50 protein-coding genes and 1 tRNA gene (2 of these 51 running past the window's edge) are annotated in these 56476 nt (G+C 72.5%); 26 read left to right on the forward strand and 25 right to left on the reverse strand.

Going from position 1 to position 56476, the window contains the following annotated elements; translation table 11 throughout:
• The 6 genes from ACZ4YY_RS23425 to ACZ4YY_RS23450 all read right to left on the reverse strand — a co-directional run.
• On the reverse strand, positions 1–634 hold the 5' portion of the coding sequence (locus tag ACZ4YY_RS23425) for a serine hydrolase domain-containing protein (protein ID WP_468293379.1). Its footprint begins 560 nt before the window's first position; only the first 634 of its 1194 coding nucleotides appear in the window; it begins with the start codon at positions 632–634; its stop codon lies beyond the left edge, outside the window.
• 59 nt (positions 635–693) lie between these two features.
• Positions 694–1140 (reverse strand): organic hydroperoxide resistance protein, encoded by a 447-nt coding sequence (locus ACZ4YY_RS23430; RefSeq protein WP_468293382.1) that lies wholly within the window; start codon positions 1138–1140, stop codon positions 694–696.
• Positions 1141–1245: 105 nt separating this feature from the next.
• Positions 1246–1707 (reverse strand): MarR family winged helix-turn-helix transcriptional regulator, encoded by a 462-nt coding sequence (locus ACZ4YY_RS23435; protein ID WP_468293385.1) that lies wholly within the window; start codon positions 1705–1707, stop codon positions 1246–1248.
• Positions 1704–2462, reverse strand: a complete 759-nt coding sequence (locus ACZ4YY_RS23440) for an energy-coupling factor ABC transporter ATP-binding protein (protein WP_468293388.1) — start codon at positions 2460–2462, stop codon at positions 1704–1706. Before ACZ4YY_RS23440 ends, ACZ4YY_RS23435 begins: the two co-directional genes overlap by 4 nt.
• A complete protein-coding gene (gene cbiQ / locus ACZ4YY_RS23445; RefSeq protein WP_468293391.1) occupies positions 2450–3211 on the reverse strand; it encodes a cobalt ECF transporter T component CbiQ in 762 nt (253 codons plus the stop codon). Before cbiQ ends, ACZ4YY_RS23440 begins: the two co-directional genes overlap by 13 nt.
• 1 nt (position 3212) lies before the next feature.
• Positions 3213–4271 carry an energy-coupling factor ABC transporter permease gene (locus tag ACZ4YY_RS23450; RefSeq protein ID WP_468293394.1) on the reverse strand — a complete coding sequence of 353 codons (1059 nt, stop codon included), beginning with the start codon at positions 4269–4271 and terminating at the stop codon, positions 3213–3215.
• Positions 4272–4453: 182 nt separating this feature from the next.
• Between ACZ4YY_RS23450 and ACZ4YY_RS23455 the strand changes: the two genes are divergently transcribed.
• On the forward strand, positions 4454–4813 hold the full coding sequence (locus ACZ4YY_RS23455; RefSeq protein WP_468293396.1) for an SsgA family sporulation/cell division regulator: 360 nt from the start codon (positions 4454–4456) through the stop codon (positions 4811–4813).
• A gap of 157 nt (positions 4814–4970) precedes the next feature.
• On the opposite strand, the gene ACZ4YY_RS23460 is transcribed toward ACZ4YY_RS23455, so the two are convergent.
• The 3 genes from ACZ4YY_RS23460 to ACZ4YY_RS23470 all read right to left on the reverse strand — a co-directional run bounded on the left by ACZ4YY_RS23460 (position 4971) and on the right by ACZ4YY_RS23470 (position 10588).
• The gene (locus tag ACZ4YY_RS23460; RefSeq protein ID WP_468293398.1) at positions 4971–6638 is read right to left on the reverse strand and encodes a penicillin-binding transpeptidase domain-containing protein; all 1668 of its coding nucleotides are present in this window, start codon (positions 6636–6638) and stop codon (positions 4971–4973) included.
• A gap of 173 nt (positions 6639–6811) precedes the next feature.
• Positions 6812–8449 carry a penicillin-binding transpeptidase domain-containing protein gene (locus ACZ4YY_RS23465; protein WP_468293401.1) on the reverse strand — a complete coding sequence of 546 codons (1638 nt, stop codon included), beginning with the start codon at positions 8447–8449 and terminating at the stop codon, positions 6812–6814.
• 387 nt (positions 8450–8836) lie between these two features.
• Positions 8837–10588, reverse strand: coding sequence for a dolichyl-phosphate-mannose--protein mannosyltransferase (locus tag ACZ4YY_RS23470; RefSeq protein WP_468293403.1), 1752 nt, complete (start codon positions 10586–10588; stop codon positions 8837–8839).
• A 63-nt stretch (positions 10589–10651) separates the two neighbouring features.
• On the opposite strand from ACZ4YY_RS23470, the gene rsmI reads away from it, so the two are divergent.
• The 11 genes from rsmI (at position 10652) to ACZ4YY_RS23525 (ending at position 24525) form a co-directional block, all read left to right on the forward strand.
• On the forward strand, positions 10652–11515 hold the full coding sequence (gene rsmI / locus ACZ4YY_RS23475; protein ID WP_468293406.1) for a 16S rRNA (cytidine(1402)-2'-O)-methyltransferase: 864 nt from the start codon (positions 10652–10654) through the stop codon (positions 11513–11515).
• Between the two features lie 262 nt (positions 11516–11777).
• Positions 11778–12200, forward strand: a complete 423-nt coding sequence (locus ACZ4YY_RS23480; protein ID WP_468293408.1) for a hypothetical protein — start codon at positions 11778–11780, stop codon at positions 12198–12200.
• Positions 12201–12414: 214 nt separating this feature from the next.
• Entirely contained in the window at positions 12415–13305 is an 891-nt protein-coding gene (locus tag ACZ4YY_RS23485; RefSeq protein WP_468293411.1) for a TatD family hydrolase, read from the forward strand.
• Positions 13306–13437: 132 nt separating this feature from the next.
• Positions 13438–14874, forward strand: a complete 1437-nt coding sequence (locus ACZ4YY_RS23490; protein ID WP_468293413.1) for a ubiquitin-like domain-containing protein — start codon at positions 13438–13440, stop codon at positions 14872–14874.
• 63 nt (positions 14875–14937) lie between these two features.
• Positions 14938–15813 carry a 16S rRNA (adenine(1518)-N(6)/adenine(1519)-N(6))-dimethyltransferase RsmA gene (gene rsmA, locus ACZ4YY_RS23495; protein ID WP_468293416.1) on the forward strand — a complete coding sequence of 292 codons (876 nt, stop codon included), beginning with the start codon at positions 14938–14940 and terminating at the stop codon, positions 15811–15813.
• Positions 15810–16706 carry a 4-(cytidine 5'-diphospho)-2-C-methyl-D-erythritol kinase gene (locus ACZ4YY_RS23500; protein ID WP_468293419.1) on the forward strand — a complete coding sequence of 299 codons (897 nt, stop codon included), beginning with the start codon at positions 15810–15812 and terminating at the stop codon, positions 16704–16706. Before rsmA ends, ACZ4YY_RS23500 begins: the two co-directional genes overlap by 4 nt.
• Before the next feature lie 71 nt (positions 16707–16777).
• The gene (locus tag ACZ4YY_RS23505; RefSeq protein ID WP_468293422.1) at positions 16778–18592 is read left to right on the forward strand and encodes an ABC-F family ATP-binding cassette domain-containing protein; all 1815 of its coding nucleotides are present in this window, start codon (positions 16778–16780) and stop codon (positions 18590–18592) included.
• 279 nt (positions 18593–18871) lie between these two features.
• A complete protein-coding gene (locus tag ACZ4YY_RS23510) occupies positions 18872–20680 on the forward strand; it encodes an outer membrane protein assembly factor BamB family protein (protein ID WP_468293425.1) in 1809 nt (602 codons plus the stop codon).
• A gap of 115 nt (positions 20681–20795) precedes the next feature.
• A complete protein-coding gene (locus ACZ4YY_RS23515; RefSeq protein WP_468293428.1) occupies positions 20796–22757 on the forward strand; it encodes an outer membrane protein assembly factor BamB family protein in 1962 nt (653 codons plus the stop codon).
• Positions 22758–22976: 219 nt separating this feature from the next.
• Positions 22977–23693: a helix-turn-helix transcriptional regulator gene (locus ACZ4YY_RS23520; protein ID WP_468293430.1), complete on the forward strand. Its 717-nt coding sequence runs from the start codon at positions 22977–22979 to the stop codon at positions 23691–23693.
• Positions 23694–24174: 481 nt separating this feature from the next.
• Positions 24175–24525: a hypothetical protein gene (locus tag ACZ4YY_RS23525; protein WP_468293433.1), complete on the forward strand. Its 351-nt coding sequence runs from the start codon at positions 24175–24177 to the stop codon at positions 24523–24525.
• Positions 24526–25160: 635 nt separating this feature from the next.
• On the opposite strand, the gene ACZ4YY_RS23530 is transcribed toward ACZ4YY_RS23525, so the two are convergent.
• On the reverse strand, positions 25161–25541 hold the full coding sequence (locus ACZ4YY_RS23530) for a hypothetical protein (protein WP_468293436.1): 381 nt from the start codon (positions 25539–25541) through the stop codon (positions 25161–25163).
• Positions 25542–25572: 31 nt separating this feature from the next.
• Complete coding sequence (locus ACZ4YY_RS23535) at positions 25573–27267, reverse strand: sodium:solute symporter family protein (protein ID WP_468293439.1); 1695 nt, start codon at positions 27265–27267, stop codon at positions 25573–25575.
• A 134-nt stretch (positions 27268–27401) separates the two neighbouring features.
• Here ACZ4YY_RS23535 and galT point away from each other — a divergent pair, with 134 nt between their 5' ends.
• The 4 genes from galT to ACZ4YY_RS23555 all read left to right on the forward strand — a co-directional run bounded on the left by galT (position 27402) and on the right by ACZ4YY_RS23555 (position 31239).
• A complete protein-coding gene (gene galT / locus ACZ4YY_RS23540) occupies positions 27402–28463 on the forward strand; it encodes a galactose-1-phosphate uridylyltransferase (protein WP_468293441.1) in 1062 nt (353 codons plus the stop codon).
• On the forward strand, positions 28460–29428 hold the full coding sequence (gene galE / locus ACZ4YY_RS23545; protein ID WP_468293443.1) for a UDP-glucose 4-epimerase GalE: 969 nt from the start codon (positions 28460–28462) through the stop codon (positions 29426–29428). The genes galT and galE overlap by 4 nt, the downstream gene beginning before the upstream one ends.
• A gap of 3 nt (positions 29429–29431) precedes the next feature.
• Positions 29432–30586, forward strand: a complete 1155-nt coding sequence (gene galK / locus ACZ4YY_RS23550) for a galactokinase (protein ID WP_468293446.1) — start codon at positions 29432–29434, stop codon at positions 30584–30586.
• A 179-nt stretch (positions 30587–30765) separates the two neighbouring features.
• On the forward strand, positions 30766–31239 hold the full coding sequence (locus tag ACZ4YY_RS23555; RefSeq protein WP_468293449.1) for a hypothetical protein: 474 nt from the start codon (positions 30766–30768) through the stop codon (positions 31237–31239).
• On the opposite strand, the gene ACZ4YY_RS23560 is transcribed toward ACZ4YY_RS23555, so the two are convergent.
• Positions 31223–31678: a GNAT family N-acetyltransferase gene (locus tag ACZ4YY_RS23560; RefSeq protein WP_468293451.1), complete on the reverse strand. Its 456-nt coding sequence runs from the start codon at positions 31676–31678 to the stop codon at positions 31223–31225. The genes ACZ4YY_RS23555 and ACZ4YY_RS23560 overlap by 17 nt on opposite strands.
• 262 nt (positions 31679–31940) lie before the next feature.
• On the opposite strand from ACZ4YY_RS23560, the gene ACZ4YY_RS23565 reads away from it, so the two are divergent.
• A complete protein-coding gene (locus ACZ4YY_RS23565) occupies positions 31941–32708 on the forward strand; it encodes a LuxR C-terminal-related transcriptional regulator (RefSeq protein ID WP_468293453.1) in 768 nt (255 codons plus the stop codon).
• Here the strand turns inward: ACZ4YY_RS23565 and ACZ4YY_RS23570 are convergent.
• Positions 32667–33164, reverse strand: a complete 498-nt coding sequence (locus tag ACZ4YY_RS23570) for a MarR family winged helix-turn-helix transcriptional regulator (RefSeq protein WP_468293455.1) — start codon at positions 33162–33164, stop codon at positions 32667–32669. The two genes, ACZ4YY_RS23565 and ACZ4YY_RS23570, sit on opposite strands and share 42 nt — an antisense overlap.
• A 117-nt stretch (positions 33165–33281) precedes the next feature.
• On the opposite strand from ACZ4YY_RS23570, the gene ACZ4YY_RS23575 reads away from it, so the two are divergent.
• Entirely contained in the window at positions 33282–34082 is an 801-nt protein-coding gene (locus ACZ4YY_RS23575) for a trans-aconitate 2-methyltransferase (protein WP_468293458.1), read from the forward strand.
• Between the two features lie 64 nt (positions 34083–34146).
• Positions 34147–34320 (forward strand): CsbD family protein, encoded by a 174-nt coding sequence (locus ACZ4YY_RS23580; protein ID WP_468293778.1) that lies wholly within the window; start codon positions 34147–34149, stop codon positions 34318–34320.
• 90 nt (positions 34321–34410) lie between these two features.
• Here the strand turns inward: ACZ4YY_RS23580 and ACZ4YY_RS23585 are convergent, their stop codons facing one another.
• Together ACZ4YY_RS23585 and ACZ4YY_RS23590 are read right to left on the reverse strand one after the other, a co-directional pair.
• A complete protein-coding gene (locus tag ACZ4YY_RS23585; RefSeq protein ID WP_468293461.1) occupies positions 34411–35091 on the reverse strand; it encodes a TetR family transcriptional regulator in 681 nt (226 codons plus the stop codon).
• Positions 35088–36101, reverse strand: a complete 1014-nt coding sequence (locus ACZ4YY_RS23590) for an acyl-CoA desaturase (protein WP_468293464.1) — start codon at positions 36099–36101, stop codon at positions 35088–35090. Before ACZ4YY_RS23590 ends, ACZ4YY_RS23585 begins: the two co-directional genes overlap by 4 nt.
• Positions 36102–36392: 291 nt before the next feature.
• On the opposite strand from ACZ4YY_RS23590, the gene ppc reads away from it, so the two are divergent.
• Positions 36393–39122, forward strand: a complete 2730-nt coding sequence (gene ppc / locus ACZ4YY_RS23595; protein WP_468293465.1) for a phosphoenolpyruvate carboxylase — start codon at positions 36393–36395, stop codon at positions 39120–39122.
• Positions 39123–39239: 117 nt separating this feature from the next.
• On the opposite strand, the gene ACZ4YY_RS23600 is transcribed toward ppc, so the two are convergent.
• The 6 genes from ACZ4YY_RS23600 to ACZ4YY_RS23625 form a co-directional block, all read right to left on the reverse strand.
• Positions 39240–39758, reverse strand: a complete 519-nt coding sequence (locus tag ACZ4YY_RS23600) for a hypothetical protein (RefSeq protein WP_468293467.1) — start codon at positions 39756–39758, stop codon at positions 39240–39242.
• Positions 39759–39832: 74 nt separating this feature from the next.
• Complete coding sequence (pth, locus tag ACZ4YY_RS23605) at positions 39833–40435, reverse strand: aminoacyl-tRNA hydrolase (RefSeq protein ID WP_468293470.1); 603 nt, start codon at positions 40433–40435, stop codon at positions 39833–39835.
• Between the two features lie 69 nt (positions 40436–40504).
• The gene (locus tag ACZ4YY_RS23610; protein ID WP_468293473.1) at positions 40505–41104 is read right to left on the reverse strand and encodes a 50S ribosomal protein L25/general stress protein Ctc; all 600 of its coding nucleotides are present in this window, start codon (positions 41102–41104) and stop codon (positions 40505–40507) included.
• A gap of 213 nt (positions 41105–41317) precedes the next feature.
• Positions 41318–42292, reverse strand: a complete 975-nt coding sequence (locus tag ACZ4YY_RS23615) for a ribose-phosphate diphosphokinase (RefSeq protein ID WP_468293476.1) — start codon at positions 42290–42292, stop codon at positions 41318–41320.
• A 135-nt stretch (positions 42293–42427) separates the two neighbouring features.
• Positions 42428–43876 (reverse strand): bifunctional UDP-N-acetylglucosamine diphosphorylase/glucosamine-1-phosphate N-acetyltransferase GlmU, encoded by a 1449-nt coding sequence (gene glmU / locus ACZ4YY_RS23620; RefSeq protein ID WP_468293478.1) that lies wholly within the window; start codon positions 43874–43876, stop codon positions 42428–42430.
• Positions 43877–43986: 110 nt separating this feature from the next.
• A tRNA-Gln gene (locus tag ACZ4YY_RS23625) sits at positions 43987–44061 on the reverse strand.
• 300 nt (positions 44062–44361) lie between these two features.
• Between ACZ4YY_RS23625 and ACZ4YY_RS23630 the strand changes: the two genes are divergently transcribed.
• On the forward strand, positions 44362–45645 hold the full coding sequence (locus ACZ4YY_RS23630; RefSeq protein WP_468293481.1) for a sensor histidine kinase: 1284 nt from the start codon (positions 44362–44364) through the stop codon (positions 45643–45645).
• A gap of 10 nt (positions 45646–45655) precedes the next feature.
• Here the strand turns inward: ACZ4YY_RS23630 and ACZ4YY_RS23635 are convergent, their stop codons facing one another.
• Together ACZ4YY_RS23635 and ACZ4YY_RS23640 are read right to left on the reverse strand one after the other, a co-directional pair.
• On the reverse strand, positions 45656–46150 hold the full coding sequence (locus ACZ4YY_RS23635; protein WP_468293484.1) for an SUKH-3 domain-containing protein: 495 nt from the start codon (positions 46148–46150) through the stop codon (positions 45656–45658).
• 55 nt (positions 46151–46205) lie between these two features.
• Positions 46206–46730: a YwqJ-related putative deaminase gene (locus ACZ4YY_RS23640; RefSeq protein WP_468293487.1), complete on the reverse strand. Its 525-nt coding sequence runs from the start codon at positions 46728–46730 to the stop codon at positions 46206–46208.
• A gap of 299 nt (positions 46731–47029) precedes the next feature.
• Here ACZ4YY_RS23640 and ACZ4YY_RS23645 point away from each other — a divergent pair, with 299 nt between their 5' ends.
• The 3 genes from ACZ4YY_RS23645 to ACZ4YY_RS23655 all read left to right on the forward strand — a co-directional run bounded on the left by ACZ4YY_RS23645 (position 47030) and on the right by ACZ4YY_RS23655 (position 51813).
• A complete protein-coding gene (locus tag ACZ4YY_RS23645; RefSeq protein ID WP_468293490.1) occupies positions 47030–48043 on the forward strand; it encodes an SMI1/KNR4 family protein in 1014 nt (337 codons plus the stop codon).
• Between the two features lie 7 nt (positions 48044–48050).
• The gene (locus ACZ4YY_RS23650) at positions 48051–50654 is read left to right on the forward strand and encodes an SUKH-4 family immunity protein (RefSeq protein WP_468293493.1); all 2604 of its coding nucleotides are present in this window, start codon (positions 48051–48053) and stop codon (positions 50652–50654) included.
• Positions 50655–50928: 274 nt separating this feature from the next.
• A complete protein-coding gene (locus tag ACZ4YY_RS23655; RefSeq protein WP_468293495.1) occupies positions 50929–51813 on the forward strand; it encodes a DivIVA domain-containing protein in 885 nt (294 codons plus the stop codon).
• A gap of 60 nt (positions 51814–51873) precedes the next feature.
• Here ACZ4YY_RS23655 and ACZ4YY_RS23660 read toward each other — a convergent pair whose 3' ends face one another.
• Positions 51874–53523: a sodium/solute symporter gene (locus ACZ4YY_RS23660; RefSeq protein ID WP_468293498.1), complete on the reverse strand. Its 1650-nt coding sequence runs from the start codon at positions 53521–53523 to the stop codon at positions 51874–51876.
• On the reverse strand, positions 53520–53948 hold the full coding sequence (locus tag ACZ4YY_RS23665) for a DUF485 domain-containing protein (RefSeq protein ID WP_468293501.1): 429 nt from the start codon (positions 53946–53948) through the stop codon (positions 53520–53522). Before ACZ4YY_RS23665 ends, ACZ4YY_RS23660 begins: the two co-directional genes overlap by 4 nt.
• 293 nt (positions 53949–54241) lie before the next feature.
• On the opposite strand from ACZ4YY_RS23665, the gene ACZ4YY_RS23670 reads away from it, so the two are divergent.
• Complete coding sequence (locus ACZ4YY_RS23670; protein ID WP_468293504.1) at positions 54242–55222, forward strand: TIR domain-containing protein; 981 nt, start codon at positions 54242–54244, stop codon at positions 55220–55222.
• A protein-coding gene (locus ACZ4YY_RS23675) for a VMAP-C domain-containing protein (RefSeq protein ID WP_468293507.1) crosses the window boundary here: on the forward strand, positions 55223–56476 show its 5' portion. It continues 372 nt past the right edge of the window; the window shows 1254 of its 1626 coding nt (coding positions 1–1254); it begins with the start codon at positions 55223–55225; its stop codon lies beyond the right edge, outside the window.

Below are 56476 nucleotides of genomic sequence, written 5' to 3' on the forward strand. Positions count from 1 at the left end.
CCACCTCGCCCACCCGTCCGACGCGTTGCGACCGCCGGGCCGGCAGGCCCAGCCACAGGTCCGCCCCGACCGGTGCGGCGATCTCCTCGGCGATCCAGGCACCGATCGTGCGCCCGGTGACCCGCCGCACCAGCTCCCCGGTCAGCCAGCTGTACGTCTGCGCGTGGTAGCCGTGGTCCGTGCCCGGTTCCCACACCGGCGCCTGCGCCGCGACGGCCGCCGCGCCGAGCTCGGGGTCGGCTGCCTCGGCGGGCGTCAGCGGCCGGTCCAGCACGGGCACCCCCGCGCGGTGCGCGAGCACGTCCCGCACCAGGGTCCGCTCCTTGCCGGCCGCCTTGTACTCCGGCCAGTACGCCCCCACGGGCGCGTCGAGGTCCAGCTCCCCGCGCTGGTGGAGCAGGAGCAGGGCGGCGGCGGCGACGCCCTTGGTCGCCGAGCGCACGATCTGCGCGGTGCAGGCCTCCCAGGGCTCGGTCCCGTCCACGTCCCGGGTGCCGCCCCACAGGTCGACGACCTTGTGGCCGTCCCGGTAGACGACCACCGCGGCGCCCCGCTCCTGAAGCGCCTCGAAGTTCTGCACGAACGCCTCCCGGACCGGCTCGAAGCCCTCGGCCACGGCACCGTTCACGTCCACGTCCGCTCTCCTTCGCTCACTGCTCGCCGCCGCCGGTGCGGCCGGGGTGTCTCCCCCTCTCACCCAAGCAGGATCGTCACGTCGATGTTCCCTCGGGTCGCGTTGGAGTAGGGGCACACCTCGTGCGCCGCGTCCACCAGCTTCGCCGCGAGGTCGGTGTCGAGGACCGGCAGCGAGACGCTGAGGGCGACCGCGAGGCCGTAGCCGCGGCTCGTGTTCGGGCCGATGCCGACTTTCGCCGCGACCGTGGATCCGGTCAGGTCGTAGCCCGCCCGGTTGCCGACCAGGATCAGCGCGTTGTGGAAGCAGGAGCTGTAGCCGGCCGCGAAGAGCTGCTCGGGGTTGGTGCCGTTGCCGTCGCCGCCCAGCTCCGGGGGCATCGCGACCTTCAGCTCGATCTGGCCGTCCTGGCTGGTGACGTATCCCTCCCGACCGCCGTGCGCGGTGGCCTCGGCGACGTACACGATCTTCGTCGGACGGGTGCCCGCAGCGGCGGCGTCAGTCATGACCGGACCTTCCCAGAACAGGTGTGCACAAGTACATCGTGCACAAGGTACCGACCGGTAGGGAGAGGTGCGGCCCCCAGGGGTGACCACCGGGATGATCCGGGATCAGCGCGCGCGGTCCGCCGCCGCTCCCGCCCGCTCCGCGAGGCCCCACAGTTCCTCGCGCAGCCGCGCCACCTCCGCCGTTTCCAGGCCGGCCGCCGTGAGCAGCGCGCCGGGAACGCGCTCCGCGCGCCCCTTCAGCTCCGCCGCGCGCCCGGTGCACACCACGAGCACCGAGCGCTCGTCATGCGCCGAGCGCTGCCGGCGCACCAGCCCCGCCGTCTCCAGCCGTTTCAGCAGCGGCGACACCGTGCCGTAGTCGAGCCGCAGGGCCCCGGCCAGCTCCTTGACGGTGATCTCGCCGCGCTCCCACAGCACCAGCAGCACCAGGTACTGCGGATAGGTCAGCCCCAGCTCGTCCAGGAGCGGACGGTACGCGGCCGTCACCGCGCGCTGTGCGGCGTACAGCGCGAAGCACAGCTGCTCGTCCAGCAGCAGCGAGCCCTCGGTCTCCTCGTTCGTCACGCGCCCATTGTCACGGAGCGCGGGTCGAACCCGAAGGGCAGCTCCAGACGGTGGGCGCGCATCAGCGCGTCGTCGGCGAGCAGGTCGGCCGTGCGGCCGTCCGCCGCGATGACGCCGTCACTGAGAACCAGCGAGCGCGGGCACAGCTCCAGCGCATAGGGGAGGTCGTGCGTGACCATGAGCACCGTGACGTCCAACGAGCGCAGGATGTCGGCCAGTTCGCGGCGCGAGGCGGGGTCGAGGTTGGAGGACGGCTCGTCCAGGACGAGGATCTCCGGCTCCATCGCCAGCACGGTCGCGACGGCGACCCGGCGACGCTGCCCGAACGACAGGTGGTGCGGCGGACGGTCCTTGAACTCCGCCATGCCGACCCGCCCGAGCGCGCGGTCCACGCGCTCCTCCAGCTCCGCGCCCCTGATCCCGGCGGCGGCCGGCCCGAACGCCACGTCCTCACGCACGGTCGGCATGAACAACTGGTCGTCCGGGTCCTGGAAGACGATGCCGACCCGGCGCCGGATCTCGGCCATGTGCTGCCTGCCGACGGGCAGCCCGGCCACCGTCACCGTGCCGGCGCCGCCGGTCAGGATGCCGTTCAGGTGCAGCACGAGCGTCGTCTTGCCGGCGCCGTTCGGCCCGAGCAGCGCCACCCGTTCGCCGCGCGCGATCGAGAAGTCCACGCCGAACAGCGCCTGATGGCCGTCGGGGTAGGCGAAGGCGAGGCCCGAGACCTCGAGGGAAGCGGTCACAGCGTCCATCCCAGCACACAGACGACGAGCGCGGACAAGGGGAGCGCGAGGGCGTACGACCACTGCGCGCGTGAGGCGGTCACCTCGTCGATCACCGGCATGCTGCCGGCGTACCCGCGGCTGACCATGGCCAGGTGCACCCGCTCCCCGCGCTCGTAGGAGCGGATGAACAGCGCGCCGGCGGTCTTGGCGAGGACGCCCCAGTGCCGTACGCCGCTCGCCTCGAACCCGCGCGACTCCCGGGCGATGCGCATGCGCCGCATCTCGTCCGTGATGACGTCGCCGTAACGGATCATGAAGGACGCGATCTGGACGAGGAGCGGCGGGAGCCTCAACCGTTGCAGACCGAGGAGGAGTTCGCGCAGCTCGGTGGTGGCGGCGAGGATCACCGAGGCGGCCACCCCCAGGGTGCCCTTGGCCAGCACGTTCCACGCGCCCCACAGACCGCTGACGCTGAGCGACACGCCGAGGACGTCCACCCGCTCGCCCTCCGCCACGAACGGCATCAGCACCGCGAACGCCACGAACGGCACCTCGATCAGCAGCCGCCGCAACAGGAATCCGGCGGGCACGCGGGCACGGAACGCGACGACGCCGAGCAGGACCGCGTACAGGCCGAACGCCCACATGGCCTCGCGCGGCGTCGACACGACGACCACCACGAAGGCGAACGTGGCGGCCAGTTTGGTGTGCGGCGGCAGCGCGTGCACCGCCGAGTGCCCGTGCCGGTAGAGCTTGTGAGCGTGCCCGGCGCCCATCTCAGACGTTCTCGAGCGCGGTCGGCGAGGTGTCCGCCGAACGGCGCCGGCGCACCGCCCAGAACACACCGGTGCCCGCGACGACCGTCGCACCGACGCCGATGACGCCGGCCAGCCCCCCGGACAGGCGGGCGTCGTCGACGTCCTTGACGCCGTAGTCGGCGAGCGGGGAGTCGGCGGCCGCGTGCTCCTCGGCCTTCTGGTCGATGCCCTGGTCGGCGGCGACCTTCTCCAGGCCGTCGGGGTTCGCGGAGGCGTAGAAGCTGACGAAGCCGGCGAGGACGAGGGAGGTGACCAGACCGCTCACCCAGAGCGTGCGCCGCGAGGTGCGTGCCGCGACGGGCGCCGTGCGCGCCTCCTCGGCGGCGGGCGCGTCGACGAGTTCGCCGTTCACGCGCAACCGGAGCTTCTGCCGCAGACCGCGCGCTCCGTGCACGAGGTCCGGGCGCACGGCGATGACGGCGCCGACGGTCAGCGCGGTGATCGCGGCCTCACCGAGGCCGATCAGCACGTGCACGCCGACCATCGCGGTGGCGACCTTGCCGATCGCCACGTCGGTGGTGCCGCCGATCCAGTAGATGAGCGTGAAGGCGAGGGCGGCGGCCGGCACGGACAGCAGCGCGGCGACGAAGGAGGCGGTGGTGACGGACCGGCGGCCGCGCGGCAGCACCTTCACCAGGGCGCGGAAGACGGTGTACGCCACGACGGTCGTCACGCCCGCCATGACGGTGATGTTCACGCCGAGTGCGGTCAGGCCGCCGTCGGCGAAGAGGATGCCCTGCATCAGCAGGACCACGGACACGCACAGGACCCCGGTGAAGGGGCCCACGAGTATCGCGGCGAGCGCGCCGCCGAGCAGATGGCCGCTGGTTCCCGCCGCGACGGGGAAGTTCAGCATCTGCACGGCGAAGATGAACGCCGCCACCAGGCCGGCCAGCGGTGCGGTCCGCTCGTCGAGTTCGCGGCGCGCGCCGCGCAGGCTCACGGCGATGGCGCCCGCGGCGACCACTCCGGCCGCGGCGGAGGTCGGGGCGTCTATGAATCCGTCGGGTACGTGCACCGTTCGATGATAGTGGCCTAATGCGAACGGGTTGCAAGAGCGAGGATGTCCCGTTCGGGATCCGTGTATCGCACATGTGAGATAGGCCGGCCCCGAGGAGCGGCTCCCGGAAAATATGCGACATTGGAGGGGGGTGGACGCACAGCTTCCGCACAGGTCACCCAGGGTGAAGGGTCCGGTCGATGTCCGTAGTCGAGCAGTACGCGCGAGCCCACATCGTCACCGACGCCGACCGCCTCGAGGAGGAACAGGCGGCCGTCCCCGTCGTCCTGCGCTACGACCCCGAGGACGATCCGCGTGCGGTCCGGGTGGGCCTGCCGGGGCGACGGGAGTGGACGCTCGCCCGGGCCCTGCTCGAACAGGGCCTGCGCGCCCCCGTCGGCAGCGGCGCGGTGCGCGTGTGGCCGTGCGGGCGCGTCCAGGCCGTCGTCGAGTTCCACTCCGCGCAGGGTGTCTCGGTCGTGCAGTTCGAGTCCAAGACGCTCCTGCGGTTCCTGCGCCGTACGTACACGGCGGCACAGCAGCCCACCGTCAGCCGCTGACCGACGACGGTGCTCGACCCGCGGCGGGCGGCTCCCGGCCGGCCGCGGTCAGCCGGCCGCCGTCAGTGGTCAGCCGGCCGCCGTCGGCGGATCGCCGTGGGTCGGCCGACGCCGACCAACCGTCAGCCGGTCCCCGTCAGCCCGTCGCCGTCGGTCGTCATCCCGCCGCCTTCAGCAGCGCCGCGACGATCGGTCCGGCCGTGTCGCCGCCGTGCCCGCCCGCCTGGACGACGCCCGCGGCCGCGATGTCGCCGCGGTAGGCGGTGAACCAGCCGTTGGGCTTCTCCTGGTTGTCGACCTCCGCCGAGCCCGTCTTGGCGCCGTAGTCGGGGCCGAGGCCGGACATCGCCTCGGCGGCCGTGCCGTAGGCGGCCGTGTACGTCATCAGCTCCCGCAGCTGCGACAGCGTCGACGACGACATGCTGCGGGCTGCGGTGGCGAGCGTGCGGCCGTCGACGGAGGGTGCGACCAGGTACGGCTGGTGGAAGGTGCCCGACCTGACGGTCGCCGAGACCGACGCCATGTTCAGCGGGTTCATCCGCACCCCGCCCTGCCCGATGAGCGACGCGGCCATCTGCGCCTTGGACTGCACCGGCACCGAGCCGTCGAAGGTGGGCACGCCGACGGCCCAGTTGTTCATCGACAGGCCGAAGACCTGCTGGGCCTGCCGGGTGAGGCTGTCGTCGTCCAGCTCGCCCGCCTGGCTGATGAAGGCGGTGTTGCAGGAGCGGGCGAAGCTCGCCTTGAACGTGCCGCCCTTGATCTCGAACTCGTCGTCGTTCTGGAACTTCCAGCCGCCGTACGCGAAGTACTTCGGGCACGGGTGCGTCTTGTCCGCCGACGCCAGGCCCTTCTCGATCAGCAGGGACGACGTGATGACCTTCATGGTCGAGCCGGGCGCCAGCGAGCCCTGGAAGGCCGTGTTGAAGTTCGGGTTGCTGTTGGCCACGGCGAGGATCTCGCCGGTCGAGGCGCGCATCGCCACGACCGACGCGCGCGGACGGCTCGCCACCTGCCGCTCGGCGGCGGCCTGGAGGGAGGCGCTCAGGGTCGTTTTTACTGTGCCCGGCGTGCCCTCGCTCAGCTCCAGGAGCGTCTTGTCGGAGGCCTTCCTCGCCTTGGACGCCTTGCCGCGCACCACGCGCAGTTCGACGCCCGCCGTGCCGCCGGCCTTCTTGCCATACTTCTCGCGCAGGCCGTCCAGCACCGTGCCCAGCGACGGGTACTTCTTCGCGGTCAGCTCGCCACCGTCGCGGTCGAGGGCCTTGACGGGCGGGTCGCCGGCCTCGCCGGTCACCAGCGTGTCGCCGTCGGCCAGGTCGGGGTGGACGACGGAGGCGTGCCAGTCGACCAGCGGCTTGCCGTCCTCGGCCCGGCGCACCACGGTCAGCGCGCTGTCGTACGCCAGCGGCTTGCCGGTCCGCTTGTAGGTCACCGTGCCCTTGACGGAGAAGGGGACCTTGTCGCCGGTGCGGACGCGGGGGGTGAGGGTGACACCGGTGACGTGCGCGTCCTTGGCGTAGCCGGTGAGCAGGGCCGTCGCGGCCGCGGGGTCGTCGGTGGCTGCGGCGGCCTGCGCGACGCCGCCCCGCTGCCAGGCGGTGAGGAAGGCGCGGGCCGCGGTGGTGACCTCGGTGTCGGACAGGGGACCGGTCTTGATCGCCGACGCCCTCTGCGTGGCCTCGGCCGAGCCGTCGCCGTCCGCCGAGCCGCCGCCGTACAGCACGTAGCCGCCGCAACCGGCGCCGACCACGACGGCGATCACACCGCCGATCAGGGCGGGCCGCTTGTTCCGTCGCTCGGCGACGCGCCTTCTCTTGCCCACAGCCTGCCGCTCCTCCGCGCTCCGGACGGGCCCTCGTCGCCCTCACCGACCCAACGATCGCTGACAGCCTAGAGTCCCGTCCTGTGGGCGACGTCAGATGTGACGTCACCCACCCGTCCCACGCCCCGGATCGCGGCGCCCGTCGGCCCGCGCACCGCGGGGGTACGCGGTGGTCAGCCCGTCGACCTCAGGACCGAGGCGACGATCGGGCCCGCCGCGTCGACTCCGTGGCCGCCCGACTGGACCAGGGCCGCCGCGGCGACGTCGTCGCGGTAGCCGGTGAACCAGCTGTCGGACGCGGCGTTGCCGTCGACCTCGGCGGAGCCGGTCTTCGCACCGGTGCGGCCGCCGAGGCCGGACATCACCCCGGCGGCGGTGCCGCTGGTCGCGGTGCGGTTCATCATCGACCGCAACTGCTGCACCGTGCTCGCGGACAGCCCCCGGGCCCGGGCCGGTTCCCGGCCGTCGAGGCTCAGCGGCACGATGACCGGCTGCCGGAAGCTGCCCGTCATCGCGGTCGCGGTGATCGACGCCATGTTCAGCGGGTTCATCTGGACCTGGCCCTGGCCGATCAGGGCGGCCGCGGTGTCCGGGCCGCCGGCGGCCGGAACCGAACCGTCGAAGGAGGGGATGCCGGTCTTCCAGTCCAGGCCGATGCCGAACCGCTCCTTCGCCTCGTTCGTGAGCGAGTCCACCCCGACCTCGTCGGCGAACTTGATGAAGGCCGTGTTGCAGGAGCGGGCGAAGCTCTCGGCGAGCGTCGCGTCCTCGTCCGGCCGCATGCCCGTGAGGTTGTGGAAGGTCTGGCTCTCCGAGACGGCCTCCGACGGACAGGGCGCCGGCCCGTTCGCCGTGGTGAGCCCGTTGTCGATGAGGGTGGCCGCGCTGACGATCTTCATCGTGGAGCCGGGCGCCACCTCTCCGAGGAACGCGGCGTTCCAGCCGTCGGTGCGGTGGTTGGCGACGGCCAGCACGTCCCCGGTGCTCGGCTGGACGGCCACCACCGAGGAGTCGCCGTACCTCAGCACCGCCTTCTCGGCCGCCGCCTGCACCCCCGCGCGGAGCGTGGTCGTCAGTCGGCCCGCCCTGCCCTCGGCGAGCGTCACCAGCGGGGTGTCGGCGGTGTCGGGGGTGGCGTGCCGGATCGCCAGCTCGATGCCGGGCGTGCCGCCCGCCTTGTCGCCGTACTTGGCGCGCAGTTCGTCGAGGATCGGCCCGAGCGAGGGGTAGTCCTCCTTCGTCAGGACCTTCCCGTCGCGGTCCACGGCCTCGATCGGCGGCGCCGCCGACTCGCCGGTGACCAGGGTGTCGTCCATGGACTTCAGCTGCGGGTGGACGACCGACGGCTGCCAGTCGACCAGCGCCTTGCCGGTGGTGACCCCCCGCACCACCGTCAGCCGGCTCCGGTACGCCAGCGGCTTGGACTTTCCCTCGTACGACACCGTCGCCCGGACCGTGAACGGCACCGTGGGACCGTCCGCCACACCCGGGGTGATCTTCACACCGGTGATGTGGGCGCTCTCCGCGTACGAGGTCAACAGCGGCTCCGCCTTCGCCGCGTTGTCGGTCAGACCGGCGGCCGTGACCGCCTCGCCCTTCTCCCAGGCCTCGAAGAACTCCGCGCTCGTCTGCTTCACCTCGGAACTGCCGGGCGGCCCGCTCTTCTTCGTCGTCACCGGCCCGCTCGCCCCGGCACCGCTGCCGCCGCCCCCGTTCAGCGCGTTGACGACGTTGTAGGTGCCGTAACCGGCCCCGCCCACCATCACCGCCAACACCGAGCCGACGATCGCGGCCTTGACCCCCTTGCGCATGGTGCGCATCCTCCCCGTTTGCCCCGTGAGACCTTCCGACGGCGTTTTGAACGCGTTCAGGAAAGCCGGCCCTGCCCCGCACTGTATGCGGACCGGGGGCCTCCTGTGACGGGAGTTCGAGAAGTTGTCCGAACGGAGACCGCGGGATGGGGATTTCGCGGTCGTTCCGAGAGCTGAATGAGACCCGATGTCCGGCCACGTACATGAACGCCCGGTACCGCCGCGGACGGCACGACGACCGGCCGGGCGGATGCCGGTGACGGCCGGCCGGGCGGGTCCCGGTGACGGCCGGCCGGGGCGGATCCCGGTGACGGCCGGCGGGTCGGGTGCCGGTGTCGGCGGGGTCGGGCGCCGCCGGCCGGCCCCTCGGGTGTCGCTGTCGGTCGGCTACACCCAGGTGTCCAGCCACATCCGGGTGCGCCAGTCGTCGATCGGGATGGCCGTGCCCGTGTACAGCGGCCAGAAGTAGATGAAGTTCCAGGCGATCAGCAGCACCAGCACGCCCGCGCTCGTCGCACCCACCACCCGGCGTGTGTCGCCCGAGCCCGGCCGTCCGACGATCGCCCCGATCATCATCGCCACCGCCAGACACAGGAACGGCAGGAAGACGACCGCGTAGAAGAGGAAGATCGTGCGCTCCTGGTACAGGAACCACGGCAGGTAGCCGGCCGCGATGCCGCAGGCGATCGCGCCCGCCCGCCAGTCGCGGCGCAGCAGCCAGCGCCACAGCACGAACAGGATCGCGAAGCAGGCCGCCCACCACAGCATCGGCGTGCCGATCGCGAGGACCTCCCGCGCGCACTTCTCACCCGCGTTCACCGGACAGCCGTCCGTGCCCGGCGCCGGGGACTCGTAGAAGTACGACACCGGGCGGCCCAGGACGATCCAGCTCCACGGGTTCGACTGGTACGTGTGCGGCGAGGTCAGATGGGTGTGGAACTCGAACACCTCGTGCTCGTAGTGCCACAGGCTCAGCCACCAGTCCGGGAACAGCCACGACCACTCGCTGCTGCGCCCGTTCGCGGTCGCCCAGTCGCGGTAGTAGCCGCCCGAGCCGTTCCGGGCGGAGAGGATCCAGCCCGTCCACGACACCAGATACGTCACCAGCGCGACCGGCACGGTGGCGAGGAACGCCCCCCCGGTGTCCCGCCTCAGCACCGCCGCGTAGGGACGGCGCGCCCCGGCGACCCGGCGTGCGGCGACGTCCCACAACACCGTCATCAGGCAGAACGCGACCATGATGTACAAGCCGTTCCACTTCGTGCCGATGGCCAGGCCCAGCGTCACCCCGGCCGCCCAGCGCCACGGCCGCCACCCCAGCCGAGCGGTCTGCGCGACGTCCGCGTCGGGCCGGTGCCACCCGTCCGCGTCCTTCGGCAGCGCCGCCGCGAGCCGCTCGCGTGCCCTGTCGCGGTCGATCAGCAGACAGCCGAACGTCGCCAGCACGAAGAACATCAGCACCCCGTCGAGCAGCGCGGCCCGGCTCATCACGAAGTGCAGCCCGTCCACCGCCATCAGCGCGCCCGCCAGACAGCCCAGGAACGTCGAGCGGAACAGCCGCCGCCCGATCCGGCACAGCATGAGCACGCTCAGCGTGCCCAGCAGCGCCGTCATGAACCGCCAGCCGAACGGGTCGAACCCGAAGAGCAGTTCGCCCAGCCCGATGACGTACTTGCCGACCGGCGGATGCACGACGTACGCCGCGTCCGACGGGATCGTGACCTGACCGCCCGAGGAGAGGATGAGGTCGTTGGCGTTCTTGTCCCAGTTGACCTCGAAACCGCGGTGGACGAGCGCCCACGCGTCCTTGGCGTAGTACGTCTCGTCGAATATCACCGCCTTCGGGCTGCCCAGGTTCCAGAACCGCAGCCCGCCCGCCAGCAGCGTCACCAGCAGCGGACCGATCCAGCCCGACCAGCGCGTGATCCGCTCCGCCAGGGTGGGCGGCACCCCGAGGGCCTGCCACAGGCGCGGGCTCGGCTCGGCGTACGGCGGCACCAGCCGGGCGCGGACGTCGCCGCCCGGCTCCGCCGCGTATCCGAAACGGCGCAGCCGCTGCCGCCACGCAGGCCGCTGGTCCTGCGGCGCGTGGCCCTGCCGGTAGTCCGTGGAGTCCGTGGAGGACGCGGTACTGGTCACCGCGCCATCGTAGGGAACCCTTCCGTGGGATTCCCGTGGCTCACCCCCTGCGAGACTGGAAACGTGACAGTCACACCCGGAACCCTGGTCCTTGCCGGCACTCCCATCGGCGACATCGCGGACGCTCCGCCCCGGCTCGCCGAGGAGCTGGCCGGCGCCGATGTGATCGCCGCCGAGGACACCCGCCGGCTGCGGCGCCTCACCCAGGCGCTGGACGTCACGCCCAGGGGGCGCGTCGTGTCGTACTTCGAGGGCAACGAGTCGGCCCGCACACCGGAACTCGTCGACGAGCTCCTCGGCGGCGCGCGCGTGCTGCTCGTCACGGACGCCGGGATGCCGTCGGTGTCCGACCCCGGATACCGGCTCGTCGCGGCGGCCGTGGAGAAGGACGTCCGCGTCACCGCCGTCCCCGGCCCCTCCGCCGTGCTCACCGCCCTCGCGCTGTCCGGGCTGCCCGTCGACCGCTTCTGCTTCGAGGGCTTCCTGCCGCGCAAGGCGGGGGAGCGGCTGTCGCGGTTGCGGGAGGTCGCCGAGGAGCGGCGCACCCTCGTCTACTTCGAGGCCCCCCACCGTCTCGACGACACCCTCGCCGCGATGAGCGAGGTCTTCGGCGGCGAGCGGCGCGCCGCCGTCTGCCGTGAGCTGACCAAGACGTACGAGGAGGTCCGGCGGGGCCCGCTGGAGGAGCTGGCGGCGTGGGCGGCGGAGGGCGTGCGCGGCGAGATCACCGTCGTCGTCTCCGGGGCGCCGGACCGCGGGCCCGAGGACCTCGGGGCGGAGGAGCTCGTGCGGCGCGTACGGGTCCGGGAGGAGGCCGGCGAGCGCCGCAAGGAGGCGATCGCGGCGGTGGCGCAGGAGGCGGGCATTCCCAAGCGGGAGGTGTTCGACGCGGTGGTCGCCGTGAAGAACGCGGGACGCCAGGGGTGAGCGGTGTGTGTGGGGTCACACGCCCTTGACCAGGGGGAACATCCCTTCTGAGCACGGCGCGTATCCCCTGAGCGCACGCCCCACGGGCAGGCAAACCGCCGTAGCGGAACGGCAAAGTCCGCAGCCTGCTCACGGGGCGTTGTGGCAAGTGGAGTCCAAATCGCACCCAACACTCGACAGGCCCCCTCCACCCGCCTCCGGGGAGGAGTCCACTGGGTGAAGGACACACCCGTCCTTGGTCCAGCGGACAAGAGGAGCTGGCATGAGCGAGACCACAGAGCACACCGGCCTGCGCACCGCGGCGACCCCGGTCGTGCACGAGTCGTACTCCTTCGCCTGCATGCGCTGCGGGTACGGCTGGGAGCAGTCGTACGAGATAGAGCACCACCGGGACGCCGAGGGGCACGAGTTCGTGCTCTACGTGGCCGACGGCCGGACCGTGCCGTCCCCGTTGAGCCGCCCGACGTGTCAGAACTGCGACGGGCACCTCGTGCGCATCATGCGGGCGGGACAGGTCTCCTCCGTGCTCAGCGCGACCCGCCGGGGGCGGCCGGTGCCGCCGGCCGGCCCGGTCGAGGCGCCGGTGACCGCCGCGGACGACGAGGGGCACGCCGGGGCGGCGCCGGAGCACCACCACTGGCACCTCTCCGACCTCCTGCACCCCTTCCAGCGCAAGGCCGGCTGAGCCCTTCGGGGGAAGACCCGGCTTCCAGCACGGGGCCGGCCCGGTCCTTCAGGGGCGAGGTGGGCTGAATCGTTCGGCGCCGGGTCGGCTGGGCCCTTCCGGGGGCAGGCCGACGGGCGGGCCTCGGCACGGGGCCGGCCCGGTTCTTCCGGGGCGAGGTCGGCCGAGCCGGGCGGGACGGGTCCGGGGGGTGCCCCTTCCGTAGGATCGGGGCATGCCTTCGAACGCCGCCGACCGCACCGACAAGAACACCCCGCCGCCGCTCCCGGCCCCCCTCCAGGTGCCGGTCGCCGACTCCCACACCCACCTCGACATGCAGTCCGGCACGGTCGAGGAGGCCCTCGCGAAAGCCGCGTCGGTCGGGGTGACGACGGTCGTCCAGGTCGGCTGCGACGTGCGCGGCTCGCGGTGGGCGGCCGAGACGGCGGCGGCCCACGACGCCGTCCACGCGGCCGTCGCCCTGCACCCCAACGAGGCCCCACGCATCGTGCACGGCGACCCCGACGGCTGGTCCCGGCAGGGCGCGCGCGAGCCGGGGGGCGCGGCGGCGCTCGACGAGGCGCTCGCCGAGATCGACCGCCTGGCCGCGCTGCCGCACGTCAAGGGCGTCGGCGAGACGGGACTCGACCACTTCCGCACCGGCCCCGAGGGCAAGGAGGCGCAGGAGCACTCCTTCCGCGCCCACATCGAGATCGCCAAGCGGCACGGCAAGGCCCTGGTCATCCACGACCGCGACGCCCACGCCGACGTCCTGCGCATCCTCAAGGAGGAGGGCGCCCCCGAGCGCACCGTCTTCCACTGCTACTCCGGCGACGCCGAGATGGCGGAGATCTGCGCCCGCGCCGGCTACTTCATGTCCTTCGCCGGCAATGTCACCTTCAAGAACGCCCAGAACCTGCGCGACGCCGTGGCGGTGGCCCCGCCGGAGCTGCTCCTGGTCGAGACCGACGCGCCCTTCCTCACCCCCGCGCCCTACCGCGGACGGCCCAACGCCCCGTACCTCATCCCCGTCACCGTGCGCGCCATGGCGGCCGTCCGGGGCGTCGACGAGGACACGCTGGCGACGGCGCTCGCGGTGAACACGGCGCGCGCGTTCGCCTGCTGACGCCGCCCGAACACAACCCTGAGTAGCCGCGCCGCTTTGGAGAGTGACGATCGCTCCGCTAGGTTCTGGGGGCCCGATCGGGGCCCTGGACCCGGGCCCCCGGACCCCCGCGGCCCCCTGGAGCGTGTCGGCGTGAGCAACTCCCACCACCAGACGTTCGAGACGCCGTACGGCCCGAGCGAGCCGTACGGCGGCGGCTGCGCCCCGCACCCCGACCTGCACAGCGCGGAGACGCTGGCGTACGGGGTGTACGCGGCGCCCGGCTCGTACGAGGACACCTACCGGCCCGCCTACGAGCTCCCCGAGCCGCCCGAGCCCCCCGGCCCGCCGCCGGAACCGGTGCGGCTGCCCGAGCCGTCACGGCCGGGCGGACGCGGGGAGCCGGGGAGCCCCGTGGAGCCGTCCGGCGCGCCGGAGGCGGCGGGGCGGCGGGCCGCGCGCCGGCGCAGAGCGCGTTTCACAGAGCGCTCGGCGGACTCCGCGATGCGCCGTCTGCTCCCGCGGGCCCTGGTCGTCGCGTTCCTCGCCGGCGGCACCAGCGCCTTCGTCGCCGAGGACAAGGCGATCGAGCTGACCGTCGACGGCACACCGCGCACCCTGCACACCTTCGCCGACGACGTCACCGAACTGCTGGCCGAGGAGGGCGTGCGGGTCGGCGCGCACGACATGGTGGCGCCCGCCCCGGGAACGCCCCTCGCCAGCGGCGACGAGATCGCCGTCCGCTACGGGCGTCCCGTACGGCTCACCCTGGACGGACAGCGGCGCGAGGTGTGGACGACGGCGCACACCGTGGAGGGGGCGCTCGCCCAGCTCGGGGTGCGAGCGGAGGGCGCGTACCTGTCCGCCTCGCGCTCCCAGCGCATCGGGCGCGCGGGGCTCGCGCTGGACGTGCGCACCGAACGCGCCGTGACGATCATGGCCGACGGCCGGGCCCGCACCGTCCGCACCAACGCGGCGACCGTGCGCGAGGCGGTCCAGGAGGCCGGCATCACCCTGCGCGGACAGGACACCACCTCCGTCGCCCCCGGCAGCTTCCCGCGCGACGGGCAGACGGTGACCGTGCTGCGGATCACCGGCGGCCGGGAGGTGCGCGACCAGCAGATCCCGTTCGTGGTGCGGCGCGTCGAGGACCCGTCCGTCTTCAGGGGCACGGAGGTCGTGGAACGGGCCGGGCAGCCGGGTCTGCTGCGGATCACCTACGCCGTGCGCACCGTCAACGGCGTCCGCCAGAAGCCGCGGCGGATCCGCACCGAGGTCGTGCGCGAACCACGCGCACAGGTGGTGAAGGTCGGCACCAAACCGCTGCCGAGGTCCGTGCGCGGCGCCGACCACCTGAACTGGCAGGGCCTCGCGGCCTGCGAGTCCGGCGGCCGCCCCGACGCGGTCGACCCGTCGGGCACCTACGGCGGCCTCTACCAGTTCGACACCCGCACCTGGCAGAGCCTCGGCGGCACCGGCCGCCCCCAGGACGCCCCCGCCGCCGAACAGACGTTCCGTGCGAAGAAGCTGTACGTGCAACGCGGGGCGAGCCCCTGGCCGCACTGCGGCACCCGTCTGAAGGGGCAGTGACCCCGACGGCCGCGCCCCGTGCGGCCGTCGGCCGCGCCCCGTGCGGCCCCGTACCCTTGTCCCGTGAGCAGCAGCCCCACCCATGACGCCCTCCTGGGCCCCGCCGACATCCGCGAACTGGCGGCAGCCCTGGGCGTACGCCCCACCAAGCAACGCGGCCAGAACTTCGTGATCGACGCGAACACGGTCCGCCGTATCGTCCGCACCGCCGAGGTCCGCCCCGACGACGTGGTCGTCGAGGTGGGCCCGGGGCTCGGCTCGCTGACCCTCGCCCTGCTGGAGGTCGCCGACCGCGTCACCGCCGTCGAGATCGACGACGTCCTCGCCGGCGCGCTCCCCGCGACCGTCGCGGCCCGCATGCCGGAGCGGGCCGACCGGTTCGCCCTCGTGCACTCCGACGCCCTGCACGTCGCCGAACTTCCGGGCCCCGCCCCGACCGCGCTGGTCGCCAACCTCCCCTACAACGTCGCCGTGCCCGTCCTGCTGCACATGCTCGAGACCTTCCCGAGCATCGAGCGCACCCTCGTCATGGTCCAGTCCGAGGTCGCCGACCGGCTCGCCGCGCCACCCGGTTCGAAGGTGTACGGCGTGCCGTCGGTCAAGGCCAACTGGTACGCGGACGTCAAGCGCGCCGGAGCCATCGGGCGCACCGTCTTCTGGCCCGCGCCGAACGTCGACAGCGGACTGGTCTCGCTCGTCCGCCGCGCCGAACCGATCAGGACGACCGCCTCCCGGCGCGAGGTCTTCGCCGTCGTCGACGCGGCCTTCGCCCAGCGCCGCAAGACCCTGCGGGCCGCGCTCGCGGGCTGGGCGGGATCCGCCGCGGCGGCCGAGACGGCCCTGGTCGCGGCCGGGGTGTCCCCGCAGGCGCGCGGGGAGTCGCTCACCGTCGAGGAGTTCGCGCGCATCGCCGAGCACCACCGGAGGGAATCCGCGTGAGCGTCACCGTGCGCGTCCCCGCGAAGGTCAACGTCCAGCTCGCGGTGGGCGCCGCCCGCCCCGACGGCTTCCACGACCTGGCGAACGTCTTCCTCGCGGTCTCCCTGTACGACGAGGTCACGGTCACCCCGGCCGACGGACTGCGGGTCACCTGCGCGGGCCCGGACGCCGCCCAGGTCCCCCTCGACCGCAGCAACCTGGCCGCGCGCGCCGCGATCGCGCTCGCCGAGCGCCACGGCCGCACCCCCGACGTGCACGTCCACATCGCCAAGGACATCCCCGTCGCCGGCGGGATGGCGGGCGGCAGCGCGGACGGCGCGGGCGCGCTCCTCGCCTGCGACGCCCTGTGGGGCACCGGCGCCTCCCGCGACGAACTGCTGGAGATCTGCGCCGAGCTGGGCAGCGACGTGCCCTTCAGCCTGGTCGGCGGCGCCGCGCTCGGCACCGGGCGGGGCGAGCGACTGACCGCGCTGGAGGTCGGCGGCACCTTCCACTGGGTGTTCGCGATGGCCGGGCGGGGGCTGTCGACGCCGGCCGTGTTCCGCGAGTTCGACCGGCTCGCCGAGGGCCGTGACATCCCCGAGCCCGTCGCCTCCCCGGACCTCCTCGCCGCCCTCGCCAAGGGCGACCCCGACGCCCTCGCGGCCACCCTCGTCAACGACCTGCAGCCCGCCGCGCTCTCCCTCTTCCCCGGGCTGGCCGACACCCTCGCCGCCGGCCACGCGGCCGGCGCCCTCGCTGCCCTCGTCTCCGGCTCGGGCCCCACCACGGCGTTCCTCACCCGCGACGCCGCCTCCGCGACGCGGGTCGCGGAGGCCCTGCGCCGGTCGGGCACCTGCCGCGGCGTGCGCACGGCATCGGGCCCGGCACCCGGGGCGACGGTCCTGCGCTGACACACCCCGGCCGTCCACCTTCCCGCCCGACTACCCTGGAGGGTCGATCCATCCCCCCGGGCAGGAGTGAAATGGCCGTCAACCTGGTCAATGTCGAGAACGTCAGCAAGGTGTACGGAACCCGTACGCTCCTCGACGGCATCTCGCTCGGCGTGTCCGAAGGGGACCGGATCGGCGTCGTCGGCCGCAACGGCGACGGCAAGACCACCCTGATCCGCATGCTCGCCAAGCTGGAGGACGCCGACACCGGGCGGGTCACGCACTCCGGCGGGCTGCGCCTGGGCGTCCTCACCCAGCACGACTCGCTCGACCCCGCCGCCACCGTCCGCCACGAGGTCATCCGCGACCTGGCCGACCACGAGTGGGCCGGCAACGCCAAGATCAGGGACGTGCTGACCGGACTGTTCGGCGGTCTCGACCTGCCCGGTTTCCCGCAGGGCCTGGACACCGTCATCGGTCCGCTCTCCGGTGGCGAGCGCCGCCGGATCGCGCTCGCCAAGCTGCTCATCGAGGACCAGGACCTGATCGTCCTCGACGAGCCGACCAACCACCTCGACGTCGAGGGCATCGCCTGGCTCGCCGCCCACCTGCGCGCCCGCCGCTCCGCCCTGGTGTGCGTCACCCACGACCGCTGGTTCCTCGACCAGGTCTGCACCCGCATGTGGGACGTGCAGCGCGGCGACGTCCACGAGTACGAGGGCGGCTACTCCGACTACGTCTTCGCGCGCGCCGAGCGCGAGCGGATCGCGGCGACGGAGGAGGTCAAGCGGCAGAACCTGGTCCGCAAGGAGCTGGCCTGGCTGCGGCGCGGCGCGCCCGCCCGCACGTCCAAGCCGCGCTTCCGCATCGAGGCCGCCAACGAGCTCATCGCGGACGTGCCGCCGCCGCGCGACAGCAGCGAGCTGATGAAGTTCGCCTCGTCGCGGCTCGGCAGGACCGTGTTCGACCTGGAGGACGTGAGCGTCCAGGCCGGCCCCAAGACGCTGCTCGAACACGTCACCTGGCACCTCGGCCCCGGCGACCGCATCGGCCTCGTCGGCGTCAACGGCGCCGGGAAGACGTCCCTGCTGCGGGCCATGGCCGACGCCGCCCGCAGCGAGGGCGAGACCCAGCCCGCGGCCGGCCGGATCGCCGTCGGCCGGACGGTCAGACTGGCCTACCTCTCCCAGGAGGTCGCCGAACTCGACCCCACCTGGCGGGTCCTGGAGGCCGTGCAGCGGGTGCGCGAGCGCGTCGACCTGGGCAAGGGCCGCGAGATGACCGCGGGTCAGCTGTGCGAGACGTTCGGCTTCAACAAGGACAAGCAGTGGACGCCCGTCGGGGACCTCTCCGGCGGTGAGCGCCGCCGTCTCCAACTGCTGCGCCTGCTCATGGACGAGCCCAACGTCCTCTTCCTCGACGAGCCGACCAACGACCTCGACATCGAGACCCTCACCCAGCTCGAGGACGTCCTCGACGGCTGGCCGGGCTCGATGATCGTCATCTCCCACGACCGGTTCTTCGTCGAGCGCACCACCGACAAGGTGTACGCCCTCCTCGGCGACGCCACCCTGCGGATGCTCCCGCGCGGCATCGACGAGTACCTGGAGCGCCGCCACCGCATGGAGGAGGCCGCCGCGGCGGCCACGGCCGCGGCGGCGCCCGCCGCGCAGAAGGCGGCACCGGAGAAGAGCGCCGCCGACCAGCGCGCCGCGAAGAAGGAACTCCAGAAGATCGAGCGCCAACTGGACCGCATCTCCGACAAGGAGACCCAGCTCCACGCCCGGATCGCCGACAACGCCACCGACTTCGCCAAGGTCGCCGAACTCGACACCGAACTGCGCGCCCTGACCGCGGAACGGGAGGACCTCGAACTGCGCTGGCTGGAACTGGCGGAAGACGCGTAGCGGCCTCCCGGGGCGGCGCGAACCACCCCTCACGCGCTCCCCACGCCTGCTCACCCCCGCGCACGGCGACAGCGCGTGCGCCGCGTGAAGGGGGAGTGAAGGCGCATAACAACGGCATCACAGCCCCGTCCGCCCTTGGGAACAGGGGCGGACGCGGGCCCCTGCACTGTCGGTGGCGGGTGATAGAAAGAGCCGGTTGACACATTTCTGCGTACGACTTCGGGGCCGTCACACACCTCGGGGCGTGGCTAAAAATCAGTGACGAGGGGGGACACGCTGATGACTCAGCCGCCCAACCAGCCGCCGCAGCAAGGCGGTTTCGGAGCGCCGCACCACCAACCGCCGCAGGACCAGCCGCCGTCGGCCCCGCAGAGCGGTGGCTTCGGCGCCCCCCAGATGCCCGGCCAGCCGCCCCAGGCCCCGCCGCAGCCCGGTTACGGCTACCCGCAGCAACAGCCCCAGCAGCCGGGCCCGTACACCCAGCAGCAGCCCGGCCCCTACGGCACCACGGGCCCGGCCGGCCCGTACGGCCCGCCGCAGCAGCCCGGCCCCTACGGCGCCCAGCCGACCGCCCCCTACGGCCAGCAGCCCGGCTACGGCTACCCGCAGCCGCCCCAGTTCCCGGGGGCCCCCGGCACCCCGCCGCCGGGCGGTCCGCGCGGCCCCTTCAAGGGCAAGCCGGCCCTGATCGCCGGTGCCGCCGCGGCCGCCCTGCTCGTCATCGGCGGCACCGTCTTCGCGGTGACGAGCGGCGACGACGGGGGCGACAAGAAGCCGGTCACCAAGCAGAGCGACGACGCCAAGGCGACGGCGAGCGAGAGCCCCGTCAACCCCGGTGACGGCAGCGGCGACGGCGCCGAGGAGCAGGAGGACTTCAACGCCACCCGCCAGGCCGGCGAGGCCAAGGTCCTCTGGTACAAGGAGGCGCCCGACGCGCCGGCCTCCGGCGCCGACGCCCCCGGCATGTGGATCACCTCCAAGGCCGCGGTCAAGGCCGCCTACAAGGAGGTCGTCGCGTACAACGTCACCGACGGCCGGCCGACGTGGCCCACGATCGCCCTGCCGCAGAAGGTCTGCGCGGTCAGCCCGCAGAAGACGGCCGACGACAAGGTCGTCGTGGCGTACATGAGCGGCACCAGCGACCGCGCCAAGTGCAGCCAGATCATGCAGATCGACCTCAACACCGGCGCCAAGGGCTGGACCGCCACCGTCGCCGACGGTGAGCTGTTCGACAGCGCCATCAGCATCGAACTGTCCCTCGCGGGCAACACCCTGATGGTCGGCCGCTCCCAGTCCGGCACCGCCTATGACGTGCGCACGGGCAAGAAGCTGTACGACAAGAAGAAGTACGGCGACTCCTGCTACCCGAGCGCCTTCGCCGGCGGCACCAAGCTGATCGCGGTGGCCTCCTGCGACGCGACCGGCGCGAACGAGCACGACGAGGTGCAGGAGCTGGACCCGGCGACCGGCAGGGTCAAGTGGACCCAGAAGTTCGACAAGGGCTGGGAGGTCGAGCGGACGTACTCCGTCGACCCGTTGGTGATCTACAGCACCAACGAGGCGAAGAACGCCTGGAACATCTCCACCCTCAAGCCGAACGGCACCTTCCGCTCGCAGGTCGGCTTCGACGAGGACTTCGCCCCCGAGTGCGGCTGGGCCATCCTCCAGCGCGACCTCGACGGCTGCTCGGGCACGGCCGCCGACGCCAACACCCTCTACCTGCCGACCAAGGCCACCACCGGCGCCAACGAGATCGTGGCGATCGACCTGACCACCGGCAAGGAGAAGTGGCGGGTGAAGTCCCCGCTGGAGGAGTCGATGTTCCCGGTGAAGGCCGAGGGCGGCAACCTCGTCGCCTACGTCGAGCCCTCCTACGACGCGGCCGGCCGGGTCGTGGCGATCCCGATCGCGGGAGCCGCGCACACGCCGAAGACGCTCATGCAGCTCCCGGAGGCCACGATCGACATCGAGGACGGCTTCTACTCGCGCGACCTCGCCTGGGTCGACGGCCGCTTCTACCTCTCCTCCACCCGGCTGACGGGCAACGACGAGTCGAAGGAGAAGCTGATGCTCGCCTACGGCAAGTGAGGCACCGGCTCTTCCCCGCCCCGGCGTTCGCGCCCCGGGCGCCCGCGCCCCCGGCGTGCGCGCCCCCGTCGTCCCGGCTCCGACTTCCCGAGCATCACCCCGAGGTACCCACACCATGACCCAGCCGCCGCCCCCGCCGCCGAACCAGCCCCCGCAGGGCCCCGGCACGCCGCAGGACCAGCCCCCGCAGCCTCCGCAGCAGCAGGGCGCCTTCGGCGCGCCCACCCCGCCGCCGGCCCCGCCGGAGGGCCCGCAGCTCGACAAGACGCCGGCCCAGGGCGGCCCCATGCCGCACCAGGCCCCCGCGGCCCCGCCGCAACCGCCGTCCGGCCCGGGCTACGGCTACCCGCAGGCGGCCCCGCCGGCGCAGCCGCCCCAGCCCCCGCCCGGTCCCGGCTACGGCTACCCGGGCCAGCCCGCCCCCGGGCAGCCCGCCCCCGGGCAGCCCGGCGCCTACGGCCAGCCGCAGCCCAATCCCTACGGCCAGCAGGCGCCCTACGGCCAGCAGCCGGGCTACGGCTACCCGGGCCAGAGCCCGCAGGGCTACCAGACGCCGCCCGCCGGCTACCCGGGGTACGCCGGCCAGCCCACCATGCCCATGCAGCCGCAGGCGGGTGCCGCCCCCGGCACCGGGCGCAGGTTCAACGCGCAGACGGCGATCATCGTCGCGGCGGTCGTCGCGATCGCGCTGATCGTCGGCGGTGGCGTCTGGTACGCCGGCTCCGACGACGGCGGCAAGAAGGACGACAAGGCGAGCAGCGGCGGCACGACCGGCGGCGGCGACAAGGGCGGCAGCGGGGGCACCTCCTCCGGCGGCACCGAGAAGGTGCCGGCCAACCCGGCGTCCAAGGTCCTCTTCCAGCTGCCGTCGCCCCCGGTCGCCAAGGACGACAGCGTCGTCGTGACCGGCTCCTGGCTGACGGACAAGGCGTACGTGAAGGCGGGCGTGGCCGAGATCAACGGCTACGACCCGGACAAGGGCACCAAGCTGTGGACGATCAAGCTGCCCGGCCCGGTGTGCACGGCCAGCAAGTACGCCACCGAGGACGACAAGACGGCCGTCGTCTTCCAGCCCAAGATGCCCGCCAAGGACTCCTCGGCCGGGTGCAGCCAGGTCGCCGCGATCGACCTCGCCGCCGGCAAGCAGTTGTGGTCGAAGACCGTCAACTCCGGTGACTACCCGGTCACCTTCGACAACGTCACCGTCAGCGGGCACACGGTCGCCCTGGGCGCCAGCGAGGGCGGCGCGGCCTTCGACATCGCCACCGGAAAGTCGCTGTGGTCCCCGAAGCCCACCGACAGCTGTTACGACGCCGGGTACGGCGGCGGCGCCAAGCTGGTCGCGGTGCGCAAGTGCGGTGACTACGACGCCCGCGAGCTGCACATCCAGACCATCGACCCGGTCTCCGGGAAGGTGCTCTCCGAGTACAAGATGGCGACCGGCATCGAGTACGCGTCCGTCGTCTCGACGGACCCGCTGGTCGTGGCCGCCGACGTCGGCGACAGCGCCCAGGACGGCAGCGGCATCTCGGACTTCTTCTCCATCGACAACAAGACCGGCAAGCTGCGCACCCGGATCTCCGCGCCGGGCGAGCAGTTCGCGGGCCGCTGCGACGGCATCACCAAGGTCGAGCAGTGCACGGGCGTGGTGGTCGGCAACGACCGGCTGTACCTGCCGACCGAGGAGCACGACGGCACCGGCGAGTACGCCGAGACCAACGAGGTCCTCGCCTTCGACCTGGCCACCGGCAAGCAGACCGGCCAGCGCGCGGACGCCGGCGACGACTACGAGCTGATCCCGCTGCGCATGGACGGCGGCAACCTGATCGCCTACAAGCGTCCGCCGTACGACGAGGGCGGCCAGATCGTCAGCATCGACGGCGGCACGTTCAAGCAGACGAAGCTGATGCAGAACCCGTCCACGGAGTCGGTGCGCGACGCCGAGTCCAGCATGTCCCCGCAGTACGCGGAGATCATCTACTCCCAGGGGCACCTCTACATGTCCCAGGTGTACGCGGACGACTCCACCTCCGGCCGCCGGGAGTACCTGGCGCTGGCGTTCGGCACGAGCGGCTGATCGTCGCCCCGACGCCGTGAACGGCCCCGCCCCTGCTCAGGGGCGGGGCCGTTCACGTACCGCTCAACACCCTCGAACGTGGGGAATTTCGGTGATCCGGGGCAGTTCTCACCGGTAGGGGAGCGCAACGTCGAACAAGCGTGTAGCTTCCGGGGGCATGAAGGACGGGTGCCGGGGGGCACCTTTTTCCTGTTCGTGGGGGGACTGGGGGGTTGCTCGATGGGAGTGCGGCTGATGGTGGTCGACGACCACCGACTGCTCGCCGAGGCGCTGGCCTCGGCGCTGAAACTGCGGGGGCACCGGGTGCTCGCCGCGGCGGCGCCCGCCGCGGGCGCGGCGGAACTGGTGATCACCCGGGCGCCCGAGGTGTGCCTGCTGGGGACGGCGGCCCCTGCCGAGCCGGGCGTCTTCGACCCCGTGGTCCGCATCAAACGGGACCGGCCCCAGGTCGCCGTCCTGGTCCTGGGACCGGTGCCGAGCCCGCGCGGCATCGCGGCGGCGTTCGCGGCGGGCGCCTCGGGCTACGTACGGCACGACGAGCGCATCGAGGGCGTCGAGCGGGCGATCATGAAGGCGCGGGCGGGTGAGGCGGCGGTGGCGCCGCAACTGCTCCAGGGGGCCTTCAGCGAGCTGCTGAACCCCGCGGCCCAGCCGGACGACGAGGGTCAGCGCCTGCTGGAGCTGCTCACCCCGCGCGAGGTGGAGGTCCTGGTCCGCGTCGCCGAGGGCGAGGACACCCGGCTCATCGCCGCCGGCATGGGCATCGCCCCCTCCACGGCCCGTACCCACGTCCAGCGCGTCCTGATGAAGCTGGGCGTGGGCTCACGCCTGGAGGCGGCGGCCCTGGCGGCCAGGACGGGCCTGCTGGACCGCGCGGGCCCGCTGCCGCGCAACCTCGACGACGAGCAGACGGGCACCCGACCCCACCCGGGGTGAGCGCCGCCCGCCGTCCTCGATCTCGCACCCCCTCTACGGTGAGCGCCGCCCGCCCTCGTCACGTCACCTGTGCGCATCCCTCTGCGGTGAGCGCTGCCCGCCCTCGTCACGTCATCTGTGCGCATCCCTCTGCGGTGAGCGCTGCCCGCCGTCCTCGATCCCACCCGCGGTGTACGCCGTCGTCTCACGTCATCTGTGCGCATCCCGTCTGCGGTGAGCGCTGCCCGGCGTCCTCGATCCCACCCGCGGTGACCGTCGCCGTCGTCTCACATCACCCCGCGCCGACGCGGCCCCGCCGTCGCCCGACGCACCCCGACGTGGTTCTCCCGTCGGCTCCGGGGGTCATCCGAGTGGGCATCAGCGGTTGCCGTGCGCGGGTCGGCGTGGTGAAGTGCAAAAGGTGCAAACGTAACATACGGTGATCAACCGTAACGTTTCGTGTGTACGACGAAACGCGCCACTCGAACCGAAAGAGGATGTAATGCGCAAGCTTCAGAAGGTTGCCCTCGTCGCCGCCATGATCGGCAGCCTCGGCATGGTCGGTGCGGGCGTCGCCTCTGCCGACGACTACGCCCGCACGGGCACGGACAACGGCACGGCGGGCGGGGACAGGATCTGCGTCCAGAGCGCTGAGGCCGGCAACACCAACGGCGGCGACGGCCTGCTCGCCCTGCCGGAGCTGAACCTGGCGCTCCTCGGCAACGTGTCGAAGCAGACCACGGTCAACCAGGTGTGCAACAACGGCGACAACGGCACCGCTGTGGCCGTCTCCGGCCAGGAGGCCACGCAGCAGGCCGGTCTCCTGAACGTCCTGCTCGGCCTGGGCGACTGACACCGGGGCGGCTCCGGGACCCGCGACCGCGGGTCCCGGAGCCGCCTTCTTTCCCGCCCTCGGCGATCATCTCGTTGCCCACGGTGGACCCGCCGCATACGGACCCGACCCCCTAGCCGCCCCGTCGGGACGGACGGCGGACCGGACGCCGTCGTCCTCGACGAGACGGCCGCGCGGCCCGGTACGGAGCCGCTCGCGTCCCGCCTCGGCCTCCTCGCGGCACGCCCCTCACCCACTTGCGGGACGGCTCCCGCTTTCCGGCGTGACCTCGCCACGGCCCGGGACCGCATCCCCCGGCCGACCGCGACCGCGAGCGCGTCGTCGGTGAACCGGCGAGGCCCTCGCCGTCCTGCGCCCCCGACCCTCGGGCCCCTCTACGACCCCCTCGCCCCGGTGACCGGGGTGCCTTCGCCGACCGCCGCCGTGCGCGGACCGGCGAGCAGCAGGGGTCGCACGGGCCGGCGGAATCCCGGCTGGAGCGGCTCCCGGACGTCCTGGCCGCCGTCCCGCCCGCCCCGCACCGCCCCGCCGCACACCGAGGACGGCACAGGTTCCCGTGCGAGCCGGGCGGCCCGTCGGGACCACCCTTCCGGCCCCGGCCCACGCTGGTTCGGCACCGGTCGGCGACCCGGCGGCTACCGCGTCCGGGGCGCGTCGTCGTCCACGGCCTCCGGCGGCAGCGGCGGGGTGGGCGGCGCCACCGGCCGCAGCTTCAGCCAGGCCAGGAAGAACAGGCCCAGCGCCAGCATCCCGAGCCCGGTCCACAGGTTGATGTTGACGCCCTGTGCCTTGTCGATCTCCGCGTCGCCGTCCGTGATGCCGGCGATCGTGACGATCACTCCGTAGACGACGAACAGGCCGCCGATGATGCGGCGCAGGTCGAAGATGCGGGCCGCCGTCGCGGACTTCTCCTCCAGCTCGGTGACCTCGCGCTGGACGTCCGCCTCGGAGTACCCGGCCCGCCGCAGCCGCTCGGCTGCCTGCGCGCGCTCCTCGGGTTCGAACTGCTCGGACATGGTCTCTCCATTCTCCCGTGACCGGGAGCGCTCAGAACGAGAACGGGATGTAGCAGGCGGCGGCAAGGATCACGGCGCCCCAGCCCAGCAGTGCCGGCCGCCGGTACCAGGCGTCGTCGCCCGCCGCCGGCGGCTCGGCCATGCCGGGGGAGCGGGTGCCGTAGACCAGGCCCCGCAGCTGCTCCTCCGGCTTGGGGGCGGTGAACAGGGACACGCCCACCATCACCACCGCGCCCGCGACGAAGCCCGCGATGGCCGACACGAAGTTGGCGCCCTGGTCGGAGGGGATGGAGATGACGTCCTGCTTGTAGAGGACGAAGTAGTTGACCATCGCGGCCGTGGTGCCCGCGAGCAGCCCCCAGAAGCCGGACTTCATCGACGCCCGCTTCCAGAACATGCCGACGATGAAGACGACGAACATCGGCACGTTGAAGAAGGAGAACAGCGTCTGGAGGTAGCTCATGATGTTCGAGAACGACGACGCCAGGAACGCCGTGCCGATCGACGCCAGCACACCGATCGCGGTGATCAGCCGGCCGAAGCGGACGTAGTAGCCGTCCTCGCGGCCCCGCACCACGTACTTCGCCCAGATGTCGGTGGTGAACACGGTGTTGAAGGACGACACGTTCGCCGCCATGCCCGCCATGAACGCCGCCAGCAGACCCGTCACCGCGATGCCCAGCACACCGTTGGGCAGCAGCTGTTCCATCAGGTAGGGAATCGCGTCGTTGTACTGCAGGTCCGAGCGCGCGGTGCCGATCTGCGGGACCAGGACCGCAGCGACCAGGCCCGGGATCATCACCAGGAAGACGATGAAGATCTTCGGGAACGCGGCGATCAGCGGGGTGCGCTGGGCCGCCGAGAGGTTCCTCGCGGACAGGGCGCGCTGCACCTCCGCGAAGTTCGTCGTCCAGTAGCCGAAGGAGAGGACGAAACCGAGGCCGAGCACGATCGTCAGCCAGTTCGCGCCCAGCGGGTTGTCACTGCCGATGCCCGTACCGCCCCAGGCGGTGACGAAGTCGTCGCCGTGGGCCCGGGTGAGCGAGTCGCTCAGGCCGTCCCAGCCGCCCACCTTCTTCAGGCCCAGCACCGACAGCGGGATCAGCGCCGCCAGGATCACGAAGAACTGGAGCACCTCGTTGTAGATCGCCGACGACAGACCGCCCAGCGTGATGTACGCCAGCACGAAGAAGCCCGCGACCACGATCGCCACCCACTGCGGCCAGCCCAGCAGCGCCTCCACCACGATGGCGAGCGCGTACAGGTTGACGCCGGAGATCAGGATCGCGGCGAAGGCGAAGAGGAGCGAGCTCAGCAGGTGCGCCCCCCGGTCGAAGCGCAGCAGCAGGAACTCGGGGACCGAGCGGACCTTGGAGCCGTAGTAGAACGGCATCATCACCAGGCCGAGGAAGACCATGGCGGGAATGGCGCCGATCCAGTACCAGTGGACGGTGTACGCGCCGTACTGGGCGCTGTTGGCGGCCATGCCGAGGATCTCGGTGGCCGCCAGGTTGGCCGAGATGAACGCCAGGCCCGTGATCCAGGCGGGCAGCGAGCGGCCGGACAGGAAGAAGTCGAGACTGGTCTTCACCGAGCGGCGGGCGGCGAAACCGATGCCGAGGACGACGACGAAGTAGATCGCGAGAATCGTGTAGTCGAGCCAGTTGGTCGGGAGGCGCAGCTCGGCGGCCAGGGGCTCGGCCGCGAAGGGTGTGGGGGTTCGCATGCACGGGCTCACTTCGGTTGGTGTTCTCTGTTTGGTTGTGGTCGTGACTCGCGTGGGCGTTTATGGTTCTATGTGTTCGGTTCTGTTTGAAGCATTGATGGGCGCTGCTGCTACAGCAGGGATGGAGCGTCGCGGTGAAGAAGACCTCGACCCGGCTGGCCGACGGTCGTGAGCTGATCTACTACGACCTGAAGGACGACTCGGTGCGCGACGCGGTGGACCGCCGCCCGCTGGAGCGCACGGTCACCACTTCGGAGGTACGCCGGGACCCGCTGCTCGGCGATTCCATCGCCGTCGCCTCGCACCGGCAGGGGCGCACCTACCACCCGCCGGCCGACGAGTGCCCCCTGTGCCCCTCGCAGGGCGAGCGGCTCAGCGAGATCCCGGACTCCTCCTACGACGTCGTCGTCTTCGAGAACCGGTTCCCCTCCCTCGCCGGTGACTCCGGCCGCTGCGAGGTGGTCTGCTTCACCTCCGACCACAACGCCTCCTTCGCCGACCTCACCGAGGAGCAGGTGCGCCTGGTCCTCGACGCGTGGACGGACCGCACGTCCGAGCTCTCGCATCTGCCCTCCGTGGAACAGGTGTTCTGCTTCGAGAACCGGGGTGCCGAGATCGGCGTGACGCTGGGTCACCCGCACGGGCAGATCTACGCCTACCCCTTCACCACGCCCCGCACCGCCCTGATGCTGCGCCAGGTGGCCGCCTACCGGGACGCCACCGGCGGGGAGAACCTCTTCGACGCCGTGCTGGAGCGCGAGCTCGCCGACGAGCGCGTCGTCCTGGAGGGTGAACACTGGGTCGCCTTCGTGCCGTACGCGGCGCACTGGCCGTACGAGGTGCACCTCTACCCGAAGCGGCGCGTGCCCGACCTGCTCGGGCTCGACGAAGCGGCGCGCACGGAGTTCCCGAACGTCTATCTGGAACTGTTGAGGCGCTTCGACCGGATCTTCGGGGAGGGCGAGCCGCCGACGCCGTACATCGCCGCCTGGCACCAGGCGCCCTTCGGCAGGCTCGAGGAGTTCGAGGGAGTCGGCCGTGACGACTTCGCGCTCCACCTCGAGCTTTTTACCATCCGCCGCACTTCCGGCAAGCTGAAGTTCCTCGCGGGCTCCGAATCCGGCATGAACGTCTTCATCAACGACGTGCCGCCGGAGCGCGCGGCCGAGCGATTGCGAGAGGTAGCGAGTTCATGAGCGGGAAGTATCTGGTCACGGGTGGTGCGGGGTACGTGGGCAGTGTCGTCGCCCAGCACCTGCTGGAGGCCGGTCACGAGGTCGTCGTCCTCGACAACCTCTCCACCGGCTTCCGCGAGGGCGTCCCCGCCGGGGCGTCCTTCGTCGAGGGCGACATCCGTGACGCCGCCAAGTGGCTCGACCCCTCCTTCGACGCCGTGCTGCACTTCGCCGCCTTCTCCCAGGTCGGCGAGTCGGTGGCGAAGCCCGAGAAGTACTGGGACAACAACGTCGGCGGCACCATGGCCCTGCTCGCCGCCATGCGCGAGGCGGGCGTGCGCAGGCTCGTCTTCTCCTCCACCGCCGCCACCTACGGCGAACCGGTCAACACCCCGATCACCGAGACCGACCCGACCGCCCCGACCTCCCCGTACGGCGCGACCAAACTCGCCGTCGACCACATGATCACCGGAGAGGCCGCAGCCCACGGGCTCGGCGCGGTGTCGCTGCGCTACTTCAACGTGGCGGGCGCCTACGGCGCCCACGGTGAGCGCCACGACCCCGAGTCGCACCTCATCCCGCTCGTCCTCCAGGTCGCGCAGGGCCGCCGGGAGGCGATCAACGTCTTCGGCGACGACTACCCGACCCCCGACGGCACCTGCATCCGCGACTACATCCACGTCGCGGACCTGGCCGAGGCCCACCTCCTCGCCGTCGCCGCCGCCACCCCCGGCGAGCACCTCGTCTGCAACCTCGGCAACGGCAACGGCTTCTCCGTGCGCGAGGTCATCGAGACCGTCCGCAAGGTCACCGGCCACCCGATCCCCGAGATCGTGGCGCCCCGCCGCGGCGGCGACCCGGCCGTCCTGGTCGCCTCGGCGGACACCGCCCGCGAGAAGCTCGGCTGGACCCCGTCCCGCCCGGACCTCGCGGGCATCGTCGCGGACGCGTGGCAGTTCACCCAGAACATCGCAAGGGAGCAGTAAGTGGTGGGAGAGCAGCAGGTCAGGGACGGCTTCGCCGAGCTGTACGGGGCCGGGCCCGAGGGCGTCTGGTCGGCGCCGGGCCGCGTCAACCTCATCGGTGAACACACCGACTACAACGACGGCTTCGTGATGCCCTTCGCGCTGCCGCACACCGCGCTCGCCGCGGTCTCGCCGCGCACGGACGGCGTCCTGCGCCTGCACTCGGCGGACGTCGAGGGCGGCCCCGTCGAACTGCGGCTGGACGACCTCGTCCCCGGCTCCGACTCCGCCTGGACGTCGTACCCGGCGGGCGTGGTCTGGGCGCTGCGCGAGGCCGGCCACCCGGTCACCGGCGCCGACGTCCACCTGACCTCCACGGTCCCCTCCGGCGCGGGCCTGTCGTCGTCGGCGGCCCTGGAGGTCGTCGTGGCGCTCGCCCTCAACGACCTGTACGACCTCGGCCTCCAGCGCTGGCAGCTGGCCCGCCTGTGCCAGCGCGCCGAGAACGTCTACGTCGGCGCCCCCACCGGGATCATGGACCAGACCGCGTCCGCCTGCTGCGAGGCCGGCCACGCCCTGTTCCTCGACACCCGCGACCTGTCCCAGCGGCAGATCCCGCTGGACCTCGCGGCCGAGGGCATGCGCCTGCTCGTCGTCGACACCCAGGTCAAGCACGCCCACAGCGACGGCGAGTACGGCAAGCGCCGCGCCGGCTGCGAGAAGGGCGCCGCCCTCCTCGGCGTCGACGCCCTGCGCGACATCCCCTACGCCGACCTGGACGCGGCCCTGGCCCGCCTGGGCGACGAGGAGGAGGTCCGCCGCCTGGTCCGCCACGTCGTCACCGAGGACCAGCGCGTCGAGCGGGTCGTCTCCCTCCTGGAGTCGGGCGACACCCGCGCGATCGGCCCGGTCCTCACCGAGGGGCACGCCTCGCTGCGCGACGACTTCCGCATCTCCTGCCCGGAACTGGACCTGGTCGTCGACACCGCCCTCGCCGCCGGTGCCCTCGGCGCCCGGATGACCGGCGGCGGCTTCGGCGGCTCGGCCATCGTCCTCGCGGAGGCCACCGACGTCGACACCCTGACCAAGGCCGTCGAGGAAGCCTTCGCCACGGCCGGCCTCACCGCGCCGCGGGTCTTCGAGGCGGTGCCGTCGGCGGGCGCCCGCCGACTGGCCTGAGGGGTCCTTGCACCATGAGCGCCTGATCAGGGGTGCGTGGTCCGGCGCCTTGCGGTGCACGGCACCGGGCCGCGCGGCGCAGGCGGGCATGGCGGCAAGCGCCCCTGAGCCGTTCCGGTAGCCTCGTCAGCCCCGCACACCTGTGCGGGGCTGACGGCTTTCTCCAGGACGGCGACCCGGTGACCGACGACGGGATACGCGCCCGTCTCGACGGGCGGGCCCGGGTCGCGTTGCCGGTCGGGCGGCTGACCGCCGAGCGGAGGCCGCGGATCGAGGCGATCGCGCGGGCCCTCGGCCACCGGCTGGTCGCCGTCCGCCACCTCGGCCACGCCGGGACACGGGTCGACTGCGCCCGCGACGAGGCGCCGGACGCCCGTCGCCGCGCCGAGGAGACCGTCGCCCGGCTGCGTCTCCGGCGGGCCGCCGCCGCCGGAGACCGACGCGCCGCCGCCCGGTCCGCCCCCGCCGCCGCCGGAGATCGACGCGCCGCCGCCCGGTCCGCCCCCGCCGCTCGGTCCACCCGGCCGGCCCGGCGGCGCCACCGGCCGCCGCAAGCGTCGCCTCCGCCGCCGGCCCGGGCGCCCGCCGGGCCCCGGATCCCGCCCCGGCCCGTCGTCCCGCCCCCGCAGCCCGTGGTCACCCCAGGCGCTTGACCAGCGTGTACTCGGTGATCCCCGGCGGATAGTCCTCGATCACGCACACCACCTCGTAGCCGAGTCCGCGGTAGAACTCCGGCGCCTGGAAGTCCCAGGTCTCCACGCGGGCACGCCGGCTGCCGCGCTCTGCGCGGGCGGTGTCCTCGGCGTGCGTCAGCAGTCGGGTGCCGAGCCCGGCCCCCCGGTGGGTCGCGTCGACCCACAGGTAGGTCACGTGCAGCCAGGACGCCCAGGTGTGCCCGACCAGACCGCCCGCCAGCTCGCCGGACGCGTCCAGCGCCCACACGTGCAGCGGGACCTCCCGCTCGTCGGGGGTGCCGCGCAGCGCGCGCAGCACGGGAGAGGCCGCCGTGTTGGTGTCGAGGAGCCGCGCACGGAGCAGATCACGCCTGCTTTTGTCGACTTCTGTCTCAAGACGGAACATGCGGCACACCATAAACGCGTCGCAGTTCCAGTTCTGTGAATTGACTTCCGCTCCGTGCTCACGGCCCTACTCTGTGAACATGCACCGGTGGGGGCCGGTGCCGATCAGGGGGCGAGACAGTCGGGTACGACGCCCGTGGTGGGGGTAGCGATGTCTGCACGGCGGCGGCCGTGCGATTCGACGCTCCCCGCGGGCGCCGTCCCCGCTCCGGTCGTCGTTCTCCGGACCTGGGGTATCCCCTGCTCCACAGAAGGAGCCTGGGGAAGGGGGTTACGTGGTTCGCATCCGAGTCCTGGTCGTCGACGACCACCGTATCTTCGCCGAGTCGCTCGCCGCCGCCCTGGCCGCCGAGCCCGACGTCGACGTGTCCGCCGCGGGCAGTGGCCCGGCGGCGCTGCGCAGCCTGGAGCGCGCGGCCGCAGAGGGCCGCCGCTTCGACGTGCTGCTCGTCGACGCCGACCTGGGCGGCCGGCTGCCGGGGGTACGGTCCGCCGTGTCGTTGAAGGAGGCCGACGAGGAGGGGCTGGTCGACGGGATCTCCCTCGTCACCGGGGTCCGCTCCGCCCAGCCGTACGTGCGCGTCGTCGTCCTCGCCGAGAAGGACGATCCGCGCCGGGCCGCCCTCGCCCTCCAGGCCGGCGCGTCCGGCTGGGTCGCGAAGGACTGCTCGCTGTCGCGCCTGCTCACCGTGGTCCGCGGGGTGCTGCGGGAGGAGACGCACCTGCCGCCCGCCCTGCTCACCGGTGTGCTCAGGGAGCTGACCGCCGCCCGCAAGCACCGCACCGAGAGCGAACAGCTCGTGGAGTCGCTGACCCCGCGGGAGCGGGAGGTGCTGCGGTGCATGGTCGCGGGACTGGGGCGCAAGGCCGTCGCCGACCGGCTGTTCCTCTCGCCGCACACCGTCCGCACCCACATGCAGAACGTGCTGGGCAAGCTCGGCGTGCACTCCACCCTCGCCGCCGTCGCCCTCGCGCGCCGCGCCGGGGTGGGCCCCGTGGACCTAGCCGGGGATGTTGTCGAACGGGGCGGTCAGCTGGCGTAGCAGCCCGGCCAGTTCGGCGCGCTGCGCGTGCGACAGCTCGGCCAGGATCGCCCGCTCCTGGTCGAGCAGCCCGGCCAGTGCCTGGTCGGCGCGGTCCTTGCCGTCGTCCGTGAGCCGCACCAGGACCCCGCGCCGGTCGCTGGGGTCGGGCAGCCGCTCCACCAGGCCCTTCTTCGCCAGCCGGTCGATGCGGTTGGTCATGGTGCCCGACGTGACCAGCGTCTGCGTCAGCAACTGCCCCGGTGAGAGCTGGTAGGGCGAGCCCGCGCGACGCAACGCGGTCAGCACGTCGAACTCCCAGGGCTCCAGCTGGTGCTCGGAGAAGGCCAGACGGCGGGCGCGGTCCAGGTGCCGGGCCAGTCTGCTCACCCGGCTGAGCACTTCCAGCGGCTCCACGTCGAGGTCAGGGCGCTCCCGGCGCCACGCTGCGACCAGCCGATCGACCTCGTCCTCCATGACGATCAGTGTAGTGGTTGTGTCGACATGAAGTCTCTTGATGTCGAGTTTCTTGACGTCAAGCTAAATCGTCCGCGAGGCTGGTCCCGTCGCACCCGGTCACGACGAGGAGGCCCGATGCCCACCCCCACCTGGGACCCCGCCCAGTACCTGCGCCACGCCGGCCACCGCGCCCGCCCCTTCACCGACCTCCTCGCCCGGGTCCGGGACCTGCCGGGCGACCCGCCCCGCGTCGCCGACCTCGGCTGCGGCCCCGGCAACCTCACCGCCGTCCTCGCCGAGCGCTGGCCCACCGCCCGCGTCACCGGCTACGACAACTCCGCGCAGATGCTCGCCGAGGCCCGGGCGCACGCCGGCGCACGACTCGACTTCGCCCACGCCGACCTCACCACCTGGAGGCCGACGGAGACCTACGACCTGATCCTCTCCAACGCGGCCCTGCACTGGGTCCCCGGGCATCTCGACGCCTTCCCCGACTGGCTGGCCGGCCTCGCCCCCGGCGGCACCTTCGCCTTCCAGGTCCCCCACAACCTCGACGCCCCCCTGCACGCCCTCCTGCGCCGACTCGGCACCACCCCCCGCTGGAGGAACCGCCTCGCCGACGTCCTGCGCGGCGAGGACTCCGTCCACGCCCCCGGCGTCTACCTCGACCGTCTCGCCCGCCTCGGCTGCGCCACCGACGTGTGGACGACGACGTACCAGCACGTCCTGACCGGCGAGGACCCCGTCCTCGACTGGGTCAAGGGCACCGGTCTGCGCCCCGTCCTCACCGCCCTCGCCGACGACCCCGAAGCCCGCGACGCCTTCGTCGCCGAGTACCGCGACCTGCTCCGCGAGGCCTACCCGCGCCACGGCTACGGCACCGTCCTGCCCTTCCGCCGTCTGTTCGCCGTGGCCCGCACCGCTCCGGGCGTTTGAACACCCGGCCGCGGGCTACCCGGTGTAGCGAGAAGGAAGCCGAACCTGACTGGGAGTGATGACCGTGGCAGGCGAGCAGAAGTCCAAGGCGAAGATGGAGCAGGCCAAGGGCAAGGCCAAGGAAGCGGTCGGCCGCGCCATGGGCAACGAGCGGCTGGAAGCCGAGGGCCGGGCCGACCAGGCCAAGGGAGACGCCCGCCAGTCCAAGGAGAAGGCCAAGGACGTCTTCAAGCACTGACGGCACCGGCCACCGGCGTCTTCGCCGCACGACGCGATGCGCGAAGGCCCCCGTCCACCGGACGGGGGCCTTCGCGGTGGTCGGCTCGTGTCAGCTCTTGCGGCGCCCTATGAGGTGCGGCTTGGCCTCCAGGCCGTCCAGCCCGTGCCACGCCAGGTTCACCAGATGCGCCGCCACCTCCGCCTTCTTCGGGCGGCGTACGTCGAGCCACCACTGCCCGGTCAGCGCGACCATCCCCACCAGCGCCTGCGCGTACAGCGGCGCCAGCTTCGGGTCGAACCCGCGGCTCTTGAACTCGCGGCCCAGAATGTCCTCCACCTGGGTGGCGATGTCCGAGATGAGGGAGGCGAAGGACCCCGTCGACTGCGGGATGGGCGAGTCACGGACCAGGATGCGGAAACCGTCCGTGTACTCCTCGATGTAGTCCAGCAGCGCGAACGCGGCCTGCTCGCACAGCTCACGCGGATGGCCCGCCGTCAGCGAGCTGGTCACCATGTCCAGCAGACGCCGCATCTCGCGGTCCACCACCACCGCGTACAGCCCCTCCTTGCCGCCGAAGTGTTCGTACACCACCGGCTTGGACACCCCGGCCTTCGCCGCGATCTCCTCCACCGACGTGCCCTCGAAACCCTTCTCCGCGAAGAGGGTGCGACCGATCTCCAGCAACTGCTGGCGGCGCTCGGCACCGGTCATCCGGGTGCGACGCGCACGCCGCGGCTTCGCTTCACTGCTCGGGGTGCTGCTGGAGTCGGTCGCCACGGCGTCCATCATGCCGCGTCGGCGGCCGCCTTCCGGCGTCGGGAGCGGTCCTCATCGGTGTTCCGACGCGAATCGATACGCGAGCGTGACGGCCAGCGCACGTCGTACGCCCAGCCGAACCTCTCGAACCAGCGGATCAGCCGAGCCGAGGAGTCCAGCTGCCCCCGCTCCACCCCGTGCCGCGCGGACGTCGGGTCGGCGTGGTGCAGGTTGTGCCAGGACTCCCCGCACGACAGCACCGCCAGCCACCACACGTTCCCCGACCGGTCCCGCGACTTGAACGGCCGCTTGCCCACCGCGTGACAGATCGAGTTGATCGACCACGTCACGTGGTGCAGCAGCGCCACCCGCACCAGAGAACCCCAGAAGAACCCGGTGAACGCACCCCACCAGGACATCGTGACCAGCCCGCCGATCAGCGCCGGCAGCGCCAGCGACAGCGCCGTCCAGAGCACGAACTGGCGGGAGATCGTCCGCAGCGTCCGGTCCTTGATCAGATCCGGCGCGTACTTGTCCTGCGGCGTCTGCTCCTCGTCGAACATCCAGCCGATGTGCGCCCACCACAGCCCCTTCATCAGGGCCGGAACGGTCTCCCCGTACCGCCACGGCGAGTGCGGGTCGCCCTCCGCGTCGGAGAACCTGTGGTGCTTGCGGTGGTCCGCCACCCAGCGGACCAGCGGTCCCTCCACCGCCATCGACCCCGCGATCGCCAACGCGATCTTCAGGGGCCGCTTGGCCTTGAAGGAACCATGCGTGAAGTGCCGGTGGAAACCGATCGTGATGCCGTGGCAGCCCAGGTAGTAGAAGAAGACCAGCAGACCGAGGTCCAGCCAGCTCACTCCCCAGCCCCACGCCAGCGGCACCGCCGCCAGCAGGGCCAGGAACGGCACGGTGATGAACAGGAGCAGCGTGATCTGTTCGATCGAACGCTTCTGCTCGCCGCCGAGGGTGGCGGACTCGGCCGAGGGAGTGTCGTCAGGTGCCTTCGATGGGTCTTCGATCACGTCGGAGCGTGTGGTCATGCGCGTCCCCTGTGGGGTCGTGGACAGAGGCAGGTGCCGGGCGACAGGACCGGCAGGGTCAGTTTCCTACGGTTCCGTAACCTACGGCGACGTAAGTATGGCAGTGCGTCACCCTGCGGCAAGAGCCCGAGAGCCTGCGCGTCCGACCGGCCGCCTATCCTTGAGGCGGTCGGACAGCGCGGTCCGCTCTGTTTTCTTCCCGGAGGCACGGCCCCCGTGCGGCGCCCGCCGCGGGGGCCGACCTCCGGGTTCCCTCCCAGACGAGCTTCAACACTGCAAGGAGCCGCACCTGTGAGCAGTGCCGACGACCAGACGACGACCAGCACCGAGCTGCGCGCCGACATCCGCCGACTGGGTGACCTCCTCGGTGAGACCCTCGTCCGGCAGGAGGGCCCCGAGCTCCTCGACCTGGTCGAGAAGGTCCGCCGCCTCACCCGCGAGGACGGCGAGGCAGCCGCCGAACTGCTGCGCGGCACCGAACTGGAGACCGCGGCCAAGCTGGTCCGCGCCTTCTCCACCTACTTCCACCTGGCCAACGTCACCGAGCAGGTGCACCGCGGCCGCGAGCTGCGCGCCCGCCGCGCCGCCGAAGGCGGCCTGCTCGCCCGGACCGCCGACCGCCTCAAGGACGCCGACGCCGACCACGTCCGCGACACGGTCCGCAACCTCAACGTCCGCCCCGTCTTCACGGCCCACCCCACGGAGGCCGCGCGCCGCTCGGTGCTGAACAAGCTCCGGCGCATCGCCGCGCTCCTGGAGACCCCCGTCATCGAGTCCGACCGCCGCCGCCACGACACCCGTCTGGCGGAGAACATCGACCTCGTATGGCAGACGGACGAGCTGCGCGTCGTGCGCCCCGAGCCCGCCGACGAGGCCCGCAACGCGATCTACTACCTGGACGAGCTGCACGTGGGCGCCGTCGGTGACGTGCTGGAGGACCTCACCGCCGAACTCGAACGCGTCGGCGTCACCCTCCCGGACGACACCCGCCCCCTGACCTTCGGCACCTGGATCGGCGGCGACCGCGACGGCAACCCCAACGTCACCCCCCAGGTCACCTGGGACGTCCTCATCCTCCAGCACGAACACGGCATCAACGACGCCCTGGAGATGATCGACGAACTCCGCGGCTTCCTCTCCAACTCCATCCGCTACAGCGGCGCGACGGAGGAACTCCTGGAGTCGCTGAAGGCCGACCTCGAACGCCTGCCCGAGATCAGCCCCCGCTACAAGCGCCTCAACGCCGAGGAGCCCTACCGGCTCAAGGCCACCTGCATCCGGCAGAAGCTGGAGAACACCAAGCAGCGCCTGGCCAGGGGTATCCCCCACGAGCCGGGCCGCGACTACCTCGGCACCGGCGAACTGCTCCGGGATCTGACGCTCATCCAGACCTCCCTGCGCGAGCACCGCGGCGGCCTCTTCGCCGAGGGCCGCATGAACCGCACCATCCGCACCCTCGCCGCCTTCGGCCTCCAGCTCGCCACCATGGACGTCCGCGAACACGCCGACGCCCACCACCACGCCCTCGGCCAGCTCTTCGACCGCCTCGGCGAGGAGTCCTGGCGGTACGCGGACATGCCCCGCGAGTACCGCACCAAGCTCCTGGCGAAGGAACTGCGCTCGCGCCGGCCGCTCGCCCCGACCCCGGCGCCCGTCGACGCGGCCGGCGAGAAGACCCTCGGCGTCTTCCTCACCGTCAAGCGCGCCCTGGAGGTCTTCGGACCCGAGGTCATCGAGTCCTACATCATCTCCATGTGCCAGGGCGCCGACGACGTCTTCGCCGCCGCCGTCCTCGCCCGCGAGGCCGGACTGATCGACCTGCACGCCGGCTGGGCCAAGATCGGCATCGTGCCGCTGCTGGAGACCACGGACGAGCTGAAGGCCGCCGACACGATCCTCGAGGACATGCTCTCCGACCCGTCCTACCGACGGCTCGTCGCCCTGCGCGGCGATGTCCAGGAGGTCATGCTCGGCTACTCCGACTCCTCCAAGTTCGGCGGCATCACCACCAGCCAGTGGGAGATCCACCGCGCCCAGCGCCGGCTGCGCGACGTCGCCCACCGCTACGGCGTCCGCCTGCGCCTCTTCCACGGCCGCGGCGGCACCGTCGGCCGCGGCGGCGGCCCCTCCCACGACGCCATCCTCGCCCAGCCCTGGGGCACCCTCGAGGGCGAGATCAAGGTCACCGAGCAGGGCGAGGTCATCTCCGACAAGTACCTCATCCCCTCGCTGGCCAGGGAGAACCTGGAGCTGACCGTCGCGGCCACCCTCCAGGCCTCCGCCCTGCACACCGCCCCCCGCCAGTCCGACGAGGCCCTCGCTCGCTGGGACGCCGCCATGGACGTCGTCTCCGACGCCGCCCACGCCGCCTACCGCCGGCTCGTCGAGGACCCCGACCTGCCGACGTACTTCCTCGCGTCGACGCCGGTGGACCAGCTCGCCGACCTGCACCTGGGCTCCCGGCCCTCCCGCCGCCCCGGCTCCGGCGTCTCGCTCGACGGACTGCGCGCCATCCCCTGGGTCTTCGGCTGGACCCAGTCCCGGCAGATCGTCCCCGGCTGGTACGGCGTCGGCTCCGGCCTCAAGGCCCTGCGCGAAGCCGGCCTCGACACCGTGCTCGACGAGATGCACGAGCAGTGGCACTTCTTCCGCAACTTCGTCTCCAACGTCGAGATGACCCTCGCCAAGACGGACCTGCGGATCGCCCAGCACTACGTCGACACCCTCGTGCCCGACGAGCTCAAGCACGTCTTCGACACCATCAGGACCGAGCACGAGCTCACCGTCGCCGAAGTCCTGAAGATCACCGGCGGACGGGAGCTGCTCGACTCCCAGCCCGTGCTGAAGCAGACCTTCACCATCCGCGACGCCTACCTGGACCCCATCTCCTACCTCCAGGTCGCGCTCCTCAAGCGCCAGCGCGACGCCGCGGCCGCCGGCGAGGAACCCGATCCCCTGCTCGCCCGCGCCCTGCTCCTCACCGTCAACGGCGTGGCAGCCGGCCTGCGCAACACCGGCTGACCCGCACGGCGACACCAGAGCGCCCCCGGGTCCGCACACCGGACCCGGGGGCGCCCTTCGCGTGTCCCTCGGTCACACCCGCGGCGCGGCGGGTCTCCCCGGCAGGCGGAAACCGCCTCACACCGTCACGAACGCCACCGTCAGCAGCGCCACACCCAGCCCCGCCAGCGCCCATCCCACCCGCACGCGCCCCAGGCCGCCCGCGACCACCACCGACGCCAGCAACAACGCGCCGCCCATCGGTATCCACGCGTACAGCACCCCCGCCGGACCCGAGCGCACCACTTCCTCGCCCTCCGGCTTCACCACGACCGTGTACGTCCGCCCCTCCTCCACCGCCACGGACTTCTCGATCACCACCCGGGCACGCGCCGTCGACCCCGCCGACACCGGCGTGTACGGCCCCGAACACGTCTCCTCACCGCACCGGGCCACCTCGATCGTGCCCTGCTCCCGCCCCTTGGTCAGCATCACGTGCTGCGCCGTCCCCCACGATCCCCACACCCCCGCGACCAGGATGAGGCCGGTGACCAGGCCCATCGCCGCGAGACGGCCGAACCGCAGAGCGGCGACCGAGGCCGAGGGGCGGCGCTTGGCCCGACGGGAGCGAGGACGGGCGGCGGCAGTGGCAGGCATGGCCGGGATCATTGGCCATGCCTCGACGACACGTCAACCTCACCCGGGTGACCGGGGCGATCCGCACGGACAAGTCAGGAGTTGTACGTCCCCTGCGCCCGCTCAAGCCCGTCGATCACCAGACATTCCACCGCATCCGCCGCACGGTCGACGAAGTAGTCCAGCTCCTTGCGCTCCGCCGACGCGAAGTCCTTCAGGACGAAGTCCGCCACCTGCATCCTCCCCGGCGGTCGGCCGATCCCGAAGCGCACCCGGTGGTAGTCGGGCCCCATCGCCTTCGTCATCGACTTCAACCCGTTGTGGCCGTTGTCCCCACCGCCCAGCTTCAGCCGCAACGTCCCGTAGTCGATGTCCAGCTCGTCATGGATCGCCACGATGTTCGCCAACGGCACCTTGTAGAAGTCCCGCAGCGCGTTCACCGGCCCACCGGACAGGTTCATGTACGACATCGGCTTCGCCAGGACCACCCGCCGGTTGCCCGGCCCCGGCGGACCGATCCGGCCCTCGACCACCTGGGCCTGCGCCCTGCCCGCCCGCTTGAACCGTCCCCCGACCCGCTCGGCCAGCAGATCGGCCACCATGAAGCCGACGTTGTGCCGGTTCATCGCGTACTCCGGGCCCGGGTTTCCCAGCCCCACGACCAGCCACGGGGCGCCGGGATCGCTCGTCACGTCCATCTCTCCTCGATACACGCCAGCCGCTGCCCCTCACGGGAACAGCGGCTGACGAACGAACGACGGTCAGGCTCAGGCCTCGGCGGAAGCCTCTTCGCCACCGGCGGACTCGCCCTCCGGGGCCTCCTCGGCCTGCGCGGCCAGCACCTGGATGACGACCGCGTCCTCCTCGACGGCCAGCGTCACGCCGTCCGGCAGGGAGATGTCCTTCGCCAGGATCGAGGCACCGGCCGCCAGACCCTCGACCGACACCGTGACGGCCTCGGGGATGTGGGTGGCCTCGGCCTCGACCGGCAGCGCGTTCAGGACGTGCTCGAGCAGGTTGCCGCCCGGAGCCAGCTCGCCCTCGGTGTGCACGGGGATCTCGACCGTGACGTTCTCGCCGCGCTTGACCAGCTGCAGGTCGACGTGCTCGAGGAAGCCCTTCAGCGGGTCGCGCTGCACGGCCTTCGGGATCGCCAGCTCGTTGCTCTTGCCGTCGATGTCCAGCGAGATCAGCACGTTCGGCGTGCGCAGCGCCAGCAGCAGGTCGTGGCCCGGCAGCGTCAGGTGCAGCGGGTCGGAGCCGTGACCGTAGAGAACACCCGGAACCTTGTTGTCGCGGCGGATACGGCGCGCGGCACCCTTGCCGAACTCGGTGCGGGTCTCGGCGGTGAGCTTCACCTCGGACATGGAGATCACTCCTCGTAGAAGATCGGAACGATGGGGGTCCCCCCGCTCGAGCGGAGTCGAGAGTGGGGGAGGTCACCCGGCCACGAACGGCCTGCTACGAAGAGCGCGTCGATAACGGACCGCCGAACCCCCACAGGGGAACGGCCTCCCTCGCCGAGCAACTGGGACAGTCTACTCGGCGCGGGAGGCCGCGAAGAAATCGGCCCTGAGGGCCTACTGCTCGTCGAACAGGCTCGTCACCGAACCGTCCTCGAACACCTCACGCACCGCACTCGCGATCGTCGGCGCGATCGACAGCACCGTGATCTTGTCCAGTTCCAGCTCGGTGGGGGTGGGAAGCGTGTTCGTGAAGACGAACTCGCTGACCTTCGAGTTCTTCAGCCGGTCGGCGGCCGGTCCGGACAGCACACCGTGCGTCGCCGTCACGATGACGTCCTCCGCGCCGTGCGCGAACAGCGCGTCCGCGGCGGCGCAGATCGTGCCACCCGTGTCGATCATGTCGTCGACCAGGACGCAGACCCGGCCCTTGACCTCGCCCACGACCTCGTGGACCGTCACCTGGTTCGCCACGTCCTTGTCGCGCCGCTTGTGCACGATGGCCAGCGGCGCGCCCAGCCGGTCGCACCAGCGGTCCGCCACCCGCACGCGGCCGGCGTCCGGGGAGACGACCGTCAGTTTCTCCTTGTCGACCTTCGCGCCCACGTAGTCCGCCAGCAGCGGCAGCGCGAACAGGTGGTCCACCGGGCCGTCGAAGAAGCCCTGGATCTGGTCCGTGTGCAGATCCACCGTCAGGATCCGGTTCGCACCCGCCGTCTTCATCAGGTCCGCGATCAGACGCGCCGAGATCGGCTCACGCCCACGGTGCTTCTTGTCCTGCCGCGCGTAACCGTAGAACGGCACGATCACCGTGATCGAACGCGCCGACGCGCGCTTCAACGCGTCGATCATGATCAACTGCTCCATGATCCACTTGTTGATCGGCGCCGTGTGGCTCTGGATCAGGAAACAGTCCGCACCGCGCGCCGAATCCTGGTAGCGGACATAGATCTCACCATTGGCGAAGTCGAAGGCCTTCGTCGGGACGACCCCGACACCCAGCTGGTGGGCGACCTCCTCGGCAAGCTCGGGGTGGGCGCGGCCGGAGAAGAACATCATCTTCTTCTCGCCGGTCGTCTTGATCCCGGTCACAGCACTGTCTCCTCAGAGGTGTCTCAACCGGCTGTCGCCGGACCTCGCCACTGGGCGCGACGAGGTCGTCTCAGCTGGTGGGGGTGCGGGTGTGCACTTATCACGGTACGCCGTGTCCGACGCGTCCGTTTCCGGTCAGTCCTCGCCGCCGCCCTGCCGGGAAGCCGCCTCGGCGGCCTTCGCCGCCGCACTGCCCGGACGCTTGCGTGCCACCCAGCCCTCGATATTCCGCTGCTGACCACGGGCCACGGCCAGCGAGCCGGGGGGCACGTCCTTGGTGATCACGGAGCCGGCGGCGGTGTACGCGCCGTCCCCGATCGTGACAGGAGCCACAAACATGTTGTCGGAACCCGTGCGACAGTGCGACCCGACGGTGGTGTGATGCTTGTCCTGCCCGTCGTAGTTCACGAACACGCTCGCCGCACCGATGTTGGAGTACTCGCCGATCGTCGCGTCGCCGACGTAGGACAGGTGCGGGACCTTGGTCCCCTCCCCGATCGACGCGTTCTTCGTCTCCACGTACGTACCGATCTTGCCCTTCGCCCCCAGCCGGGTCCCCGGACGCAGATAGGCGTACGGACCGACGGTCGCGTCCGCACCGACGCGCGCACCGTCCGCGACGGTGTTGTCGACCCGCGCCCCGGCCCCCACCGTCGTGTCCCTGAGCCGGCTGTTCGGACCCACCTCCGCGCCCTCGCCGAGATGCGTGGCGCCCAGCAGTTGCGTCCCCGGCTGCACCACGGCGTCCTGCTCGAACGTCACGGTCACGTCCACCCAGGTCGTGGCCGGGTCGACGACCGTGACACCCGACAGCATCGCGGCCGTCAGCAACCGGTCGTTGAGGATGCGCCGGGCCTCGGCGAGCTGCACGCGGTTGTTGATGCCGGCGATCTCCCGGTGGTCGCCGGCGACCGACGCGCCGACCCGGTGCCCGGCCTCCCGCAGGATCCCGAGCACGTCCGTCAGGTACTCCTCACCCTGACTGTTGTCCGTGCGGACCTTCTTCAGCGCGTCGGCGAGGAGCTGCCCGTCGAAGGCGAACACGCCGGAGTTGATCTCGCGGATCGCCCGCTGCGCCGCGGAGGCGTCCTTGTGTTCCACGATGGCGGTCACGGCCCCGGAGGTCTCGTCCCGCACGATCCGGCCGTACCCGGTGGCGTCGGGCACCTCGGCCGTCAGCACGGTCACCGCGTTGCCGTCCGCCCGGTGGGTCGCGGCCAGCCGGGCGAGCGTCGTGCCGGTGAGCAGAGGGGTGTCGCCGCACACGACCACCACGGTCCCGTCGACCCCGCCGCCCAGCTCCTCCAGGCCGGTCCGGACGGCGTGCCCCGTGCCGTTCTGCTCCGCCTGGACCGCGGTCCGCACCTGCGGGTCGATCTCGGCGAGGTGGGCGGTCACCTTCTCCCGCGCGTGCCCGACCACGACGACCAGGTGCTCCGGGTCCAGCTCCCGGGCGGCGGCCAGGACGTGCCCGACGAGGCTGCGACCGCAGATCTCGTGCAGGACCTTCGGTGTGGCCGACTTCATACGGGTTCCCTCACCCGCTGCGAGAACGACGACGGCTGCCGGGCGAATGGCGCTCACGGAGTTGCCCTTCGGCTGTGTAGGGGTGGAGACGTCCGAAGGATACCGGGGCGTTACGGGCGGGACGCGGGAGCGGGCCCTGACGATGCTGTCAGGGCCCACCGGCGGTATGGCTCCCCTGCCAGGACTCGAACCTGGAACAAATCATCCAAAGTGACCCGTGTTGCCAATTACACCACAGGGGAGTGTATAGACCGATAAACGGACATTTCGCCAGTCCGTTGAGGTCGCGGCACCTACTATGCCGCACCATCAGCCCTCGGTGCGACGGTACGGACGGGCCCGGTCGCGGCGCATCGGCGCGCGGCCGTGGGGGCGGCGCGTCGCCGGGCGGCCGGAATGTGGCGTTCCGGGTTCGAACGCGTGCGGTTCGGCAGTTCGACGGATACCGGTCGCTTTCGTAGGTGTTCGGTTACGGAGTGTCGTGGGGGTCGGTCGTGGAAACTCCCCGGAAAAGCCGGGGCGGGCGCCCGTAGGCTGGAGCCATGACCATGACGGGGGAAGAGCACACGACGGCTCGGGGAGGGCCGTGGTGGTGGACCAGACGCCGCAGCGCGGTGTTCGACTGGTGCCTTGCGTTGGTGTCCGCTCTGGAGTGTGCGGCGGAGGGCGTTCCGTTCGCGCAGGACGCGGGGATTCCGGCCAATGTGGGGATGGTTTTCGGGCTCCTCACGGGCTCGGTGCTGCTCGTGCGGCGGCAGTACCCGGTCGCCGTGGTGCTGGTCGCGATCGCGATCACCCCCGCCCAGATGGGCTTTCTGATGGGGATCGTCGGGCTGTACACGCTCGCCGCGTCCGAGCTGCCCCGGCGGATCATCGGCTCGCTCGCGGCGATGCAGCTGGTGGGCGCGCTGATCGTGACGTTCGTGCGGGTGCGCCAGGACATGGCGCGGGGCGATCTGACGCTCGGTGACTGGTTCGTGCCGTTCGCCTCGATCACGATCTCGCTGGGACTCACGGCGCCGCCGTTGCTGCTGGGGCTGTACGTGGGGGCGCGGCGGCGGCTCATGGAGAGTCTGCGGGAGCGGGCGGACAGCCTGGAGCGGGAGCTGCAACTGCTCGCGGAGCGGGCGGAGGAGCGGGCCGAGTGGGCGCGCAACGAGGAGCGGACGCGGATCGCGCGGGAGATGCATGACGTCGTCGCGCACCGGGTGAGTCTGATGGTGGTGCACGCGGCGGCGCTCCAGGCCGTCGCCCGCAAGGATCCCGAGAAGGCGGTGCGCAACGCCGCGCTGGTGGGGGACATGGGGCGGCAGGCGTTGACGGAGCTGCGGGAGATGCTCGGGGTGCTGCGCAGCGGGGACGGGGAGCGGCGTGCGACGGCGGGGGCCTCCGCCGCCGCGGTGGTGTCGCGCGGGGTGGAGGAGGGGGAGGGACCGTGTCTGTCGGAGCTGGAGGAGCTGATCGGGCAGTCGGCCGCCGCGGGGATGGTGGTGGACCTGTCGGTGGAGGGTGAGGTGCGGTCGTACGGGGCGGAGATCGAGCAGACGGCGTTCCGGGTGGTGCAGGAGGCGTTGACGAACGCGCACAAGCACGCGGCGGGGGCGAAGACGCATGTGCGGCTGGCGCACCGGGCGGCGGAGATCGCCATGCAGGTGGAGAACGAACCGCCGCCGGAGTCGGGGTCCGCGTCGTCGGCGAGGCTGCCGTCCGGGGGGAACGGACTGGTGGGGATGAAGGAGCGGGTGGTGGCGCTGGGCGGGGTGTTCGTGTCGGGGCCGACGGAGGCGGGGGGTTTCCGGGTGTCGGCGGTGATTCCGGCGGCGTGAGGCGCGCGGGTCAGCCGGCGGTGAGGCGGGTGGGTTCGATGCCGGAGACCAGGGTGCCGAGGGCGTGGTCGATGTCGGGGCCGAGGTACCAGTCGCCGGTGTGGTCGAGGGCGTAGACGCGGCCCCGGGCGTCGATGGCGAGGAGGGCCTCGTGGTCGGTCTCGGTACCGAGGGGGCTGACGTCGGTGTCGAGGGCGCGGCCGAGGTCGGCGAGGGTGCGGGCCATGTGGAGGCCGTGCAGCGGGTCGAGGTGGACGGTGGTGGGGGCGACCTGGCGGCCGGGTCCGCCGGGGGTGATGTGCAGACCGCCGAACTCGGCCCAGGCTTCGACCGCGGCGGGGAAGACGGCGTGGCGGTGACCGGCGGGTGAGGTGTGGTCGCGCAGGGTGTCGGCCCAGATCTCGGCCTGTTTGATGTCCCAGCGCCCGGGCTGCCAGCCGGCGGTGCGCAGGGCGGCGTCGACGGGGACGGGGAAGCGGGTGGTGCTGGTGCGGTCGGGGTGCATGTGCTCTTCGTTCGTCGGGTCTGTGTGCGTCGTCGGCCGGCGTGCGGCTGTGGGGTCAGCCGCCGGATGCGGCGGGATCGACGATGCGGACGCCGAAGTGGGCGCTGAGGGCGGTGCAGGCACGGCAGGGTGCGGCGAAGCTGCCGTGCAGGGGATCGCCGTCCTCCCGGATGCGGCGTGCGGTGAGCTTGGCGTGTCTGAGGGCTTTGCGCGCCTCGCCGTTGGTCATGGGCCTGCGGGCGGCGCGCTTGCTGCGGGCGGCGTCGACGGTGGCGAGGTGCCGGCTGATGAGCAGCGCCTCGGCGCAGCGGCCCGTGAAGCGGTCGCGCTGGCCGCTGGTGAGGGTGTCGAGGAAGTCCTGGACCAGCGGGTGCAGTGCCGGGGGCTGGTCGCCGCGGGCGGCGGTGCCGGTGAGGGTGGCGCCGCGGACGGAGAGGGCGGCGGCGACGGTGGGGAGTATGCCGTCACGGCGGTGGAGCAGGACGGGGGCGTGGGGGGTCTCGCCGGCGGACCAGCCGATGCGGGGGTCGCCCGTGTGGTGGGTGTGCGGTCCCGTGTGCGTGGCGTTCATGATCGTCATCCCCTCCCGTGCATCCCCCCGGAGGACACAGGGTGCCAAATCGTGTGGCGGCTGCGGAAGCTGGGGCGGCGCGACACGCCCGGGTCGGGGCACGCTGTCACGGCGGGGTGACGGCAGGTCACCGAAGCGGAGGGCCGATGACCGGTGTCGTCGTACCGCATAGGCTGTCGGCACCGTCGGCGCGCGGTCGACGCGCGTTGGAGACCGTTGGAGACAGTCGGACACGGGGCGTGGTGGTCGGGACCGGAAGCGGAACCGGCCGCCGGGGTCCGTCCAGAATGCCGCAGGGGGCAACCGCCATGACGACAGGTCGGCTCGGGCAGGAAGCCGCGCCGCCGAACGCGGCCTATGCCGGGCAGGTCGTGCACTTTCCGGATCCGGTCCGGGCCGCGCGTCATCCGAGGGGGGTGCGGGTGGACGAGCGTGGTTACCCGGAGTTCTCGCCCTATGCGCGGGCAGCGGCGGAGATCGCGGAGCCCCCGGAGGGTTTCGGGGTCGACGAGTTGCGGTTGACGGACTACGTGTCGGCGAACGCGGCGCTGGCGGCGTCGGGTCACGCCTTGTGGGACACGGTGGAGCAGGTGGCGACACCGCACGGCTGGACCTGGCACCACGTGGTGGGTTCCCGGCGGTTGGAGCTGGTGCCGGTCGAGGTGAAGGCGTTGCTGCGGCACCACGGTGGTGTGGCGACGGCGGCGGTCGACCAGCACAAGCGGGGGACGCGGCCGTTGCAGGAGACGCGTCCGGCGCACTTCGGACTGCCGAAGTCGGGTGTGGCGGTGACGGAGTCCCAGGTGCAGGGCGTCGAGGAGGAACTCGGCTACCGGCTGCCCGGGGCGTACCGGTCGTTCCTGAAGGCGGCCGGCGGGTGTGCGCCGGTGGGCGCGGCGCTCGTCGCGGAGCTGGGGCTGCTGGTGGACCAGCCGTTCTTCACGGTGCGGGACGAGGCGGCCGTCAACGACCTGGTGTACGTGAACAAGTGTCTGCGCGACCACCTGACCAAGGACTACCTGGGCGTCGGTTTCGTCCAGGGGGGTCTCCTCGCCGTGAAGGTGAAGGGCGACCGGGCCGGTTCGGTGTGGTTCTGCGCGTACGACGATGCGCGGGACGTGGATCCCTCGTGGTCGCCGGCGGAGCGGATGGAGCGGTTGTTGCTGCCGTGCGGTGACGACTTCGACGTGTTCCTGTCGCGACTGGCGGGCCGGCCGCCGGAGTTGGAGACGGTGGCGAATCTGATGGTGGACGGCGGGTTCGCGCGGGCTGTTCCCGTGGCGTCCGGCTCTTCTGTTTCTTCCGTGGGCGTGGGGGAGTGATCCGGCGATGGTGACGTTCGCGCAGGCGCAGGAGCGCGGGGAAGAGTGGGTCAACGGGGACGTTCCGGCGTACCAGCACCGTGAGGTGCGGGTGCGGGAGTTCGACCTCGGGTTCGTCGTGTGGGCCGAGGACCGTGCGGAGGGCCCGCGCTCGGACGGGGGCGCGCAGCGCCTGGTGGTGGCCCGGGACAGCGGGGAGGCCACGTTGTGGCCGTCGCTGCCGGTGGGCGAGGTGGTCCGGCGATACGAGGAGGAGTACGGACGTACGCAGGCCGCGGCCGAGCCGGCACCGGCGGCCGCGGCGCGGGTGGACCTGAACCAGACGTCGTTCCTGTTGACGCCGCCGGAGTGGCTTCAGGAGGCGGCGGACCGGCTGGGGGCGTCCGAGGGACGGGGGATCGACGCGGGGGCACCGGAGTCGCCCGCAGCCGACGGTTCTCCTGCGCCGTCGCCTGTGTCCCCGGGTGCCGTCGCGGCGTCGGGGGCGCCCGCCGTGGGCGATCCCTCGCTGCCGCAGACGCAGGCCGGCGTGCCGGCGGGGGCGCCTTCGACGCCCGTGGGCGCGACACCGTGGACGGGGACGGACACCAACGCCGACCCCGGTGAGGACCGTTCGGTGCCGTTGCCGGCGACGGTGTTCGCGCCGTCGTTGAGCGGCTCCGACGACGGGACGCCGCCGTCGTCGTCGTCCCTTCCGGAGGCCAGGACGGCGCTGATCTCGGGGGGCAGTCAGCTTCCCCGCACGACCGTCGCGCCCGCGCTCGGCGATCCGGATGCGCCGGGTGGTGCGCCCGGCGCTTCGCAGGGAGCCGGGATGCCGGCACCCGCGCCGGGCAGTACACCTCCTCCGCAGCCGGGTCCGGGTGCGGGTGCGGGTGCGCCGTCGTTCGGCGGTTCTCCGCAGGGGCCGGGGACTCCGCCCCCGGGCACTCCCGCCGCCCCCGCGCAGCCGCTCGCGTCGAACGCCGGTGACATCGCCGACGCCGCGACCAGCAAGGCGGCGCCGCCTCCGCGGCGTGCGCGCGGGGGCGGGGCGACGCCGCCGCCTCCGCCGGGTGCGCCGGGTGCGCCGGGTGCGCGGCCGGGCAGCACGCCTGCGCCTGCCTCCGGCCCGGGTGCGCCCGGGACGCCGGCCGGCGGCTACGTGCCGACGCAGATGGTCTCGGCGCTCGGACCTGACGGACCGGCGGGGCCGGGTGTTCCGAACGCACCCGCCGCGCCCCAACCGCCCCACTCGCCCGGCGGTACACCCCCGGGTGGGGTGCACCACGCCGCGACGATGCTGGCCGACCCCGGTCAGATGGGGACGGGCGGGGGCGTGCCGCAACCACCGGCCGCTCCGCACATGCCCCCGGGTGGCCCCGGTGTGCCGCCCGGTGCTCCGGGCGCTCCGGGGGCGCCCGGCCCGCACGGTTCCGCGGGCGGTGCGCAGGGTGCCGTGCACCACGCGGCGACGATGCTCGCCGGGCCGCCCGTGGGGGGTCCCGGAGTGCCTCCGCCGCCCCATGCCCCCGGCGCGCCCGGCGTCCCCGGGATGGCGCCGGGTGCTCCGCAGCCGATGCCGCCGGGTGCGATGCCGCCGCCGGGCGGGCCGGTGCCGGGGCAGCCGCCGGCGTACGGGTATCCGCAGCAGGGGCAGCCGACGGTCGGCCCGGGGTACCAGGCCGTGCTGCGCTACCGGGCGCAGGACGGGTCGGAGCAGCAGCTGATCCGGCGTTCGGCGCCGGGCACGCCGCACCCGGAGTGGCAGATCTTCCACGAGCTGCGGGCGATGAACGTGCCGCCGGACCAGGTGCTGGAGCTGCACACCGAGTTGGAGTCGTGCGAGCTGCCGGGCGCGTACTGCGCGCGGATGATCCGGGAGCAGTGGCCGCAGGCGCGGATCACGTCCATCGCGCCCTACGGCACGGACCATGCGAGCCGGCAGCAGGGCATGGGTCAGTTGCTCGCGCACCAGGGCGAGTTGCACCAGGTGGCCGACGGTCCGGCGCGGCCGGGGCCGGTGCGGGCGCCGTTGCAGCCGGTGCAGCCGATGCCGCCGGTGCCGCCGGAGGCGATCGGGCAGGAGCTGGGCGCGGCGTTCGGGCCGGGGGTCTTCCGGTTCGAGCAGGCGGCGGTGTCCCGGCAGGGGGTGCCGCCGGTGGTGGCGCACACGCTGGTGGCGGCGGGTCTGCCGATGGACATGGGTCCGTTCTTCTGGGCGCAGGCCCAGCCGGGGCGGCCGGTGCCGACGCTGGCGGAGCTGGCGGCCGAGCGGGGTGTGCAGCCGGCGCCGGACGCGGGCTCGTACCTGGTGATGGGCAGTGACTTCGGCAAGGCGATCTGTGTGCAGTACGGGACGGCGAACATCGTCGCGGTGCCCGTGGAGGCGGGGCCGGGCGGGGCGCCCGTGCCGCCGCAGTTCGTGAACACCGGTCTGCCGGAGTTCGCGCGGTGCCTGGCGCTGCTCGGGCGGATGTGGCGGCTGCGGTTCGGGCTGAACCAGGAGCAGGCGGGCCGTTGGACCGTCGACTTCCAGGCGCAACTGGCCGCGCTGGACCCGGCGGCGCTGGGGTCGCCGGAGAGCTGGTGGTCGGTGCTGCTGGAGCAGATGTGGGACGGACTGCTGTGAGGCGTAGGTCCCGCTGACGCCGCAGGTGTCGAGGGCCGGGCCCGGTCGTGTGACCGGGCCCGGCCCTTTTCCGTGCGAGCAGGGTCTCCCGCGTGTGGACCGGTCGTCTGTTCGGCGTCCTGCGCGGGGTCTTCGGTGCGGTCTTCCACGCCTCCTGCACGGGGACCGACGCCACCTTTGTCCGGAGTGTCGCGTTATGAACACTTAAGCCCGATACATCAAGATATGCGGGAAATCATTAATTCGCGTCTGTCTGGTGGAGAGGGGTTGCAGGATGAGCAGCGCAAGGGTGTCATCGCAGGGGTTCGAGACCGTTCGCGGGCGCGGCTACCGGCCCAAAGAAGTCGAGGCGTTCACCGCCGCGCTCTCCGCCGAGCGCGACGCGGCATGGGAACGGGTCGCCCGGCTCACCGTCCTGGTCAAGGAGATGATGCTGGAGGCGGAGCAGCTGCGTGAGGCCGTGAAGGGACTCGCTCCGCAGGACTACGACAGCCTCGGGGAGCGCGCGCGGCACCTGTTCGAGACCGTGCAGGAAGAGGCGGCGGAGGTCGTCCGGAACGCGCGGCGCGACGCCGAGGAGCATGTCGCACGGGCCGAGTCGCAGGCTCTCGCCGTGCGTCGGGCGGCGGAGGAGCAGGCGGACGCGGTCCGCGCTGAGGCCAAGGAGCAGACGCGGCTGCGGCTGCTCGCCGCGCGCGCCGAGGCGCACGGGATCCGGGTCGGCGCCCGGCGCAAGGTGAAGGAGTTCCGTGCCGAGGCGCTCGCGGCGTTGCGCGACGTGCGCCAGCGCACCGCCGCCCTGCTCGTCGAACCGAAGAAGGAGCACGCCGAGCAGATGGCGGCGGCGGAGCGCGAGGCCGCCGAACGGGTCGCCGCCTTCGACGCGCAGCACGCCCGGGCGGTGGAGCGGGCCGAGGAGGCCCTGGCCGACGCGCAGCGCGAGCTCGCCGAGGCGGAGGAGTCGTCCCGCAAGCGCGAGGAGGAGGCGCGGGCGCGTGCCGGTGAGATCCTCGCCGAGGCGCAGGTGCGCAAGGAGCGCATCGCACGCGAGACGGAGCGGGTGCTGCGCGAGCACGGCGAGCGGTGGGACCACGTGCAGGCGCACATGGACTCCGTGCGCAACAACCTCAGCGCGCTCACGGGGCGGGTGGTCGAGTAGGCGGTCACTCCCACCGCCTCCCGTGCCCACCGCCTCCCCTGCTCGGGCTCCTCCTCTTCCTCAGCCCTCCCGCCGTCCCGCCCCGGCCAGGATCCAGCCCTCCACCGCCTCGTACCGACGCCGCTGTTCGTCCGCCTTGCGGCGGCCCGAGACGACCGTTCCCAGCCAGCCGAGGGCGAAGCCGAGGGGGATGGTGACCAGACCGGTGGTGGTGAAGGGGAACCAGTTGAAGTCGGCGTCGGGGAAGGCGGCGGCGGGGGAGCCGGAGACGAGGTTGGTGCCCGGCATCAGCAGCAGCACCGAGACGGTGCCGCCGATGAGGGTGCTGAGCAGTCCGGTGCGGGTGTAGCGGCGCCAGAAGAGGCTGTAGACCAGGGCGGGGGCCAGGGCCGAGGCGCCGACGCAGAAGGAGAGCGTGACCAGGGGCTGGAGACTGCGGTGCTGGACCTGCGCGGCCAGCAGGATCGTCGGCACGCCCACCGCCAGCGCGGACATGCGGGCCAGCAGCATCTCGCGGCGCGGGGAGGTCTTCCGCAGGCGTGCGGCGAAGACGTCGTGGGCGAGGGAGTTGGCGCAGGCGAGGATCATGCCGGCGACCGAGGCGAGGACGGTGAGGAAGATCGCCGTCGTCACCGTGGTGAACAGCAGCGTCTCCGCCGTGGACACGTCCCGGCCGAACGCGGCTCTCGAGCCCAGCAGGTAGGCGGTGTTGCCCTGCGGGTCGGCCCCGGCGATCACCGCGCGGCCGATCAGCGCCGTCGCACCGAATCCGACGACCGTGATGACCAGCACGAACAGCGCGACGGCCGACACCGCCCAGGACATCGAGCGGCGCACCTGGCGGGCGGAGGAGGCGGTGTACATGCGCATGGTGATGTGCGGCAGGCAGGCGCCGCCGAGCACCACCGCGAGCTGTGAGCTGATCATGTCCAGGCCCGGGTGGGGGCCGGTGGAGAACTGGAGGCCGGAGTCGAGGAAGGCGTCGCCGAGGCCGCTGCCCCGGGCCGCCGCGTCGAACAGGGCGCCCGGGTTCCAGTCGAAGCGGTGCAGCACGAGGACGGCGACGACGGCACCGGAGCCGAGCAGCATCACGATCTTCAGGATCTGGATGAGGGCGGTGCCCTTCATCCCGCCGATCGCCGCGTAGCTGATCATCAGCACGCCCATGCAGACCATGCAGCCCGTCTGCACCGCCTCGCCGGAGAACCCGAGGAGGAACGCGAGGAGCTGGCCGGTGCCGGCGAGCTGCACCAGCATCATCGGCAGCAACGCGGCGATCGTCACGGCGCAGGCGGTGATGCGCACCGCGCGCCCGGGCATCCGGCGGGCGAGGGCGTCACCCATGGTGAACCGCCCCGCGTTGCGCAGGGGTTCGGCCAGCAGGAACATCAGCAGCATCAGCGACAGGGCCGTGCTCAGGGCGAGGACGACGCCGTCCTGGCCGTACAGGGCGATCACGCCGCCGGTGCCGAGGACGGTGGCCGCGGAGATGTAGTCGCCGGCGATGGCCAGGCCGTTGCGCAGCGGGGACAGCGACCGGTAGCCGGTGTAGAACTCGTCGAGGTCGTCGCGGTCGGGGCCGGTCATCACACACAGCAGGAGCGTGACGGTGACGACGGCGGTGAAGGCGACGAGGGACATCGTCTGCGCGTCGCCGCTGAGCTCGGTGAGCCCGCCGGCCGCCAGGGCGGTGCCGTCGGTGTGCGTCATCGCGCCGCCCCCTCGTGCCGGGCCGCGCGCCGGGCGTCGAGCTCGGACTGCTTGCGGATGCGGTCGGCGAGCGGGTCGACGTGGCGGCCGGCGGTGTGCTCGTACAGGACGATCGCCAGCCAGGTGACGGGGAGCTGGACCAGGGCGAGCAGCAGTCCGGTGGGCAGTCCGTCGGCGACCCGGTGCGCCATCAGGGACGGGGCGAAGGCGGACAGGACCAGGAAGAGGACGAAGTAGCCGAGCGCGGTGAGCGTGGCGACACGGCGCTGACGGCGGTAGGCGCCCCGCAGGATCCGCAGGTCGCTGTGGTGTCCCAGCGGTGCGGGGCCGACCGGCTCACGGCGGACGGGATCGGCCGGCTCCGGCGGCTGCCGGAGGTGTCCGGGACGGGGCGGACGGTGGGGCGGATACGGATCGTGGGACATGCCCACTCCTTGCGTGGCTCGGGTCCGTGGCGGCGGACCGCAGGGAGGTGGGGGGCGGAGGCACGCACGTTACCCGGGAGTACGGCAGAGCGCGAGGGTTTGGACAGACTGATCGGTCGGTACGCGCTTTCTTGATCGAGGGGCCCGTGAGCTGGGGTGTTACCGTCGTTAACCCCTCCGGCGCCGCCCGACGGACCGGCCCGGCGCGGTGTGGTCGAACGGGCCGCTCCGTGCGCCCCGTTGGGCCATCATGGACTCACGGGCGTGCTGTGACGCAGGCGAGGGGGAGCTCCATGGGGGGAACGGCGCCGTCGCCGGTACGGGTGTTCATCTCCTACGCCCACGACGACGACCGGCACGTCGAACAGGTCGGGCAGCTGTGGCGCCTCCTGCGGTCCTGCGGCATCGACGCCGTCCTGGACCGGCCGGCCGCGGAGCGCCGGCAGGACTGGGCGCTGTGGACGCTGCGGGGCATCCGCGGCAGCCGTTACGTCATCGTCGTCGCCTCGCCCCAGTACCGGCGGCGCGCCGACGGCGACGCGGCGGCCGGGGAGGGTGCGGGCGTGCAGTGGGAGGCGCGGCTGCTGCGGGACGTCGTGTACGAGGACCCGGCCGGCGCCCTGGAGAAGATCGTGCCCGTGGTACTGCCCGGCGGCTCGCTCGACGACCTGCCCGTGTGGCTGGGCCGTGCCACCCACACCCGCTACCGCGTCCGGGACTTCACCGTCGCCGGCGCCGAGCCGCTGCTGCGGCTGCTGACCGGCCGGCCCCACGAGACCGTGCCCGACCTCGGCGTGACACCGCCGCTGGCACCACGGCGGCCGGCCGCGCCCGCGCCGTGGCCCGCCGACGGGATGCCGCCCGAGGGCCCGGCCGCGCCCGCGCCGTGGCCCGCCGACGGGACGCCGCCGCCCGACGGGGCACCGCGGCGCTCCCCGATCCGGCCGCCCGCAGTCGTGATGCCCGGGCTGATCGAGCTGACCGAGGCCCTCCTGGGCTGTCCGGCGCTGCACCGGCTCACGGCCCGTCAGGAACTGCTCGAGCTGATGGGGGAGCGCCTGGGCCACGACCGGCCGTTCGCCGTCGCCGAGGACGCCGACGCCCGCACCCACCTGCGCGCGCTCGCCCGCCGGGTCGAACGCACCACCCTCGCCCCCGACGTCGTCCTGAAGGCCCTCCACGACGCCCTCGTCACGATCGCCCCGGACGACACCGGTACCGAGCGGGTGCGTGCGCTGATCGTCGCCTGCGGGGTCGCGCTCGGGGAGGCCTGAGTGTCCTGGTTCGACCGGCTGCGGTCCACTCGTCTCGTCCCGGACGCGACCCGTGACCGCCGCGCCGACCGGCAACTCGTCGAGACCCTCGCCGACGTGCCCCTGCTGCACCGGCTCACGGCCCGTCAGGAACTGCTCGAGCTGATGGGGGAGCGCCTGGGCCACGACCGGCCGTTCGCCGTCGCCGAGGACGCCGACGCCCGCACCCACCTGCGGGCCGTCGTCCGCGCCGCACGGCGCGCCGGGGCGCTGGGCGCCCTGCGGGAGGCGGTGCACGACCTCGCACCGGACGACGTCGCCACCGCCTGGTTCCTGCTCGCCGTCACCGTACGGACCGCGCCCGACGGCCCGCTGCCCGCCGGCTTCATGCACGATCTCGTCGACGAACTGCGCGCCCACCCCCGGCACTTCGGCGGGACCGCCGTCGCCCACCACCTCGCCGAGCGCCGTGCCGCCGGCCGGCCCCTGGACGCCGGCAGCCTCCCGCAGGTGCTGTGCCGGCTCTACGACGCACGCGTGCCCGTCGGCGATCCGGACGCCCCCCGCGTCGAACTCCTGCGGTTCCTGGGACGCCTGGGAGCCGAACCGGGAGGCAGCGACCGGCTCGCCGCCCTGCTCGCCTCCGTGCGGGCCCCCGCGGTCGCGGCCGCCCCGGAAGCCGACGCACGGCAGCTCATCATCCAGATCCGCGTCGAGGAGGAGGACGCCCCCAGCGACCTGCCGAACGCCCGACGCCGTTACTCCCTGCACGGCTACTACTACCTGCGCACCGGCGACGCCCCGCCCGTCTACCAGGGCAGAAGGAACCTGCCCGGCCTGCTCACCGGAGACGAACTCGAGGACGGCGGACGCGACTTCCTGACCGGCTGGCGGGAACCCGCCGACGCCGCCCGGGGCATGGCCAAGCGGGTGGAGTTCCTGCTGCCGCACGCCCTGCTGGCCCGCCCCGCCGAGTTCTGGCACGGCGGCCCGGCGAGAAAGCCGCTGGGCCGCACCTGCCAGGTCGTCGTACGGTCCCTGACCCGGTACCGCGACAGCATGCTCCACGACGCCTGGATCCATCGCTGGGAGGCCCTGGACCGCGATCGCCCGCCCGGTGACGCGCTGCACCGCATCGGCTGGATGGGGCCCGGCGCGCCCCGCGGCGAGCGGGGTGACCCGGGCGGCGACCCCGGCGGACGGGAACCCGGCGCGGCCAAGTCCTGGGAGTGCCCCGACAGCAGGTACCCGCCACTGCTGCTCACCGACCGCGCG

The organism is Streptomyces sp. NPDC030143, from assembly GCF_055573695.1.

Bases quoted from the DNA above. Each gene is read 5' to 3' on its own strand.
- ACZ4YY_RS23430 (WP_468293382.1), bottom strand. From the start codon at position 1,140: ATGACTGACGCCGCCGCTGCGGGCACCCGTCCGACGAAGATCGTGTAC.
- ACZ4YY_RS23440 (WP_468293388.1), bottom strand. From the start codon at position 2,462: ATGGACGCTGTGACCGCTTCCCTCGAGGTCTCGGGCCTCGCCTTCGCC.
- cbiQ (WP_468293391.1), bottom strand. From the start codon at position 3,211: ATGGGCGCCGGGCACGCTCACAAGCTCTACCGGCACGGGCACTCGGCG.
- ACZ4YY_RS23455 (WP_468293396.1), top strand. From the start codon at position 4,454: ATGTCCGTAGTCGAGCAGTACGCGCGAGCCCACATCGTCACCGACGCC.
- ACZ4YY_RS23465 (WP_468293401.1), bottom strand. From the start codon at position 8,449: ATGCGCAAGGGGGTCAAGGCCGCGATCGTCGGCTCGGTGTTGGCGGTG.
- ACZ4YY_RS23480 (WP_468293408.1), top strand. From the start codon at position 11,778: ATGAGCGAGACCACAGAGCACACCGGCCTGCGCACCGCGGCGACCCCG.
- ACZ4YY_RS23485 (WP_468293411.1), top strand. From the start codon at position 12,415: ATGCCTTCGAACGCCGCCGACCGCACCGACAAGAACACCCCGCCGCCG.
- ACZ4YY_RS23505 (WP_468293422.1), top strand. From the start codon at position 16,778: ATGGCCGTCAACCTGGTCAATGTCGAGAACGTCAGCAAGGTGTACGGA.
- ACZ4YY_RS23510 (WP_468293425.1), top strand. From the start codon at position 18,872: ATGACTCAGCCGCCCAACCAGCCGCCGCAGCAAGGCGGTTTCGGAGCG.
- ACZ4YY_RS23515 (WP_468293428.1), top strand. From the start codon at position 20,796: ATGACCCAGCCGCCGCCCCCGCCGCCGAACCAGCCCCCGCAGGGCCCC.
- ACZ4YY_RS23520 (WP_468293430.1), top strand. From the start codon at position 22,977: ATGGGAGTGCGGCTGATGGTGGTCGACGACCACCGACTGCTCGCCGAG.
- ACZ4YY_RS23525 (WP_468293433.1), top strand. From the start codon at position 24,175: ATGCGCAAGCTTCAGAAGGTTGCCCTCGTCGCCGCCATGATCGGCAGC.
- ACZ4YY_RS23530 (WP_468293436.1), bottom strand. From the start codon at position 25,541: ATGTCCGAGCAGTTCGAACCCGAGGAGCGCGCGCAGGCAGCCGAGCGG.
- ACZ4YY_RS23535 (WP_468293439.1), bottom strand. From the start codon at position 27,267: ATGCGAACCCCCACACCCTTCGCGGCCGAGCCCCTGGCCGCCGAGCTG.
- galE (WP_468293443.1), top strand. From the start codon at position 28,460: ATGAGCGGGAAGTATCTGGTCACGGGTGGTGCGGGGTACGTGGGCAGT.
- ACZ4YY_RS23560 (WP_468293451.1), bottom strand. From the start codon at position 31,678: ATGGTGTGCCGCATGTTCCGTCTTGAGACAGAAGTCGACAAAAGCAGG.
- ACZ4YY_RS23570 (WP_468293455.1), bottom strand. From the start codon at position 33,164: ATGGAGGACGAGGTCGATCGGCTGGTCGCAGCGTGGCGCCGGGAGCGC.
- ACZ4YY_RS23575 (WP_468293458.1), top strand. From the start codon at position 33,282: ATGCCCACCCCCACCTGGGACCCCGCCCAGTACCTGCGCCACGCCGGC.
- ACZ4YY_RS23585 (WP_468293461.1), bottom strand. From the start codon at position 35,091: ATGATGGACGCCGTGGCGACCGACTCCAGCAGCACCCCGAGCAGTGAA.
- ACZ4YY_RS23590 (WP_468293464.1), bottom strand. From the start codon at position 36,101: ATGACCACACGCTCCGACGTGATCGAAGACCCATCGAAGGCACCTGAC.
- ACZ4YY_RS23600 (WP_468293467.1), bottom strand. From the start codon at position 39,758: ATGCCTGCCACTGCCGCCGCCCGTCCTCGCTCCCGTCGGGCCAAGCGC.
- pth (WP_468293470.1), bottom strand. From the start codon at position 40,435: ATGGACGTGACGAGCGATCCCGGCGCCCCGTGGCTGGTCGTGGGGCTG.
- ACZ4YY_RS23610 (WP_468293473.1), bottom strand. From the start codon at position 41,104: ATGTCCGAGGTGAAGCTCACCGCCGAGACCCGCACCGAGTTCGGCAAG.
- ACZ4YY_RS23630 (WP_468293481.1), top strand. From the start codon at position 44,362: ATGACCATGACGGGGGAAGAGCACACGACGGCTCGGGGAGGGCCGTGG.
- ACZ4YY_RS23635 (WP_468293484.1), bottom strand. From the start codon at position 46,150: ATGCACCCCGACCGCACCAGCACCACCCGCTTCCCCGTCCCCGTCGAC.
- ACZ4YY_RS23640 (WP_468293487.1), bottom strand. From the start codon at position 46,730: ATGACGATCATGAACGCCACGCACACGGGACCGCACACCCACCACACG.
- ACZ4YY_RS23645 (WP_468293490.1), top strand. From the start codon at position 47,030: ATGACGACAGGTCGGCTCGGGCAGGAAGCCGCGCCGCCGAACGCGGCC.
- ACZ4YY_RS23650 (WP_468293493.1), top strand. From the start codon at position 48,051: ATGGTGACGTTCGCGCAGGCGCAGGAGCGCGGGGAAGAGTGGGTCAAC.
- ACZ4YY_RS23655 (WP_468293495.1), top strand. From the start codon at position 50,929: ATGAGCAGCGCAAGGGTGTCATCGCAGGGGTTCGAGACCGTTCGCGGG.
- ACZ4YY_RS23660 (WP_468293498.1), bottom strand. From the start codon at position 53,523: ATGACGCACACCGACGGCACCGCCCTGGCGGCCGGCGGGCTCACCGAG.
- ACZ4YY_RS23665 (WP_468293501.1), bottom strand. From the start codon at position 53,948: ATGTCCCACGATCCGTATCCGCCCCACCGTCCGCCCCGTCCCGGACAC.
- ACZ4YY_RS23670 (WP_468293504.1), top strand. From the start codon at position 54,242: ATGGGGGGAACGGCGCCGTCGCCGGTACGGGTGTTCATCTCCTACGCC.